The organism is Rothia sp. CCM 9416 (assembly GCF_048513535.1).
Taxonomy (GTDB): domain Bacteria; phylum Actinomycetota; class Actinomycetes; order Actinomycetales; family Micrococcaceae; genus Rothia.
Genome location: NZ_JBLXXR010000013.1, coordinates 1 through 56,821, shown reverse-complemented (window position 1 = coordinate 56,821; position 56,821 = coordinate 1). Strand labels below are relative to the sequence as shown.

Annotated in this window: 56 protein-coding genes and 3 tRNA genes (1 of these 59 cut by a window edge); 16 read left to right on the top strand and 43 right to left on the bottom strand. The window is 57.0% G+C overall.

The genetic code is table 11. The annotated features are described in order from the left end of the window. Positions 1-1,372, top strand: the 3' portion of a protein-coding gene (locus ACN080_RS06775; protein ID WP_419113363.1) for a peptide MFS transporter. Its footprint begins 116 nt before the window's first position; the window shows 1,372 of its 1,488 coding nt (coding positions 117-1,488); its start codon lies beyond the left edge, outside the window; it ends in the stop codon at positions 1,370-1,372. A 97-nt stretch (positions 1,373-1,469) separates the two neighbouring features. On the opposite strand, the gene mnhG is transcribed toward ACN080_RS06775, so the two are convergent. The 6 genes from mnhG to ACN080_RS06745 are packed head-to-tail and all read right to left on the bottom strand — an operon-like array spanning position 1,470 to position 8,036. Then, complete coding sequence (gene mnhG / locus ACN080_RS06770; protein WP_419098972.1) at positions 1,470-1,823, bottom strand: monovalent cation/H(+) antiporter subunit G; 354 nt, start codon at positions 1,821-1,823, stop codon at positions 1,470-1,472. Continuing rightward, positions 1,820-2,212: a monovalent cation/H+ antiporter complex subunit F gene (locus tag ACN080_RS06765; RefSeq protein ID WP_419113362.1), complete on the bottom strand. Its 393-nt coding sequence runs from the start codon at positions 2,210-2,212 to the stop codon at positions 1,820-1,822. Before ACN080_RS06765 ends, mnhG begins: the two co-directional genes overlap by 4 nt. Further along, complete coding sequence (locus ACN080_RS06760) at positions 2,209-2,790, bottom strand: Na+/H+ antiporter subunit E (RefSeq protein WP_419113361.1); 582 nt, start codon at positions 2,788-2,790, stop codon at positions 2,209-2,211. The genes ACN080_RS06765 and ACN080_RS06760 overlap by 4 nt, the downstream gene beginning before the upstream one ends. Then, positions 2,787-4,403 carry a Na+/H+ antiporter subunit D gene (locus ACN080_RS06755; RefSeq protein ID WP_419104131.1) on the bottom strand — a complete coding sequence of 539 codons (1,617 nt, stop codon included), beginning with the start codon at positions 4,401-4,403 and terminating at the stop codon, positions 2,787-2,789. The genes ACN080_RS06760 and ACN080_RS06755 overlap by 4 nt, the downstream gene beginning before the upstream one ends. A 3-nt stretch (positions 4,404-4,406) precedes the next feature. Beyond that, entirely contained in the window at positions 4,407-4,919 is a 513-nt protein-coding gene (locus tag ACN080_RS06750) for a Na(+)/H(+) antiporter subunit C (RefSeq protein ID WP_419110972.1), read from the bottom strand. Positions 4,920-4,922: 3 nt separating this feature from the next. Beyond that, a complete protein-coding gene (locus ACN080_RS06745) occupies positions 4,923-8,036 on the bottom strand; it encodes a Na+/H+ antiporter subunit A (protein ID WP_419113360.1) in 3,114 nt (1,037 codons plus the stop codon). 295 nt (positions 8,037-8,331) lie between these two features. On the opposite strand from ACN080_RS06745, the gene ACN080_RS06740 reads away from it, so the two are divergent. Beyond that, entirely contained in the window at positions 8,332-9,663 is a 1,332-nt protein-coding gene (locus tag ACN080_RS06740; protein ID WP_419113359.1) for a uracil-xanthine permease family protein, read from the top strand. 78 nt (positions 9,664-9,741) lie between these two features. Here the strand turns inward: ACN080_RS06740 and ACN080_RS06735 are convergent, their stop codons facing one another. The 4 genes from ACN080_RS06735 to ACN080_RS06720 are packed head-to-tail and all read right to left on the bottom strand — an operon-like array spanning position 9,742 to position 12,947. Next, positions 9,742-10,551, bottom strand: a complete 810-nt coding sequence (locus tag ACN080_RS06735) for a glycerophosphodiester phosphodiesterase family protein (protein ID WP_419113358.1) — start codon at positions 10,549-10,551, stop codon at positions 9,742-9,744. Positions 10,552-10,577: 26 nt separating this feature from the next. Further along, a complete protein-coding gene (locus ACN080_RS06730) occupies positions 10,578-11,411 on the bottom strand; it encodes an HAD-IIB family hydrolase (protein ID WP_419113357.1) in 834 nt (277 codons plus the stop codon). An 11-nt stretch (positions 11,412-11,422) separates the two neighbouring features. After that, a complete protein-coding gene (locus ACN080_RS06725) occupies positions 11,423-11,944 on the bottom strand; it encodes a YbhB/YbcL family Raf kinase inhibitor-like protein (RefSeq protein ID WP_419098963.1) in 522 nt (173 codons plus the stop codon). A gap of 58 nt (positions 11,945-12,002) precedes the next feature. After that, the gene (locus ACN080_RS06720; protein ID WP_419113356.1) at positions 12,003-12,947 is read right to left on the bottom strand and encodes a carbohydrate kinase family protein; all 945 of its coding nucleotides are present in this window, start codon (positions 12,945-12,947) and stop codon (positions 12,003-12,005) included. Between the two features lie 239 nt (positions 12,948-13,186). On the opposite strand from ACN080_RS06720, the gene ACN080_RS06715 reads away from it, so the two are divergent. After that, a complete protein-coding gene (locus ACN080_RS06715; protein WP_419111752.1) occupies positions 13,187-14,632 on the top strand; it encodes a glyceraldehyde-3-phosphate dehydrogenase in 1,446 nt (481 codons plus the stop codon). Between the two features lie 112 nt (positions 14,633-14,744). Here the strand turns inward: ACN080_RS06715 and ACN080_RS06710 are convergent, their stop codons facing one another. The 4 genes from ACN080_RS06710 to ACN080_RS06695 are packed head-to-tail and all read right to left on the bottom strand — an operon-like array spanning position 14,745 to position 18,085. Further along, positions 14,745-15,680, bottom strand: coding sequence for an ABC transporter substrate-binding protein (locus ACN080_RS06710; protein ID WP_419113355.1), 936 nt, complete (start codon positions 15,678-15,680; stop codon positions 14,745-14,747). Between the two features lie 4 nt (positions 15,681-15,684). Then, positions 15,685-16,341, bottom strand: a complete 657-nt coding sequence (locus tag ACN080_RS06705) for an ABC transporter permease (RefSeq protein WP_419113354.1) — start codon at positions 16,339-16,341, stop codon at positions 15,685-15,687. After that, a complete protein-coding gene (locus tag ACN080_RS06700; RefSeq protein WP_419098955.1) occupies positions 16,338-17,012 on the bottom strand; it encodes an ABC transporter permease in 675 nt (224 codons plus the stop codon). Before ACN080_RS06700 ends, ACN080_RS06705 begins: the two co-directional genes overlap by 4 nt. Next, positions 17,009-18,085 carry an ABC transporter ATP-binding protein gene (locus tag ACN080_RS06695; RefSeq protein ID WP_419113353.1) on the bottom strand — a complete coding sequence of 359 codons (1,077 nt, stop codon included), beginning with the start codon at positions 18,083-18,085 and terminating at the stop codon, positions 17,009-17,011. The genes ACN080_RS06700 and ACN080_RS06695 overlap by 4 nt, the downstream gene beginning before the upstream one ends. A gap of 189 nt (positions 18,086-18,274) precedes the next feature. Between ACN080_RS06695 and ACN080_RS06690 the strand changes: the two genes are divergently transcribed. Next, the gene (locus ACN080_RS06690; RefSeq protein ID WP_419113352.1) at positions 18,275-19,078 is read left to right on the top strand and encodes an exodeoxyribonuclease III; all 804 of its coding nucleotides are present in this window, start codon (positions 18,275-18,277) and stop codon (positions 19,076-19,078) included. 73 nt (positions 19,079-19,151) lie between these two features. Here ACN080_RS06690 and ACN080_RS06685 read toward each other — a convergent pair whose 3' ends face one another. From ACN080_RS06685 to ACN080_RS06650, 8 genes are all read right to left on the bottom strand, one after another. Continuing rightward, positions 19,152-19,718: a hypothetical protein gene (locus ACN080_RS06685; protein WP_419098952.1), complete on the bottom strand. Its 567-nt coding sequence runs from the start codon at positions 19,716-19,718 to the stop codon at positions 19,152-19,154. Continuing rightward, entirely contained in the window at positions 19,705-20,094 is a 390-nt protein-coding gene (locus ACN080_RS06680) for a hypothetical protein (protein WP_419113351.1), read from the bottom strand. The genes ACN080_RS06685 and ACN080_RS06680 overlap by 14 nt, the downstream gene beginning before the upstream one ends. Positions 20,095-20,160: 66 nt before the next feature. Further along, complete coding sequence (locus ACN080_RS06675; RefSeq protein ID WP_419113350.1) at positions 20,161-20,292, bottom strand: hypothetical protein; 132 nt, start codon at positions 20,290-20,292, stop codon at positions 20,161-20,163. Positions 20,293-20,296: 4 nt separating this feature from the next. Continuing rightward, complete coding sequence (locus ACN080_RS06670; RefSeq protein WP_419104119.1) at positions 20,297-20,527, bottom strand: helix-turn-helix domain-containing protein; 231 nt, start codon at positions 20,525-20,527, stop codon at positions 20,297-20,299. Positions 20,528-20,749: 222 nt separating this feature from the next. Next, positions 20,750-20,822 (bottom strand) — tRNA-Phe (locus ACN080_RS06665). Between the two features lie 62 nt (positions 20,823-20,884). Further along, positions 20,885-20,958: transfer RNA gene (locus tag ACN080_RS06660), tRNA-Asp, on the bottom strand. Between the two features lie 50 nt (positions 20,959-21,008). Then, positions 21,009-21,081, bottom strand: a tRNA-Glu gene (locus ACN080_RS06655). 372 nt (positions 21,082-21,453) lie between these two features. After that, positions 21,454-22,464, bottom strand: a complete 1,011-nt coding sequence (locus ACN080_RS06650; protein WP_419098949.1) for a universal stress protein — start codon at positions 22,462-22,464, stop codon at positions 21,454-21,456. Between the two features lie 258 nt (positions 22,465-22,722). Between ACN080_RS06650 and ACN080_RS06645 the strand changes: the two genes are divergently transcribed. Next, positions 22,723-24,066, top strand: a complete 1,344-nt coding sequence (locus ACN080_RS06645) for a D-arabinono-1,4-lactone oxidase (RefSeq protein WP_419113349.1) — start codon at positions 22,723-22,725, stop codon at positions 24,064-24,066. Between the two features lie 11 nt (positions 24,067-24,077). Here ACN080_RS06645 and ACN080_RS06640 read toward each other — a convergent pair whose 3' ends face one another. From ACN080_RS06640 to ACN080_RS06630, 3 genes are all read right to left on the bottom strand, one after another. Continuing rightward, the gene (locus ACN080_RS06640; RefSeq protein ID WP_419098947.1) at positions 24,078-24,782 is read right to left on the bottom strand and encodes a potassium channel family protein; all 705 of its coding nucleotides are present in this window, start codon (positions 24,780-24,782) and stop codon (positions 24,078-24,080) included. After that, on the bottom strand, positions 24,775-26,112 hold the full coding sequence (locus tag ACN080_RS06635) for a TrkH family potassium uptake protein (protein WP_419110985.1): 1,338 nt from the start codon (positions 26,110-26,112) through the stop codon (positions 24,775-24,777). Before ACN080_RS06635 ends, ACN080_RS06640 begins: the two co-directional genes overlap by 8 nt. Positions 26,113-26,267: 155 nt before the next feature. Then, a complete protein-coding gene (locus ACN080_RS06630; RefSeq protein WP_419113348.1) occupies positions 26,268-27,671 on the bottom strand; it encodes an FAD-dependent oxidoreductase in 1,404 nt (467 codons plus the stop codon). A gap of 372 nt (positions 27,672-28,043) precedes the next feature. Here ACN080_RS06630 and ACN080_RS06625 point away from each other — a divergent pair, with 372 nt between their 5' ends. From ACN080_RS06625 to ACN080_RS06605, 5 genes are all read left to right on the top strand, one after another. Continuing rightward, positions 28,044-28,388, top strand: coding sequence for a hypothetical protein (locus ACN080_RS06625; RefSeq protein WP_419110987.1), 345 nt, complete (start codon positions 28,044-28,046; stop codon positions 28,386-28,388). 253 nt (positions 28,389-28,641) lie between these two features. After that, positions 28,642-29,874, top strand: coding sequence for a hypothetical protein (locus ACN080_RS06620; RefSeq protein ID WP_419113347.1), 1,233 nt, complete (start codon positions 28,642-28,644; stop codon positions 29,872-29,874). Between the two features lie 138 nt (positions 29,875-30,012). Further along, on the top strand, positions 30,013-30,189 hold the full coding sequence (locus tag ACN080_RS06615; protein WP_419104113.1) for a hypothetical protein: 177 nt from the start codon (positions 30,013-30,015) through the stop codon (positions 30,187-30,189). A gap of 22 nt (positions 30,190-30,211) precedes the next feature. Continuing rightward, the gene (locus ACN080_RS06610; protein WP_419104112.1) at positions 30,212-31,369 is read left to right on the top strand and encodes a sensor histidine kinase; all 1,158 of its coding nucleotides are present in this window, start codon (positions 30,212-30,214) and stop codon (positions 31,367-31,369) included. A gap of 12 nt (positions 31,370-31,381) precedes the next feature. Continuing rightward, on the top strand, positions 31,382-32,032 hold the full coding sequence (locus ACN080_RS06605) for a response regulator transcription factor (RefSeq protein ID WP_419104111.1): 651 nt from the start codon (positions 31,382-31,384) through the stop codon (positions 32,030-32,032). 10 nt (positions 32,033-32,042) lie between these two features. Here the strand turns inward: ACN080_RS06605 and ACN080_RS06600 are convergent, their stop codons facing one another. From ACN080_RS06600 to ACN080_RS06570, 7 genes are all read right to left on the bottom strand, one after another. Beyond that, on the bottom strand, positions 32,043-33,194 hold the full coding sequence (locus tag ACN080_RS06600; protein WP_419104110.1) for a putative glycoside hydrolase: 1,152 nt from the start codon (positions 33,192-33,194) through the stop codon (positions 32,043-32,045). Positions 33,195-33,202: 8 nt separating this feature from the next. After that, a complete protein-coding gene (gene pelF, locus ACN080_RS06595; protein ID WP_419104109.1) occupies positions 33,203-34,909 on the bottom strand; it encodes a GT4 family glycosyltransferase PelF in 1,707 nt (568 codons plus the stop codon). Positions 34,910-34,974: 65 nt separating this feature from the next. Beyond that, complete coding sequence (locus ACN080_RS06590; RefSeq protein ID WP_419098937.1) at positions 34,975-36,243, bottom strand: hypothetical protein; 1,269 nt, start codon at positions 36,241-36,243, stop codon at positions 34,975-34,977. 357 nt (positions 36,244-36,600) lie between these two features. Further along, positions 36,601-38,904, bottom strand: coding sequence for an FdhF/YdeP family oxidoreductase (locus ACN080_RS06585; RefSeq protein WP_419113346.1), 2,304 nt, complete (start codon positions 38,902-38,904; stop codon positions 36,601-36,603). Positions 38,905-38,945: 41 nt separating this feature from the next. After that, entirely contained in the window at positions 38,946-39,812 is an 867-nt protein-coding gene (gene fdhD / locus ACN080_RS06580) for a formate dehydrogenase accessory sulfurtransferase FdhD (RefSeq protein ID WP_419113345.1), read from the bottom strand. Next, positions 39,799-40,107 carry a DUF6457 domain-containing protein gene (locus tag ACN080_RS06575; RefSeq protein ID WP_419113344.1) on the bottom strand — a complete coding sequence of 103 codons (309 nt, stop codon included), beginning with the start codon at positions 40,105-40,107 and terminating at the stop codon, positions 39,799-39,801. The genes fdhD and ACN080_RS06575 overlap by 14 nt, the downstream gene beginning before the upstream one ends. Positions 40,108-40,242: 135 nt before the next feature. After that, a complete protein-coding gene (locus tag ACN080_RS06570) occupies positions 40,243-40,599 on the bottom strand; it encodes a DUF2218 domain-containing protein (RefSeq protein ID WP_419113343.1) in 357 nt (118 codons plus the stop codon). Between the two features lie 236 nt (positions 40,600-40,835). Here ACN080_RS06570 and ACN080_RS06565 point away from each other — a divergent pair, with 236 nt between their 5' ends. Then, positions 40,836-42,305 (top strand): NCS2 family permease, encoded by a 1,470-nt coding sequence (locus tag ACN080_RS06565; protein ID WP_419113342.1) that lies wholly within the window; start codon positions 40,836-40,838, stop codon positions 42,303-42,305. A 99-nt stretch (positions 42,306-42,404) separates the two neighbouring features. Continuing rightward, a complete protein-coding gene (locus ACN080_RS06560) occupies positions 42,405-42,827 on the top strand; it encodes a YchJ family protein (protein WP_419104102.1) in 423 nt (140 codons plus the stop codon). A gap of 52 nt (positions 42,828-42,879) precedes the next feature. On the opposite strand, the gene ACN080_RS06555 is transcribed toward ACN080_RS06560, so the two are convergent. From ACN080_RS06555 to ACN080_RS06545, 3 genes are all read right to left on the bottom strand, one after another. After that, a complete protein-coding gene (locus tag ACN080_RS06555) occupies positions 42,880-43,185 on the bottom strand; it encodes a winged helix-turn-helix domain-containing protein (protein ID WP_419110999.1) in 306 nt (101 codons plus the stop codon). 27 nt (positions 43,186-43,212) lie between these two features. Then, positions 43,213-43,410 carry an RNA-binding domain-containing protein gene (locus ACN080_RS06550; protein WP_419113370.1) on the bottom strand — a complete coding sequence of 66 codons (198 nt, stop codon included), beginning with the start codon at positions 43,408-43,410 and terminating at the stop codon, positions 43,213-43,215. Positions 43,411-43,599: 189 nt separating this feature from the next. Continuing rightward, positions 43,600-44,511 (bottom strand): spermidine synthase, encoded by a 912-nt coding sequence (locus ACN080_RS06545; RefSeq protein ID WP_419113341.1) that lies wholly within the window; start codon positions 44,509-44,511, stop codon positions 43,600-43,602. A gap of 87 nt (positions 44,512-44,598) precedes the next feature. On the opposite strand from ACN080_RS06545, the gene ACN080_RS06540 reads away from it, so the two are divergent. Next, the gene (locus ACN080_RS06540) at positions 44,599-45,216 is read left to right on the top strand and encodes a GNAT family N-acetyltransferase (RefSeq protein ID WP_419113340.1); all 618 of its coding nucleotides are present in this window, start codon (positions 44,599-44,601) and stop codon (positions 45,214-45,216) included. 22 nt (positions 45,217-45,238) lie between these two features. Here ACN080_RS06540 and ACN080_RS06535 read toward each other — a convergent pair whose 3' ends face one another. Together ACN080_RS06535 and ACN080_RS06530 are read right to left on the bottom strand one after the other, a co-directional pair. Continuing rightward, positions 45,239-47,032, bottom strand: a complete 1,794-nt coding sequence (locus ACN080_RS06535) for a WXG100 family type VII secretion target (RefSeq protein WP_419098928.1) — start codon at positions 47,030-47,032, stop codon at positions 45,239-45,241. 4 nt (positions 47,033-47,036) lie between these two features. After that, positions 47,037-47,579, bottom strand: a complete 543-nt coding sequence (locus tag ACN080_RS06530; RefSeq protein WP_419104098.1) for a hypothetical protein — start codon at positions 47,577-47,579, stop codon at positions 47,037-47,039. Between the two features lie 265 nt (positions 47,580-47,844). Between ACN080_RS06530 and purB the strand changes: the two genes are divergently transcribed. Both purB and ACN080_RS06520 read left to right on the top strand, forming a co-directional pair. Beyond that, positions 47,845-49,278 (top strand): adenylosuccinate lyase, encoded by a 1,434-nt coding sequence (gene purB / locus ACN080_RS06525; protein ID WP_419113339.1) that lies wholly within the window; start codon positions 47,845-47,847, stop codon positions 49,276-49,278. Positions 49,279-49,302: 24 nt separating this feature from the next. Beyond that, positions 49,303-50,166 (top strand): hypothetical protein, encoded by an 864-nt coding sequence (locus ACN080_RS06520; protein ID WP_419113338.1) that lies wholly within the window; start codon positions 49,303-49,305, stop codon positions 50,164-50,166. Positions 50,167-50,243: 77 nt separating this feature from the next. Here the strand turns inward: ACN080_RS06520 and ACN080_RS06515 are convergent, their stop codons facing one another. The 6 genes from ACN080_RS06515 to ACN080_RS06490 all read right to left on the bottom strand — a co-directional run bounded on the left by ACN080_RS06515 (position 50,244) and on the right by ACN080_RS06490 (position 54,980). Next, entirely contained in the window at positions 50,244-51,047 is an 804-nt protein-coding gene (locus ACN080_RS06515; RefSeq protein WP_419098924.1) for a di- and tripeptidase, read from the bottom strand. Positions 51,048-51,130: 83 nt separating this feature from the next. Continuing rightward, on the bottom strand, positions 51,131-51,928 hold the full coding sequence (locus ACN080_RS06510) for a spermidine synthase (protein ID WP_419113337.1): 798 nt from the start codon (positions 51,926-51,928) through the stop codon (positions 51,131-51,133). A 67-nt stretch (positions 51,929-51,995) separates the two neighbouring features. Next, positions 51,996-52,922 (bottom strand): cation diffusion facilitator family transporter, encoded by a 927-nt coding sequence (locus ACN080_RS06505; protein WP_419098920.1) that lies wholly within the window; start codon positions 52,920-52,922, stop codon positions 51,996-51,998. A gap of 10 nt (positions 52,923-52,932) precedes the next feature. Next, positions 52,933-53,250: an acylphosphatase gene (locus ACN080_RS06500; protein ID WP_419113336.1), complete on the bottom strand. Its 318-nt coding sequence runs from the start codon at positions 53,248-53,250 to the stop codon at positions 52,933-52,935. A gap of 160 nt (positions 53,251-53,410) precedes the next feature. After that, complete coding sequence (locus ACN080_RS06495; RefSeq protein WP_419113335.1) at positions 53,411-54,226, bottom strand: nitrilase-related carbon-nitrogen hydrolase; 816 nt, start codon at positions 54,224-54,226, stop codon at positions 53,411-53,413. 40 nt (positions 54,227-54,266) lie between these two features. Next, positions 54,267-54,980, bottom strand: coding sequence for a DsbA family protein (locus ACN080_RS06490; protein WP_419113334.1), 714 nt, complete (start codon positions 54,978-54,980; stop codon positions 54,267-54,269). A 248-nt stretch (positions 54,981-55,228) separates the two neighbouring features. On the opposite strand from ACN080_RS06490, the gene pta reads away from it, so the two are divergent. Then, on the top strand, positions 55,229-56,821 hold a 1,593-nt coding region (gene pta / locus ACN080_RS06485), incomplete at its 3' end, for a phosphate acetyltransferase (protein WP_419113333.1).

The following is a 56,821-nucleotide window of genomic DNA, read 5'->3' as shown; positions in this document are numbered from 1 at the left end:
GTGGGAACGTTTTTCCTTCTACGGGATGCAGGTGCTCATGCTCTACTACCTCTACTGGGAAACTGAACGCGGCGGACTTGCCCTGCTCAGCGATACCTCAGCTGCAGGTGTCATGGGGGCCTACGGTGGCATGGTCTACCTGATGACCATCGTTGGTAGCATCTTTGGGGATAGGATCCTAGGGCCCGAACGCACCCTATTTTCCTCAGCTACCCTCATCATGGGCGGCCACCTGGCGCTAGCCCTTCTACCAGGTGCAAGTGGTGTTATCACCGGCCTCATCATGGTCGCTATCGGCTCTGGCGGGCTCAAAGCCAATGCCTCCGTACTAGTAGGTTCTCTCTACCAGCACGAAGACCCCCGTCGTGATGGGGGTTTCACTATCTTCTACATCGGTATTAACCTGGGTGCCCTCTTCGGCCCAGCACTGACCGGCCTTACCCGTGAAACCTACGGCTTCCACATGGCCTTCGGCCTAGCGGCGGCTGGCATGGCTATCGGCCTAATCCAATACGCTCTAACCCGAAAGAACCTGCCAGAGAGCGTCCACCAGATCTCTGCGCCCCTAAGCCCTTCCGAAAAGAAGGCCTACAGCGTAGCCGCAGTTGTCATTATTGCCGCAATTCTAGCCTTGGTCTTCACCGGCCTGATCACCCCCGACAACCTGGATACCTGGGTCATGAGCCTTATCGCGGTCTGCGCTCTCGCACTTTTCTACACTCTGCTGACCTCCAAACTCACCACTGCAGAAGAACACTCACGGGTGATCTCCTTTATCCCCATGTTCTTTGGAAGCGTGGCTTTCTGGGCGCTCTTCCAGCAACAGTTCACCGTGCTTGCTATCTACTCCGAGTCCCGTATCAACTGGAACATCATGGGTCTACAGCTCACACCGGAATTCATGAACTCCATCAACCCGATCTTCATCATCATTTTCGGTGCCGTTTTCACAGCCTTGTGGACCAGGATGGGCGAGCGCCAACCCACCACCCCCCTCAAGTTCTCCCTAGCTCTTATTCTGACCGGGGTCGCCTTCTTGCTCTTTATCCCCCAGGCTGGGAACACTGAGGTTAGCTTCCTGTGGATTGTCTTGATTCTCTTCATCTGCACCCTGGGTGAACTAGCAATCTCTCCTGTAGGTATCTCGCTAGCAACCAAGCTGGCACCCCAAAACCACCGAGTAGCCATGATGGCCCTCTACTTCACCTCTTCGGCACTTGGCACGGTGCTAGCCGGCTGGCTTGGGCGCTTCTACTCTATAGAAACCGAAGTAGCCTATTTCACTACACTAGGGCTTATAACCATCGCCCTAGGAGTAGCCCTGGGTGGTATGAATCGGTGGATTGTCCATAAAATGGCGGGAATCCGCTAACTCCTAGCCCCCTCTTTATTCCGTGTACTCAAGAGGCATACTGGCCCGTTAGGCCCTTCAATGTTCCTACCGGGCTGGCCTGTCTCATGGGGCAAGGTTAGGGTTCGGACCTATCGACTAGAGCACGCAGGTCATCGTGACGCAGGTCGTCCTTATGGAAGTGCTTGTTACGGTAGCCCGAGCGGCCCATCATATGCCCGGAAATGGGGATGGTCAGCATCTGCAGGAGCAAAATCACCAGCAGGACCGGGAGCAGGGCCCAGGAGCGGAAATGAAATCCCACCGCCAGGAGCATCAGAATCATGCCAAAAACCTGAGGCTTAGTACCCGCGTGCAAGCGCGTGAGCAGGTCCGGGAAGCGCACCAGACCGATTGCCGCGCCCAAGGACATGAGGGCACCGGCAATCATGCAGACGGCGGTGAGCACATCAAAAACCGTATCGAGACTCATTTGGGGCCCTCCTCTGACTTAACTTCGCTCTTCTTAGTTGCCGAGCGGCTCTTCTTTGAGCCCGCAAGACGCTGGCGGCGGGCCTTCAAGCGGCCAGGAGCAATAACCTTAGACGCCGGTGCGGGTTCATCAGCCTTAGAGTTATCGGCAAACCGGGCGACCGTCACCGAACCCACAAAACCAATCATGGCGATAGTAACCAGCAGAATCATGTAGAACTGGCTATCGGTCAGAATCATGAGCAGGCACAAAGCCGCAGTCAAAATGGAGAGAAGCACATCGCTGGCGAGTACACGGTCCAGGAGTGCAGGCCCTTTCCAGATCCTGTAGACGGTGCCCCAGGTGGCCAGCGTCAGCATCAGGCCTGTAGCCCAGAAAACCCAGCTCATCCTTCCTCCTTAGGGGCTACGGTCATAGCCGCTTCTTCAGCTTTGAGGACCTCGTACTCTTCTTTACTGCCAGATGCCTTGATAATGAGCGCCTCAAAATAGGCGACACTCCTGGTGAAGCGCTCAATTTCAGCGGGGGTAGAAATATTTAAAACATGGAAGTAAAGCACCGAATGGGAACGATCCACTTCAACAACCACCGAGCCCGGTATCAGCGACATGGTGTGAGAAACAGCCGTCAGCAGAAGGTCGGAGCGGGTGCGCAAAGGTACCGCAACCACCGAGTTAGACAGGGGTGGGCGGAAGATAGCGGCCAGCCACATGACCTCCACACTCGCCTTGGCGATATTCCAGAATAGGAGCACCACAAACTGAGAAGCGTAGAAGATATTGAGCCGGTTGGACAGGTAAAGAGTGGGGAGCTTAAAGACGGCCATGACCAGAAATGCCAGGAGCCCACCAAAAGCCACAAAGCGGAGCGAGAAATCCTGCCAGAGGGCACACCAGACAAAGACCAGCCAGGCAAACGGCGGAAGGGCGTGAACCAGGCCCGCCAGGCTCAGGGAAGACTTCTTCACTGGTTCACCTCCTGGGATCTGTGATCAACGATTTGCTGCTGCAAGTAGTCGGAGCGGGTGGGGGCATCCGGCCCAAAGACCGAGGTGATATACATATCGGGGGTAAAGAGGTTATCCGAGGCCTTATCAGCGAGCTGAAACAGGGGACCCGAAAACACGGTAATCAGTACGCCCACCACTACCAGGCTGACGGTCGGAAGCATCATGGTTGCGGGAATAGGCTTGGCTTGGTAGTGAGCCGGGTCCTCGGAGTGCTCGGCCATGACCAGCTCAGGGGTGGGATCTTCTGCTTCCCTAGCGGGCCGCCAGAAGGCCTTGTTCCACACGCGGGCCAGAGACAGCAGAGTCAGCAGGGAGACCCAAACACCGATTCCGGCGTTAGCGTAGGCCAGAAACCCACCATTTTCTACAGAAGCCTCCAAAAAGCCCACCTTGCCGATAAAGCCCGAGAAAGGCGGGATGCCACCCAGGTTAATGGCGGGAATGAAGTAGAGCAGGGCCAGGAAAGGCGCGGTCTTAACAAGGCCACCCAAACGGCGGGTATTGGTGGACCCGCCGCGGCGTTCCACCAAGCCAACCACCATAAAGAGGCCAGTCTGAATCACAATATGGTGAGCGATGTAGAAGACCACTGTGGTCAGACCCAGTTCATTACCCAGCGAAATCCCCCAGATCATATAGCCGATATGGCTAATCAAGATGAAAGACAGCAGACGCTTGATGTCATCCTGAGCCAGGGCACCCAAGATACCCACAACCAGAGTCAGGGCCGCTACAACCCCCAGCAGGGTATCGAGCCGTCCCTCAGGGAAGAGTAAGGTCTCGGTACGGATAATCGCGTACACACCCACCTTGGTCAGCAAGCCCGCAAACACCGCCGTCACCGGGGCCGGTGCCGTCGGGTAGGAGTCCGGGAGCCAGAGGGAAAGCGGGAACACCGCCGCCTTAATACCGAAAGCAATCAGGAGCATCAGGTGGAGTTGCATCTGGGTGCCCTCGGGCAGGGTGCCCAATTTGAGGGAAAGATCAGCCATGTTGATGGTGCCAACCGACGCGTAGACAAAGCCGATAGCGGTCAGAAAGAGCATGGATGAGACAACCGAAACCACCACATAGGTCACACCGGCCCGGATACGCGGGGTATTAGCGTTCATGGTGATTAGCACGTAGGAGGCCATGAGCAGGATCTCAAAACCCACGTAGAGGTTGAACAGGTCCCCCGCCAAGAAGGCGTTAGATACGCCCGCCAACAGAAGCAGGTAGGTGGGGTAGAAGACAGAGATGGGCACCTCATCGTCTTCATCTTGCAGGTGCTGGCCAGTAGCAAAAACCAGCACCGCCAGTGAGATGATCGAAGACACCACCAGCATGAGCGACGACAGCTGATCCACCACCATGGTGATACCAAACGGTGCCTCCCAGCCCGCTAGATGCACGGTCTGAGGCGGGCCAGACCAAGCCGAAGCCAGGAGCAGGCTCTCAAAAGCAAGGGTAGAAGCTACCGCAGTAAAGGCAATGACACGCTGAAGGCGTGCCTTGCGAGAGATAAAGGTGATGGCTGCCGCCAGGAACAGAATGATGACACAAAGAGGAGCAAGCTGGGCTATCTGCATGAGCTAGTCCGCCTTCTTGGGTGTGGCTGAGTAGGAGCCGGTGTGGATCAGTTTATTCTTCTCTTCAGCTTCAGTGAATTTTTTCTCACGGGTCTCTTCGTCACCGTCAAACTCGGAGCTATCGACCTCTGCGGCGGCGTCCTCTTCTTTGTCGAAGCTGTCTTTGATAGCAACGCGGATATCTTCGATATCATCGGTAATTTCATCGGCGCGTGAAAGCAACCAGCTACGGTAGATGATGCCCAGGACCAGGGCAGTGACTGCGCAGGAAATCACGACTGCCGTTAGAATCAGGGCCTGCGGAAGCGGATCTGAATAGTCATTTGCGGCGGCATCTGCCTTATAGAAAGGTGCCAGACCCGCCGGTCCCCCCGCATGCAGAATCAGGATGTTTGTCGCGTTGGTCATGAGCATCAGACCGAGTAGGACGCGGGTCAGGGATCGGTCCAGAATGAGGTAGACCCCCACAGCGTAGAGCACGCCCATGACCAGGATAAGGCTGAAATCAATGACCATTTCTTAGGCCTTTCCTGCTTTGGCGCGGGCTTGTTTTTCTTTTCTGCGGCGTTCGTTCATGAGCTTCAGGTCGATGCGTTCACCCAGGCTTCGCAGGATATCTAGAACCAGTCCAATCACCAGCAGGTAGACCCCGACATCGAAGATGGTGGCGGTGACAAAGTGGACCTGGCCAAAGACCGGTAGCCAGAAGTCCAGGGCATAACTGGAGAACACCGGGTCACCCCAGAAGACGGGAGCCAGGGCGTAGAGGGCTGCAATACCCAGACCTGCGCCCAGGAAAGCACCCGCAGAGAGCGGTGAGGCGGCACGAAGCTCTGCTCCCCCACCGGCTAGGTAGCGCACGGCCAAAGCCAGGCCAACAACCAGGCCGCCGGCAAAGCCGCCACCGGGCAGGTTGTGCCCGGCAAACAGCATGTAGAGGGAAACCATGATCAGGGTGTGGAAGAGCAGGCGGGTCATAACCTCCAGCAGGATGGAACGGAACTCCGGCGGCAGGGTGCGCCCGGCCACGATGAAGGGGTCACGCTCTACCGAGGAGAACTGGCCAGCGACTCGCTGTTGCACCGTAATCTGGGTGCGCTGAGCAAAGGATTTCTCGATCTTTTTCATGGTCTGGGTGTCCGGTCGGCGGGTGCTGGCAGAGTCTGCCCGCCCGCCGATAAAGAGCAAGGAGGCAACACCGGTAGCGGCCAGGGCCAGCACGGATATTTCCCCGAAGGTATCCCAGCCGCGCATATCAACCAGGGTCACATTGACCACGTTGTAGCCGTGTCCGATCTGGTAGGCCAGCTGTGGCATCTCCACGGAGATAGGTGAAAGCGAGCGAGATGAGAGCGTGAACATGGCCAGGGCCATCATGAGACCGGCAAAGCCCAAGGCAATGATGATGCGCAGGGTTTTGTGGGCCCCGTCTGCCCCGCCCTTGGTGCGGATCAGGGGGATTTTGCGGGGTAGCACGCGCATGGCCAGCACGAAAGCAACCAGGACGATGGTCTCCACCAAAAGCTGGGTGGTGGCTAGATCGGGTGCGCTCCGTAAGGCAAAGAGAATTGCCATGCCATAGCCGGTCACCGAAACCATCATGATAGCTAGGAAGCGTTTGCGGACAAAGACCACAACCAGGGCGGCCACAATCATCACAATCACAATGGACCACTGGGCCGGGGATTCGGAGACTCGCACGTTGGCCAGCGGTGGGGTTTCGTTGATGTAGAGAGCCGTGAAGGGAACAACCACGGCGGTAATCAGGATAATACCCAGGTAGAAACCCAGGGAGCCGCGCTGGGTGACACCGGTGACCCAGACCGCTAGCCTGTCCAGGGAGTCCATGAGATCGCGGTAGACAATCGAGGCATTCGGTGTTGTGGGCAGGGCGCTCTGGAGCTCTTCAATCTGCTTGCGGAAGATAAAGAGTAAGGTGCCGATTGCCATAATGGCCAGCGAAGTCAGGAGCGCCGGGGTGATGCCGTGCCAGAGGGCCAGGTGCAGGCTCAGCGGCTCAGCCTCTGCGGGGAAGGCGGTGAGGATAGGTGTAATGAAGAGGTGCACCGGTTCCGGGTAGAAGCCGTAGAGCAGGCTGAGCAGGGTCAGTACCAGCGGTGCACAAAGGAAAGTATAGGGGACCGGGTGGAAGGCGGTGTCGGGGCTGAGCTTAACTCCCCGGCGGTTGCCTTCCAGAGCGCGCGGGCTGACGGGGGTATCTGCCGGGGTGGCCTCGGCACCGGCCTGGTGCGGTAGCTGGCAGTATTTGACGCCCTCACGGTGCATGTAGGCGTAGGGCTTGACGGCGAAAGCACCCCAGACAAAGCGGGCTGAATACGCGAAGGTCAGGATAGACCCGACACAAATGGCGATCAGGGTTAGGGCGTGCTGCCAGCCCACGGTGGGGCCCAGGTAGGTTTCTAGGACGGCTTCTTTTGCCACGAAACCGGCCAGGGGCGGTAGGCCCGCCATAGAAGCGGCGGAGAGTGTGGCCAGGACAGCCAGCTTGGGCGCGTGCCGGTAGATACCGGAAAGCTTATGAATATCGCGGGTGCCGGACTGGTGGTCAATAATACCCACGGAGAGAAAGAGGCTGGCCTTGAAGAGGGAGTGGGCAACCATGAGCGCAACAGCCGCGTAGAGCGCATCGGGGGTCCCTCCCGAAATGACCAGGGCCAGGAAGCCCAGCTGGGAGACCGTACCGTAGGCCAGAATGAGTTTGAGGTCGGTCTGTTTGAGGGCGCTCCAGCCACCAAAAACCATGGTGAATGCACCAAAGATGATGAGGGTGTTCTGCCAGAGGGCAACTTCACCATAGCCGGGGGCTAGGCGGAGCAGGATATAGATACCGGCCTTGACCATAGCGGCGGCGTGCAGATAGGCAGAGACCGGGGTGGGTGCGGCCATAGCCCCGGGGAGCCAGAAGTGGAGTGGGAAAATGGCGGACTTGGACAGGGCACCGCACAGAATCAGCACCAGGGCGGTTGAGAGCATGCCCAGGCTGAGGGGCCCGTCCCCGGTGTGCGCGGCGGCCAGAAGACTTGGCCCGCGCTCTACCAGCTCGCTCAGGCTGTAGGTGCCCAGGCTGTAGCCCAGCATCACAATACCCACCAGCATAGCCAGGCCACCTGCGGTGGTAACGGTCAGCGCTTGGAGGGCTGAACGGCGGGCCGACAGGCGATGCCGGGAGTAGCCGATGAGCAGGTAGGAAAGAATGGTGGTGATTTCCCAGAAGATGAACATGACGACGAAGTCATCGGCAGTGATCAGCCCGAACATGGCACCGGCAAAACCAAAGAGATAGGCCGCGAACTGGCCGTTATCACCGGTGGAGTGCTTGAAGTAGCTGGCGCAGTAGAAGAGCACCAGCGAACCGACGCCCAGCACCAGCAGGCTCATAACCCAGGAGAGGGTATCCATGCGGAAGGTCAGCTCAAGGCTCAGTTGCGGGATCCACCGGTAGCTTTCCTGCCAGGGGGTTCCGCCCAGGATGGAGCCGGTGCGCGAGAGCACCAGCGCAAGCACCGCCGCCGAGGTAGCGGCCAGCAGGTAGAAGGTGGAGGTCCCCATGCGACGGTAGAGCCAGGGTGTGGCGATGGTGGCAAGGAGAAAAAGCGCAAGAACTATGGTCACAGGTGGGCCCTTGGTAGGTGCGGCGGGGTTACTTAACAGGTTAAGTTTTCAAGGGCCTATTTGTCGATTGCTGGGGTCGGGTGCCCTCTCTTCAGGTAGCGGGGGAACCTCTACATGATCCAAACGGTGGTGCAGACCCTATGGAATGGTTTTCTGGTTTCCCCTAAGCAATATCACACCGGTTACCGCCGTTCTCTTGGCCCGCAAACCAAGTGAGCACCGTACAATTACTAGCGGTTCACACACACCTCAGACCCGCACAGCCCCACTGGTGGGGCATAAGGAGCGCAGAGCATTGGCAGACAATAACTCCAGATTGGGCTTCGCCTGGACGCTACACGGCGACGGCAAAAGCATTACCCCCGGCGGGGTCGTCCACCCGCTTGAACGGCTGACCTGGGGCCGTACCATCGGTATCGGCGCCCAGCACGTTGTGGCCATGTTCGGCGCAACCTTCCTGGTCCCCCTGCTGACCGGCTTCCCACCGGCGACCACGCTCTTCTTCTCGGGTGTGGGCACCATGCTCTTCCTGCTGATAACAGCCGGGCGCGTACCCTCCTATTTGGGGTCTTCTTTCGCTTTCATTGCCCCTCTGGCGGCCGCAAGTAACCAGTACGGCCCCGGCGGTGCACTGGGCGGCATTGTCATGGCCGGTATCTCCCTCTTCATAGTCGGTGCCGTTGTTCAGATTGCTGGCACCGCCTGGCTGACCAAGCTCATGCCCCCGGTGGTTACCGGCTCCATTGTGGCTCTCATTGGCTTCAACCTTGCCCCCAGCGCTAAGAAGAACTTTATGGAAGCCCCCGTGACCGCGCTGGTTACGCTGACCTCTATCATCCTCATTTCAGTACTCTTCAAGGGCATGATTGGCCGTCTATCCATTTTGCTGGGTGTAGTTATCGGTTACATGACCGCCGCCCTACGCGGAGAAGTCAAGTTCGAAAAGATTCAGGCCGCCTGGGAGAATGAGGGCCTGATCGGTCTGCCCCACTTCCAGCACCCCGAGTTCCACTGGAACCTGGCCGGTCTTTTCATACCCGTCATCCTGGTTCTGGTCGCTGAGAACATCGGCCACGTCAAGTCAGTGGCGCTGATGACCGGGGATAACCTCGATAAATACTCAGGACGTGCCCTCATGGCGGACGGTCTGGCAACCACCCTGGCCGGTGCCGGTGGCGGTTCCGGTACCACCACCTACGCCGAGAACATCGGTGTCATGGCCGCAACCAAGGTCTACTCAACCGCCGCCTACTGGGTAGCGGCTATCTTCGCTGTCCTGCTCTCTATTTTCCCCGTCTTTGGTGCCGCCGTGGCATCAGTACCTGCCGGTGTGCTGGGCGGTGCCGCCACCGTGCTCTACGGCATGATCGGTATGCTCGGCGTGCGTATCTGGGTGGAGAACCGCGTAGACTTCTCCAACCAGGTTAATCTGAGCGCCGCGTCGGTAGCTCTGATTGTGGGTATCGCCGACTACACCTGGGACATTGCCGGCCTGCAGTTCGCCGGTATCGCCCTGGGTACAGCAGCGACCCTGGTGGTCTACCATCTCATGGCTGCCCTCAACAAGCGCAGCGGTGCCCACCCCGAACCGCTCACCCCCACCGAGGCTAAAGGCGACATCCACTAGCCCCAAAAGCTGATATGCACAGCCCACAGAAAAGGCACTGAACCTATCTTGGTTCGGTGCCTTTGGGTTAAGAACTATTTACTCAGAACGCCCAAGGATTCTGGCAAGCACGTCTGTGTGGTTAGTGACGATCCCGTCAACGCCTAGTGCGATCAGTTCCCGCATGGTGCGCTGATCATCAACGATCCACACGTGGACCTCCAGGCCTGCGCGGTGGGCCGCCTCAACCAATGCCCTGTCGGCAATGCGTATGTTACGGCCAGCCAACCTGTAGTAGACCGGGATCTGCAAAGAATCAAAGGGAAGAAAAAGGTGCTTGATCAAAGGCAAGAGCGAAGCCCACAGCCCAGGCGCTACCCGCGACGCAAGATAGAAGAGGGAAACCGCAAGTTGTGAAGCACTCATGCTCAGGCTGATACCTGCCTTCTGCGCCGCGCGGTGAGCCTGACGCAGCCGACGCTCACTAAAGGAAGCCACGCGAACCCGCTCTTGGGCACCGGTTGCTAAAAGGACTGGAATGATTCTTTCAGCCGATCCCGCATCTTTGAGGTCAATGTTAAAACGGGCTTGGGGGAAAGCCCGAAGCGTACCTTCCAGCAGCGGTACGGTGCCACCGTCCTTGAGTTCAACAGCCCGCACCTGCTCCCAGGTCATGTCTTTGATAGCGCCGACGCTATCGCTAAGCCGGTCCAGGGTAGGGTCATGGAAAACCACCACAGCACCATCGGATGTGGTGTTCACATCTGTTTCAATCCAGTCAGCCCCAGCCTTGAGGGCGTCCGCAAAAGCAACATCGGTATTCTCTGCCTGTGTTTGGGCTAAGCCTCTATGGGCGTAGATAGAGGTAGAGGCGTACCTCTTTAAGGGTGTAAATGCGTGTGCCTGCATGACCCCAGTATATTATTACGCGCAGTTCAAATAAGGTCTTCTGAAGGATGAGCGAGTATGCCTTCAATTACCTGGGCTACACCGTCTTGATCGAACCCCGGGCAGGTGCGCCCCACCTGCTCTTTTAGCTGGGGAAGACCAGATTCCATGGCGTAACCTTTCCCCGCCCAGGTTAGCATCTCCAAGTCATTGGGCATGTCGCCAAACGCTAAGACCTCATCTGATCTAATACTGTGCTCGGCCGCGAAGTCAGCCAGAACACAGCCTTTGTTCAGCCCCTTTCGGGCAAGCTCGACCAGGGGCTGGTAGGGGGCAGAGCGGGTCACAGCCGCTCGCTCCCCCACCACATCACGCACCTGGTCTAAGAGTGCAGAAGGGGCAGCCCCTTCCCGGTAGAGCAGGTATTTAACGACACCCGCCTCGGAATCAAGGGTGCGCCCTATGGGGCCTTCCACGATCTTGGTAGAGTCTTCCTGCTCATGTGGCCGATACTTCCCCTGAACGTAGACCTGGTCCAGGGTCTCAGCAATAAAGAGAGAACCGGGGAAAACTCTTTCCAGTTCGCTGTGCAGGGCCTGGGTCTCGGTGCCGCTCATAGTGCGGGTTGCAAGCACCTTCCCCTGGCCAATGTCATAGGTCACCGCCCCATTAGAGCAGAAAACAAAAGAGTTCTCACCGTTCCATTCAGAACCGAGCTGCTCCAAGACGGGTTGCATCCAGCGCAGGGGCCGCCCGGTCACAAAAACGATCTGAATACCAGCATCTGCTGCCAAATGCAGAGCCTCTAAGGTACGGGGGCGGAACCTAAAGTCATGACCAATCAGCGTCCCATCCAGGTCGCTGGCAATCAGCTTGATCATGTGCAGGTGCTTTATTTCTCTTCGTGTGTCGCCGTCAGGAAGGCGCGGGCAATGCCGTGGAAGAAGAGATTAAAGTTGACGACAGCAGGGCTGGCCTTCTGGTCCAGGTCGAGTCGCTCAACGTCAACAGCGGTGACACAGAAGATGTAACGGTGGGGGCCATGACCTGCCGGTGGTGCCGCGCCAATGTATCCACGGGTACCACCGTCATTGAGGTGGGTCAGCGCACCTGCTGGCAGATTTTCCGCTGCTCCGCTAGCTAGCTCAGTCACATCTGCTGGCAGATTAGAGACAGCCCAGTGCCAGAACCCGCTGGGGGTGGGGGCATCGGGGTCATAGCAGGTCACCACAAAGGACTTGGTTTCGGGCGGAAAACCTGACCAGGAAAGCTGGGGGGAGACGTCCTGCCCACCGCACCCCATGATTCCGGAGACCTGGGCCGGAGGTAGCGGCGCACCGTCCTCCACATCGGCAGAAGTCAGGGTGAAAGTCGGCAGCTCGGGCAGATCTGCGTAGGGCTGGCGGTTAAGCATGGCGGAGCCTCCTTGAAGTGGGCGGGTAGAAAACTATCTGCAAGGCGCGGTAACCGGCTTACTGGCCGGGATAGAGTACAGCGTCTAGTTCTTCGCGGGTGGGAGGGTTAGCTCCCTGTCGTGAAACGGTGATACCGGCGGCAACCACGGAGAAAGCCAGAATCTCTTTGAGGTCATCCTTGCTCAAGAGCTCAATGGCGGCACGGGCATCTTTCCCCTCAATGTCACGATCCAGGAGAGCCGCAAGCAGGGCGGCCATCAGAGAGTCACCGGCACCCACCGTATCGGCAACCTCTACACGGTAAGCAGGCAGGGCAAGGCCTTCGGGTGAGGTCTTGTGGGTCAGCGCCCAAGGCCCCATCTCACCGCGGGTAATAACCACCAGGGAAGCACCCAAATCCAACCAGGCCCGGGCCGATTCTTCAAGAGCACGGTGGGGGTAAAGCCAGAGCAAATCCTCGTCAGAAGCCTTAACCACATGAGCGTATCGGACCAGGTTTTCAGCCCGCTCCCGAGCTACAGAAACGTCGGAGACGATGGTGGGGCGGCAGTTAGGGTCATAGGAAATCAGAGCGTGAGGCGCGGCCTGGCGCACGGTTTCTAGCACCGCGCTGGCACCGGGTTCAAGCATGGCACCGATAGAACCGACGTGGACGGCGGTCGCCTTCTTAGCTACCTCTTCAAGGGCAGCTTCAGCTGCATCCAGGGACCAGTCAATGTCGAACTCGTAGTCAGTGGCACCGGTCTCACCGGTCTTGGCTTGAGCAACAGAAGTCTTCTTGGCATCTGCACCAACCGGCAGGATCACGCCGGAAGCCCGCAGGTGCTCCTCAATCAGATCACCGTAGGCATCGCTACCGTAGCGGCCAATAAACTGGGTCTCATGGCCCAAACGGGACACGCCCACAGCAACATTCATAGGGGAACCGCCGGGGTGGGCGTGGGACTCTACGCCGGGGCGCTGGACAAGATCTACGAGGGCTTCGCCAATGACAGTAAGCATAAACTTAGTTTACTCATTTCTTTGGTCTCGTGAGCAGTCTTTTTGTCATAAACTGCGCGCAGAAATAAAGAGCTTCTTAAGAACGCTAGACTGGATTTGTAGCGCCACCATATCCAGGGGTTTTGCCTGGCTGTGATCTGGTTTGGCGCCCATCAGACACTAGCTAGCAGCGCACCGTCGCGCTACTAACCGGTGAGTTCAAGGACGCTACTCATCGAGGAAGAAGAGGTCATATCACCATGTCAATCTCCGCCGAGAACGCCCACCAGCAGTGGCTAGCCGCTGAGGCTGAAGCTGAGGCAATGATTCCCCTCATTGGCAGGTTAAACCGGGAGAATAAGGTCGTTGTTTCAATCCACGGTCACAGCCTCATTAACAAGTCAGTGATTCAGATTCTCAAGGCCCACCGCTTTGCTCGTCAGCTCGACGATGTTGAGCTGAACCCCGCTGATTCCCTGGCACTTCTGCAGGCCCTCAGCCAGCTTGAACTGGGAGCCTGCTCCATCGACATCGCCAGCCTGCAAGGCGAGTTTGAGGGATCTGGTGCCCGCGACCGCCAGGAATGGTTGCGGCAAACCCTAGCCCCGGTTGTTGGCAAGAAAGGTCAGATCGAAACTTCCTCACAGGACGTTGTTCTCTATGGTTTTGGTCGAATTGGCCGCCTGCTGGCGCGTATCTTGCTAGAGCGTTCAGCGGGTGCAGGGCCCAAGCTCCGCGCCGTGGTCGTTCGTAAAAACACCGATAACGATATCTACAAGCGCGCTTCCCTCCTGCGCCGCGATTCGGTTCACGGGGCCTTCAAGGGTACAATCCGGGTCGATGAAGAGAACTCCACTATCATTGCCAACGGCACCCCCATCCGCTTTATCTACGCATCCGACCCGGCGGAAGTCGACTACACGGCCTATGGTATTGAGAAGGCTATCGTGGTCGATAACACCGGCCGTTGGCGTGATAAAGAGGGCCTCTCCCGCCACCTTGAAGCCAAGGGGGTTTCACGCGTCCTGCTCACTGCACCCGGTAAGGGCGTCAAAAATATTGTCTGCGGTGTAAACGACAGCATCATCGAGGATTCGGACGCGATCCTCTCCGCCGCCTCCTGCACTACTAACGCTATTACCCCGGTGCTGGCAGTCATGGACGAGGTCTACGGGGTTAAGCGTGGGCATGTGGAGACGGTTCACTCCTTCACCAATGACCAGAACCTCATTGATAACTTCCACAAGGGTGACCGCCGTGGCCGCTCCGCTGCGCTCAACATGGTTATTACCGAGACCGGCGCTGCTAAGGCTGTTTCTAAGGCCCTGCCCCAGCTTGAGGGTAAGCTGACCGGCAATGCCATTCGTGTGCCCACCCCCGATGTGTCTATGGCGATTCTGAGCCTGCAGTTGGAAAAGCCCGTAGGGTCTAAGGACGAGCTCAACAACCTGCTGCGGGAGCGCTCCTTGCGTTCTCCCCTGCGCCGCCAGATTGACTACACCGACTCACACGAGGTTGTCTCTACCGACTTTGTAGGCTCCCGTGCCGCCGGCGTGGTCGATGGTCTAGCCACCATTACCTCCGGGGACGAGAACGCCATTCTCTACGTCTGGTATGACAACGAGTTCGGCTACTCCTGCCAGGTCATTCGTGTGCTCGAACGCATGGTCGGTGGCCGTCTTCAGGCCTTCCCAGAGAGCGTATAAGGGCTATTTCTAAAAGTTAACCGGTTCCTCGGAAACACCGTGCCCGCCGCGGCCCTCAACACTCTGTTGGGTGGCGCTGGCGGGCACCTTATTTTTATTGGGGCCTACGGCGCTATTTCTTGGCCGGGAAGTTTGCTTTCACCCAGTCGCTAGCAGCGACCTGGGGGGATGCTTTCTCTTCACCCGAAACCCTGGTGTTGAGCTCAATCAGGGCTTGGGTAGTGATGAGAGCCGACACTTCATCAAGCACCTTGGCCGCCGCGACCGACAGCGTAGCGGCATGTGCCACCGGTAGAACCTGCTGGGGCAGAATCAGATTGAGGGGGTCTGCGAGCACCACAAACCCGTTGGCTTTAATAGCCGGGTCGGTGGAATAGAGGTTGACCATATCAACTGTCCCATCTGCCAGGGCGGCCACGGTCAGCGGACCAGCCCCATCGTTGATGGGTTCGAAGGAAGAGGGAGTAAAACCGTATTTTTCTTTCAATCCGGGCAAGCCATAGGTGCGCTCGGCAAATTCAGGCGGTGCCCCCAGGGCCAGCTTACCGCTCAAACCCGCTAAATCTTCCAGACTGTTCAGCCCGCGTTCCTGCGCGGTCTGTGTTGTGACAACCAGGGAGTCCTTGTTCTGGGCCGGGGCCGCCGAGAGAACCGCCAGTTCATGGGGTAGGGCCTGGGGCAGGGCCTCGAGAACTTCCTGTGCTGTTTGTGCCTTAGCCTGCGCGTCAAAGTAGAGAAGCAAGTTCCCTGAATAGTCGGGTACCACGGTCACGGTGCCCTCAGCCAGCGCCCCAAGGTAGGCCTCGCGGGCACCGATAGCAGGCGCTGTTTGGGCCTCAAAGCCACGGGTGTTCAGAGCCGCCGCATAGATTTCAGCAATAATCTGAGACTCCGTGAAATCAGCCGAACCAACTGTGATGGTGCCTGCCTGAGCCCCGCTGCCAAAGGCGCTAGAACCGTCCAGGCCGCAGGCGCTCAGACCCAGAGCACCGGCGGTCAGGCCTAGCCCGGTGAAGAAAGAACGGCGGGAGAAAGAGAATGAAGTCATGTTTTTACCTTAATCCGGGATAGGTCAGTAGGCGCTGAATCAAAGCCAGCAGGGCATCGACAACAAGAGCGAGCGCTGCCACCAGAATGACGGCGGCAACCATGCGGGCGTAGTCGCGGACGGCTAGGCCATCAATGAGGTAGCGGCCCAGGCCACCCAGGTTGATGTAGGCGACCACGGTGACCGTAGCAATAACTTGGAGGGCAGCGTTGCGGATGCCACCAAAAATCAGTGGTAGGGCGATGGGTAGTTCTACCCGGGTCAGAACCTGCCAGGCGGTCATGCCCTGAGCGCGGGCGGCATCAATGGTGATGGGATCTACGGCGGAGATACCGGCATAGGTGCCAGCAAGTAAGGGCGCGATAGCCAGGATGATGAGGGCTAGGGCTGGGGCGGTGAAGCCCAAGCCCAGCCAGAGGGCGAAGAGGGTGAGCAGACCCAGGGTGGGCAGGGCCCGGAGCGCTCCAGTAGAAGCAACCACCAGGTTCTCACCTTTACCGGTATGCCCGACCCAGGCTCCTAGGGGTAGGGCGATAGCGGCAGCTATCAGCAGGACGACTAGCGAGTATCCTAGGTGTTCAGCCAGGCGTTGCCAGATACCTCCGGCGTCGGACCAGGCTCCGGGGGCGGTGAACCAGTGCCCTACTTGTTCGAAAATCATGCCTTCCTCCAGTGGGTCAGGCCGTTACCGGCGAGGGCAAGGGCTCGGTCCAGAATCAGGGCGAGCACTACTGTCAGTAAAATTCCGGTGATAATTTCTGCGGGTAGGTCACGGCGGAGTCCGTCGGTGAAGAGGGTGCCTAATGACTGGATACCAATGACAGCGCCTACCGAGACCATAGAGATATTGGCGACCAGGGCGACCCTTAGGCCTGCAATCATGACCGGCAGGGCCAGGGGGAACTCCACCTTGAGGAACCGCCTGGCAGGGGTGTAGCCCAGCGCGGTGGCGGCTTCGAGGGTAACGGGTGAGACAGATTCAAAGGCGTCTACAGCACTTCTGACCATCATGGCAAGTACGTAGATGGTCAGAGCAACATAGACATTTACGGGGGAAGTGATGGAGGTACCCAGTACCAGGGGCATGAGCACAAATAATGCCAGAGAGGGGATGGTATACAGCAGGGCTGAGCCGTTGATGACTAGGCCCCGGCGTAGCTTACCTACTGGGGTGTACCCTTCGGTGGAGCGCCCGTCTTTACGGCGGCTGAGTGCTAGGCGGGCTAGGGGTAGTGATAGGAGGAACCCGAAGATCAGTGGAATAAGTGCCTGGAGCAGGTGCAGGAGGGTGAGCCGGCTTAGATAGCCCAGGTTATCGAGGGCCCAGCTCATGCGCTGTCCCCCTTGCCCTTAATCCCGTAACGCTGGATTCGCTCCTGCCGGGTTGCGTGGAGAACGTCTTCTGCTTTGAGTAGGCCTAGTAGATGACCAGTTTGGTCTACAGCTACGCCCCAGCCTGAGGGAGAAGAGAGTGCCGAGTCTAGAGCATCGCGCAGGCTACCGCCCTGTATAAAGAGTGAGCCCCCGGGGAAGCATTTTCCTGCGGCCTCCCAGCCGTCTGGTTTGCCGTCGGTGACGCGTAGCTTCCAGCTCTCTGCGGTGACATCGGGTGAGGTCAGTGGGTAGAGAGTGAGGCCGTCTGCTTGGGCAAAGGTGAGCCGCCTGGTTCCTCTGTCTCGCCCCACAAATGATGCCACGTAGTCATTGGCAGGTATGCGCAGGATTTCTTCGGGGGTGCCGAACTGGGCTATGTGGCCGCTTTGGGCAAAAACAGCTACATAGTCGCCCAGCAGGATTGCTTCGTCAATGTCGTGGGTGACAAAGACGATGGTTAGATTGAGCTCCTTTTGTAAAGCAAGCAGGTTCTCTTGGAGTTCGGCTCGTACGACGGGGTCGATAGCGCTAAAGGGCTCGTCCATGAGCAGGATGGATGAGTTGCCTGCTAGGGCACGGGCTACGCCTACCCGCTGGGCCTGCCCGCCTGAAAGCTGGGCGGGGTATTTTTTAGCCAGTGAGGGGTCAAGGCCAACGGTTTCAAGTAGAGCCAGTGCTTTTTCTCTGGCTTGACGGGCGGGGGTTCCCTTGAGCCGGGGTACGGTGGCGATATTATCGACAACGGTCTGGTGGGGCATGAGCCCAGCCTGCTGTAAAACATAGCCAATCGAGCGGCGCAGCTGGTGCTCGGGTTGGTCGGTATTGGGCTGGCCGTTAACCAGGATCTGTCCGCTGGTGTGCTCAACCATGCGGTTGATCATGCGCAGGGAGGTTGTTTTACCGCAGCCGGAGGGGCCAACGAAGACGGTTATTTTCCCCTGGGGTATGGACAGGTTAAGGTTGTCTACTACCGCAGTGTTTCCGTATTTTTTAGTGACCGCTATAAATTCGATTGCCGGTGTCTGGGCCATGCTTACTCGTTTCGTGGACGACCTGGTCTGTCTCACCACCCTAGTACCTATCAGAGCCCAGGTAAACTAAGTAAACTTTCATTTTTGCCAGAGGCTAGCTCTACCTCACCCCTTGCCCCCTCAGAGCTAAACCCAGTGGCCGGGCAGGGGTAAAGGCTGGTGGCTAGTAGCCCTGTTAGGCTTAAACTCATGAAGATTGCCACCTGGAATGTGAACTCGATTCGTGCCCGCGCTGACCGTGTAGAGGAGTGGTTAGAGCGTAGCGACGTGGATGTGCTCGCCCTTCAAGAGACCAAGGCTACCGATGAGAATTTCCCTTTTGAGATTTTTGAGTATTCGGGCTATGAGGTAGCTCATTTTGGGCTTTCGCAGTGGAACGGTGTGGCGCTTGCCTCGCGTGTAGGGCTTGAAGATATTCAGCGCACCTTTGCGGCTCAGCCTGCTTTTGGTAAGCCGGGGCAGGAGCCCCAGGTGGAGGCCCGCGCTTTGGGTGCTACCTGCGGTGGGGTTCGGGTGTGGAGCCTGTATGTGCCCAATGGGCGGGGTGTGGACGACCCGCATATGGCCTATAAGTTGGAGTGGCTGGGTCAGCTCCGGCAGGAGGCGCTGGGCTGGTTGGAGCAGGATTCGGGTGCCCAGTTTGCTCTGGTAGGTGACTTTAATATTGCCCCGCTTGATGAGGATGTGTGGGATATTGATTTCTTCCGCCAGAATCAGATGACCCATGTGACGGAGCCGGAGCGCGCGGCCTTCCAAGCCTTTTTGGATCAGCCTTTGGGTCTGGTCGATGTGGCCCGGCCTCATACCTCTGTGCCCTATACCTACTGGGATTATACTCAGCTGCGTTTCCCTAAGAATGAGGGTATGCGGATTGATTTTCAGCTCTATTCCCCTGCACTGGCGGCCCGTGTGGTGGGTGCGGAGATTGACCGCCAGGAGCGTAAGGGTAAGGGCGCTTCGGACCATGCCCCGGTGGTTGTGGAGATTAACTAGAAACAGGAGCACCCCGCCAACCCGGGAGATATGCTAGCGCTACGGGGTGGGCGGGGTGCTCTTCTTTCAATTCTTAGATGGTGGCGTCTACGTCCTCTTGGAGTTTGAGGCTACGGCTTAGGGCCCCTTCCATAAATCCGGCTATTAGGAAGATAACCACTGCATAGAAGATTGGCCAGTTGAGCCAGATACCGTTGATGGTAATCCTGCCGTAGCCTACGTAGTAGTTCTCTACGCTCCAGAGAACAATAATATTGTGGACAAGAGCATAAGCAATCCCCCACCACAGCACCATCATACGGAGCTGGTAGAAGTAGCGCACTGACTTCTGAGTAAATTGTGCAGCTACGTTAAAGTTGGCTGATACCCGGGCCATCTGAAGAGCAAAGATACTTGCTCCCAGGGAGGGTAGGGCGTGGTCCACCCAAGCAAAAACTTTGACAAAGAGCGGTAGCGAGGCTGTGTCCAGGGTTGTTATCTGTCCCGGCGCCGACTCATAGGTCACCCACAGAGCTTCCTGTGAGGGGTAGGGCCAGTAAAGGACCATAGTCACTGGGAAAATAAAGGCCAGAAGGATAAAGCCCAGTAACGGTAGGCTGAATGATTCTTGGAAGCTGTTGGCTGTTTTAGATGGTTGCATCGGAGTCCTCCTGGAGAGTGAGACCGCGGCGCAGGGCGCCTTCTATAAAGAAGAGAGTTGCCACAAAGAGTAGGGTCAGCAGACCCTGGTCAGAGAAAAAGGTGCTTTCGCTGTGGATGTCCGGCAGATCATAATCATTTGCCACAGCCCGCGTTAGAAAAGCTGTCAGGAGCGAGTAGACGATCATTCCCCCTAGCAGGACTATCTGAGCCGCCCTCAAAAGAGCAAGAGCTTGGGTACCAAAGTGTGCCTTAGTGTAGAAAATACGAGCCAACCTGTAGAGCAGGGCTGTTACTACCAGGTACATGCTAAATTTCCAGGCAAAAGCCGCCCAGGCAAGCACTCTAGTACCTTGCCCAAGCGGGGAGTCTTCCACCCAGTTGATTCCACCGTCAAGTTCCGGGTTGTAGCGGTGTAGAGGGGAAGGAATCCCAGCCTCTGGCTACTGCATGACAATGAGCCATATAAAAAGCACGAACACAACAGCGCTATAGACCAGCGGAAGAGAGAAAGCGTGTTCCTCAGGTTGTGGGTTCTGTGCTTCTAAGCCCAGATAGTTTTTGATTTGCCTCATAGGACTAGTTCCTTTCCTCGTCGATTGTAAAGAGGTCACCCGGGGCGCAGTCCAACACCTCGCAGAGAGCAGTCAGCGTGGAAAACCGCACCGCCCGTGCCCGGTTATTTTTAAGAATCGATAGGTTAGCCACAGAAACCCCCACCTTTTCTGAGAGTTCAACCAAGCTCATTCCTCTGTCCAAGAGCAAACAATCCAAATGGCATGTCACGCGGTGTTCTTCAAGGGGTGGCATTGCCGGCTACTCTCCTTTCCACACAGAAACATATCGTTTTTCAATATGCTTAAAGTGTGACATATCGTTTTTCGATATGCAACAGAGCAGAAAGACAGACCAAGAAGCGCCACCCCCCCAGGGGCACACAAAAGCGCCCCACCTTCCGCAAGGAAGATAGGGCGCTTAAAGGTTTAAAGTAAAAAATCCACTCTCACGTAGAAGCCTAGAGAGTGGATTTCGTGGCTCCGACCGGCGTCGATCCGGTGACCTTACGATTTTCAGTCGCACGCTCTACCAACTGAGCTACAGAGCCAGGCATACCTTAGATATGCCACAACCGCGCCTTCCCCACAAGTGAGAATTACGCGGTCGGAGCGACCCCGACGGGACTTGAACCCGCGACCTCCGGCGTGACAGGCCGGCGCGCTAACCAACTGCGCTACGGGGCCATAGGCTAGAACCGAAATTCTAACATGGCCGTGAAACCGAAGTTTCACAGTACCCCCAACGGGATTTGAACCCGTGTTACCGCCGTGAAAGGGCGGCGTCCTAGGCCGCTAGACGATAGGGGCTAGTTCGCTACTCGCTCCAGGCCTCGTTCCCTTGGCCCGTCGCTCGAACAAGTAATACATTACGCGACTTCTAAAAGGCGTGCAAATCGAGAAACCCTCAAAACCCCTTATCGGAGCTAAAAAACCGGTGTTCTCCGACACAAAAATGAGTGAAATCAAATCCCCAAAGCACCTAAAACAACTTGTCAAAGGCATATTCTGGTATTTCCAATAGGGGGCACAAAAAATTTTCAACTTTTTTAAAAAAGACGGCAGAACAGCGCCGTCGGAGCATCTTCACTGCGGAAAATGCTACGGCGGGAGCTGTCCTGCCTTTTCTACCTCTAGCTTACTCCCCTACCGGGGATTCTAACCAGAAGTTAGCGACTGTTCTTAACCCCAGCTAATACCTGCGTCAGGGGCTTCCTTAATGCGAGGATCGTCAATCTCCGGAACAATCATGACCGGAACCTGAGTGTTGTGCAGGATGCCCTGGGAGGTTGAACCCAGAATCATGCCGGCGATACCGCCGCGTCCACGGGTACCTACAACGATCATGTCGGCAGCCTTACCAGCTTCAAGCAGAACCTGAACGGGCGAACCATCAATCAGCTTGAACTCAATTTCAAGCTGGGGGAAGTAGCCACGAATCCACTCGGCAGCCTTACGCTGAAGATCAGCGATTTCGCGGTAAAGTGCCTCAAAGTCAACGGCAGCGGGCACCCAGTTCAGCGCACCGGTGTAGGGGGCCAGGGCATTGACCAGGGTCAGCTTGACTCCGCGGCGCGAGGCTTCGTCAGCCGCCTGCATCATAGCTAGGCGGGCTTCATCGGAGCCATCAGAGCCCACCACGATAGAACGGCCACGGCCCAGAATCTCAGGGTCGCCCTCAATCTTCTCGGCGTAAGACTGGGGCACAGCGATAGTGGGGCAGTGCGAATGAGCGGGAAGGGAGGTTGAAACGGTACCCAGCAGGCGACCCAGGAAGCCTCCGTGTGAACGTGAGCCAACCACCATCAGTTCGGCTTTCTTGGAGAGCTCAAGCAGGACAGCGGTGGCATCGCCGGTTTCTACGGTGGCACGCAGTTCTACGCTGGTGTCGCCAACGCGGGAGTGGGCCTCGTCAAGAATCTGAGCGACACCATCGGTCAGGGCCTGCTCATCGACCATGGAATAACCCGCGTCAAAGCCGGTACCGGTAAAGACGGGCAGAGAGTAGGCGGTAACCATTCGGACCGGCACCTTGCGAATTTCGGCCTCATGGACCGCCCAGCGAAGGGCACCATAGCTCTGCTCTGAGCCATCGATGCCTACAATAATCTCCCCGGAAGCCTGGGCGACTTCTGATAGGTTGTCACGGCTGGCTACTGCTTTTTCGCCGAAGGTGAGTTCGCGTTCGGTCATGGTCATCTCCTTAGATTCACGACGACCCCGCTCTGCCAGCCGGTCTACCGGTAGCCCTGCTGGGGTCCTACTTAAAGTTTAGTGGGTGCGCTCACATTTATCTCCCTATTTCACATCATGACAGGGACAGGTCGGGCAGGTTACCCGCTCCTTTCACCATTGCTGATAACCGCCCCTGCAAAGACTCAGCAAACAGCTAGTAAGAGCCTGACTAATCGTGCGAAGATATGCACTAGGAAGCAAGATAAGAGGAAAACCATGGCAGATACCCCGCAAAACAGCAGTCTGGCCTGGAGCACTTGGGCCCGCCAGCACGAGGCCCAGGCCACCGGCCTGTTCCGGCCCCGCTCCATACCCGAACTGCAGGAATGTATCGAGCATGCAGGTGCAACCGGCCAGCGCCTCAAGGTAGTAGGCCGGGGGCGCAGTTCATCCGCTATAGCCCAGCCCACCGATGCTCTACTTGAACTTGACTACCTCACAGGCCTCACGCGGGTAGACACCGAGGGCCTTACCGCCACCTTTCGCTCAGGAACCACGGTGCGCGAAGCCAATCAAATCTTGGGTTACTACAATCTTGCTTTCAGCAACCTGGGCAGGCTCGATGAGCAGACCCTGGCCGGTGCTATCTCAACGGGTTTCCACGGCACCGGTGTAGATTACGGTATTTTTGCTACCCAGGTAACCGAACTCAAACTGGTAGGGGCCTCAGGTCAGCTCATCACCTGCTCAGTACAGGAGAATCCAGAACTCTTTAAGGCAGCCCTCTGCGGTCTGGGTGCCCTGGGCATCATCGTAGAAATTACCTTCGCGGTGGTTCCCCAATTCCGCCTGCATGCGGTAGAACGCGGCCACTCCTACACCGACATTGTGCATAGCTTTACCGAACGCGCACACGGATCCGATCACTACGAGTTCAGCTGGTTCCCCGGCTCCGCTGAGGTTCGCACCCGCAGGCTCACCCGCCTGGCGCTGCTGACCGAGGGCTACATGCCTGCGAATGCAGCGGTCAGCCAGGCCCGCCGCTACGGCGGGGACCACCTGCTCAATAACGGGATGTTCTCTGCCCTCAGCTACCTGGGCGCTAAGGCTCCTGCCCTCCAGCCTGCCCTGAACAAGGTCTCTAACTGGGGCAAGGGCAACCGGCGCTACGCAGACTACTCTGCCCGCGTATTCACCGTTCACCGTACCGTGCGGCACAGCACTATGGAATATGCCTTCGATATATCCCAGTTCAGCGAGCTCATGTCTGATATCCGCGCCCACTGTAAGGGAAGCCCCGTACAGAGCTCTTACCCGCTCGTCATAAGCACATCGGCCGCTGACGATATCTGGCTCTCCCCGGCTTATGGGCGTGAGACTTTCTATGTTTCCGCGCGCTCTTATTGGCGGCAACCCCAGGCTGAGCTTTTTAGCCCCCTAGAGGCTATCTTCAAGGCGCACGGGGGCCGCCCCCACTGGGGGCAGTTCCACAGCCAGAGTGCTCACGATTTAGCCGAGCTCTACCCGCACTTCAAGGACTTTGTAGAGCTGCGCGCCAAGCTGGACCCCCGGGGGATCTTCCTCAACCCCCACCTGCACAGGGTGCTCCTTGAGGGCTAGTGGTGAACCTTTTACTGCAGATAGTTCCGAGCGAACTGTTCAACGGCCTGGGGCGTCCCAGAAAAAAGGATCGTGTCGTTGGACTCAACCGGGAAATTATCGGGTAAATGGTGCCAGGTTCCTTTTGAGTCTCTGACGGCAGTAACTGCGATCCCGTGCTCCTTAAGCAGGGACCTGGTATAGATCTCTTTACCGACAAAGCCTTGTGGAGCTGCAGATAAAACCGCTACGCAGTTGCTATCAATTTGGATGTATTCTTTCAGGCTCCCCTGGAGCAGGTGGGCAACGCGTTTACCCATGTCACGTTCGGGGAAAACGACTTTTTCTACCCCTAGCTGCTGCAGAATAATACCGTGCTGATCTGAGACGGCCTTGGCCCAGATATTTTTGACCCCTTGCCGGATTAAGTAAGAAGTGACCAAAATACTGGATTCCAGGTGGTTGCCAATAGCCACAACAATTCGATCAAAATCTAAGATGTCGAGCTGCTCTAGGGCTTCTTCTTGGGTGGCATCGGCTCGCACAACGTGACTGAGCCGGCCGTTCAACTGCTGAACAACGCCGGGGTCACTATCAATACCCAGTACCTCGGCACCGTCTTCCATAAGTTCTAAGGCTACCGACTGGCCAAAACGCCCCAGACCTATGACAGCTACCGATTTACGCTCGCTGACCAGCTCTGGGCTAAAAAAGGAGAGTTTCTTCTTGCTAACCAATGATGGGCCTTTCTTTGGGGAACTCATAGTTGACGGGTTTACGGCGGTAGGCGAAGGCGGCAGCTGCGGTAACTGGACCCACCCGGCCTATGACCATAAGAACGATCAGAATAACCTTGCCGGCATCTGGCATCATGGGGGTGATCCCGGTGCTCAGGCCCACCGTAGCGAAAGCGGAGATAGCTTCAAAGGTGAGCTGGTCGCTGGTAAAATCTGTGATGAGCGCCAGGGCAAAAATACTGATAAAGACAAAAGCACAACCTAACAGGAGCACCGTGGTTGCTTCACGATGAACCGAACGTGATAGACGCTTACCGAAGATGTTTACTGCCCCCTGGCCACGGATTTCCGCAAGCATCAAAAAGAAAAGCACACCGAAGGTTGTAATTTTGATGCCGCCGGCTGTTCCTGCTGGCCCTCCCCCGATGAACATCCATAGGTCAACGAACATGGTTGTTGCCGGGTGGAACTGGGCTATATCCAGGTTGCTAAAGCCTGCTGTTCGGGTAGAAACAGATTGAGCGAAGCTATTGAGAATTTTTTGGGAGGCACTCATAGGGCCTAAAGTGCCCGGGTTGTTCCATTCCAGGATAGCGAACCCAAGGGTGCCTACGCTCAGAAGCAGAAGCGTCCCATAGATAACAAGCTTGGTTCCCATACGCCACAGCCGCCTGTTAGAGCCGTAACGGCGTAGTTGCATGAGCACGGGAAACCCCAGGCCACCCAGGATAATCAGAAAGCTAATGGGTAGAAGAATGAAGGGGTCATGGTTAAAACCCATCAAGCTATCGGAGTAGAGGGCAAAGCCTGCGTTATTGAAAGCGGATACCGCGTGAAAGACTCCGTACCAGGTTGCCTGCCCTAGGGGCATATCGTAACCCCAGTGAAAGCGTAGGGTCAGGGCAAGGGCACCGCAGGCTTCAAAAAGCAGGGATGTTTTAACGATGCCAAGCACGGCTTTGCGCATGTTGAAGAGGCCGTTGCCTCGCACTTCTGCAGAGGCTCTGAGCTTGGCGCTGAATGCTAGATGCCTGCCCTGGAGTGATGCACCAATAGCCGTTGCCAGGGTCATAACCCCCAGGCCGCCCACCTGAATCAAGATCAGGATGATGACTAAACCCGTGTTTGACCAGTAGTTGGGGGTATCCACGGTTGAAAGTCCGGTCACGCAGGTTGCTGATACAGCGGTGAAAAGATTATCAATGACCCTGGTGGAAGAAGGGTCCAGGTGGGAGATAGGCAGGAGCAGGAGAACAGTGCCCATCAGGATTACAGAGAGGAAACCGTAAAAAACACTGCGCTGAGGGTTGATTCGGGAAGAACGTAGCACAAGGTTTATCTTAGGTACTGTTACCTGCTCAGGGCTGAAGTAGCCACAAAATATCCTCCGGGCGTGTCTTTGGGGCTAGACCCTCTTGATAGCGAAGGCCTAGGGGTGCCCTCTCCAGGGGCCAAGGGAACTGATTGGAGAGGGCACACCCGGTTTTACTCTGCGCGAGAGATGGCGGTCATTTCTTCGCGGTCTACCACCTTAATGCGGGCGCGAGGCTCACCGGCGGCATCGGTTGCCGCTGCACCCAGGGCCTTTTCGTGGTCGTCCAGGCGGTGCCAGCCTTCCCAGGTGGTGTAGCGGATGCCCTTGCCCTTGAGGAAGTTCTCAATGTCGGCGGGGTCTGTAGCTTCTGCAGTATAAAGGTTCTCGCGGTCCTCAAGCAGGTGGGTGACGGTTTCGAGGGCGTCGGACTTGGTGGAGCCGATCAGGCCAACCGGGCCGCGCTTAATCCAGCCGGTGGCGTAGAGGCCGGGGACGGGCACATCGCTGTCGTCAATGACGCGACCCTCTCGGTTGGTGATTACGCCGCGTTCGGAGTCGTAGCCTACCTCGGGTAGTTCTGAGCCGAAGTAGCCGATGGCGCGGTAGACGGCCTGGACGGGGTAGTCGATGAACTCGCCGGTGCCGGTGACGCCACCGTTGCCGTTGAGCTGGGTGCGTTCCATACGAATACCGGTGACCTTACCGTCCTCACCCAGGATCTCTGAAGGTGCCTGCAAAAAGTGCAGGTGCAGGCGGCGGGAGGCGGTGCCGGGGTTTCCCTTCTGCTCCTCTAGCCAGCCCTCGAGGGTCTTCATCATGACCTTGGTCTGGGCGTTGGTTTCCATGGCTTGGCGGGAGGCGTCATCGAACTGGAAGTCTTCTTCGTAGAGCACGATGTCTACATCGCGGGAGTGGGCTAGTTCGCGCAGTTCCAGGGGGGTGAATTTGATCTGGGCGGGCCCGCGGCGACCAAAGACGTGAACGTCGGTGACGGGTGAGGCTTTAAGGCCCTGATAGACGTTGTCGGGGATTTCGGTAACCAGCAGGTCGTCGGCGTGCTTGGAAAGCACGCGGGCAACGTCCAAAGCCACGTTGCCGTTACCGAGCACAGCGATTTCTTTGGCTTCTAGGGGCCAGGTGCGGGGGTAGTCGGGGTGGCCGTCGTACCAGCAGACGAAGTCGGAGGCACCGTAGGAGCCATCCAGCTCAACACCGGGGATGTTCAGGGAGGCATCCTTGATGGCACCGGTGGCGAAAATGACGGCGTCGTAGTGCTTGCCTAGGTCTGCCAGGGTCACGTCGGTGCCGTAGTCTACGTTGCCAAAGAAGCGGATGTCGCCGCGGTCTAGTACCTTGTGCAGGGCTTTGATAATGCCCTTGATGCGGGGGTGGTCGGGGGCTACGCCGTAGCGGATTAGGCCGAAGGGGGCCGGGTAGCGGTCGAAGATGTCGATGGCTACAGGGACATCGCCTGAGCGGACTTCTTCGGACTTGGTGAGGATGTCGGCGGCGTAGATACCGGCGGGGCCTGCGCCGATGACGGCAACACGGAGGGCGCGGGGGGCTGAGGACACGGGTTTTCCTTTCGGCGCCGGTGGCTGTGGACTTGACCGGCTGAGGACGTTTTTCACAATTACCCATTAGTCTACCGCTGGGGGCTGGGTTAGGTTAACCTTATAAGCCGTCAATTCAGCTTGAGCGCTTTTCAGGAAGACATATGTACTAAAGTGTGAGCACTGAGCGACTGCCCTTGTCGAAGTTTTCAAGACACACTCCTTACTGTCCTTGCTCGCATGTGGGCAGAACATCAAGAGGGATCTGAAAAGTCAGGACTTAAGTACTATGTTTCACACAATGTATTGAATCTCATAATCAAAGGAGTATATTCCAGATTACAGAAACTATCTCTTTTCTGTAATCCGAAAACTGCAGCACTCCCCTAGGAGATGACTCTCATGCCAGCCTTCAAGAAGAAAGCTATCGGCTTATTTGCCCTGACCGCACTTACCCTCACCTGCGTGTCGAGGATAGCACCAGCAGGGGCAGAAACCACCTTTGAGCAGAACCTTGATTATATTGTTACCTCGGTAGGGGCAGAGGCCAACGACCAGGCTATCCGCGCTGAGATGTTGGAGGGGCTTCAGGAATATGCCCAGGAGCAGGGCCTCACCCTGGAGCAAGCCGCCCAGCGGGTTGCAGATGAGTCCCGAAGCTACAGCACCAATACCTTTCCACACGAAACTGCCAGCTCCTCTCAGGCAGGGCAAGCAGACCTCAACTCAGGTGGATGAGCAAGAAAAGTAGCTATGGGTAAGGCGCGGTAGGTATAACTGCTCCCAACTGGTCTGGGCGGCTTATAAATCAACAGATCCCAACGTAGATTTAGACTCTAACGGTGGACCCGGAGTCTACCCGGCAGATATTGCTAAATCCCGCTGGACCACCTGGTACGAGACCCGCTCCTAGACTCCGCATTTCTCGTCAACAGTGCGTGGGCACCTAGATCAAGGTGCCCACGCACCACCACTTCTACAAGGTACAGCCATGAAAAAGTCATCTACCGCATCGCTAGCCGCCGCCCTCCTCCTTCTTACTGCCTGCACCCACGGCAACCAACAAATCAGCACCACCCCACCCGAAGAGCAACTAGCCAACAGCGTCATCGCCTACTCCATGTCAACCGACTACCGAGCCGCCGGAGGGCTTGAGAATAACCCCGGCGGTAGCATCCTCTTCTACAACCCAGACACCAAGACCTGGACAGATGTCGCCACCGATGGCATGGAGCACTCCAGGCTTACTTACCGAGACCAGACCCTCTACTACACCGACTACCAAACCGATTACGCTCTCACCCCCAAGGGCCTCACCACCGCTGAACACCAGGACCACCAAGCACCCCGTATTACGCTCATGTTCAGTATCCCCCAAGACCGGGGAGGAGGCATGGTTGCCCTAGCAAACCAAGGAAGCGAAGATGACGGCTCAGGCTATCTCTGGGATATTATCGTTACCCAGGGCAACAAGCGCACCGTCCACCCACTCGAACACTATATTGGCTACGCGGCCCAATGCGAAGACGGTAGCGTCTGGGGCTGGAGCAATCCCTACCTGACCTCCAATACCAGCGACTACGGCGCTGCTAACGCCCCTCAACAAATCTTGCAACTCTACCCCGATTTTAAACCTGATCCTGTTGCCACCATAGAACACGAACACCGCTACAGCACAGGAAACTCCTTAGACTGCGCCGATGGAGTTCTCTACTACATCATTGACAATTACAAACCAGAGGTGACAGACCCCTACGGGGGTGGGCCTGATGATTTTGATGGCTCTAGCCTAGTTTCCTATGACACCCGAACCGGAATATTCGATAAACGTGATATCAACGGTGACTGGGCAATTCGTAGCACAGATGAAATGTGGAACAGTGAGCTGATTTATAGACATATCTACCAGGGAGGGTTGTACTGGATCTCTGGAAGCGGCGACCTTGTACGGACTGATCTCAAAACGGCCCACAACACCAAGATACTCACGCTCCAAGGTTACGACATCGAAACTGAGTCCCCCGGTTTGATTGCATTTGAAGGCCCCTACCTCTTCCAATCTATTCCCCGCTTTGGGCGCGATACAGACTTCTACCGCTACAACCTCACCACCGGAGAAATGGAATCCCACGCCAAACTACCCGACTACAAAAACGTAGACAAAAAATACCAGTTCCCCTCGGCTATGGTGATTACCAACCTAGATAAAGCACTCAAGCTCTAGGTCTTCGCCCCGCCAAAAATTCAGAGCAACAGAAATCAAGGGAATAAGAATAAAGGTTGTACTATCACCTGCCCTCCTTGACATCAGAGCCTCCATAGAATTACCTGGTGATAGACATAACCTAAAAAGAGAGTACCTATGAAATACCTAGCTCTGGCCCTGCTCACCCTGACCAGCACCTTCACCGCCCCCACCGCAGCCTCAGCCGCAGAGCTACCCGCTCAGGGGCTTCTGGTATCTAGCTCAAATGACCCAGAAGCTATCAGGTGCGACCGGGGAATTTCTAGACTCTTCCCCTGGTGCTGGAAAGCGTAAACAATTTTTCCCGCCATTACTGATGCACAGTCTTTTAGAAACCGGTAGGCACCTCCAAGAGGTTCGGCTCCCACCCAAGGCCAAAAGAGCAGCTCTCATCATTACTGTTGCTCTGCTAGCTGTCGAAATCTTCTTAGCTTTCACCGCCCCAGCGGACGAAGCTCTAGTACGTGCTTACTGCCTTCTGCTAGTTCTAGCTCTCGCTCTGAGTGTCTCAGCCCGGGCCCTGCCCACGGCCTACATCTTTGGCATCATCACTATCGCCGCCTTTACCCTCAACGACCAGGTATCCGAACTCTTTTTTCTCCTGGGTATGTTTGGTTTTCCCTTAGCAGTACTCCTGGCAAGCTCCCGGCAGGCACTAGCCCTGGCAATCTCACTCTGCATTGCTCTCTCCAATGGCTTCATGGTTGGTAGCATGGTCTACACAATAATCGTCGCCATTTCGCTCTTCTTTATCTTCTTCGGCCTCCCTTTTAGCCTGCGCCTAGCCTGGGAACAGAAAACAGCCAGCGACCGCAAATACAAGCAACTCCAAGAACAGGTAGCAGAAGCCAACAGAGCACTGGCCCGCGAACTCCACGACACCATAGCCCGGCAGATCAGCATCATTGGGCTCAGCACCAACCAGGCGCTCAGCGCCCCCACCCTGGATGCTAAAGACACCGCACTCACAACCATTCAAGAAAAAACCCATAGGGCCCTAGCCGATATGCGCCTACTCATTCAAGCAACCAGGGCAGACCACAGCATCACGGCACTCCCAGAGGTATCCCCGGTCACCATCAACCTTGAAGAATCCATCAACCAGGCCATTGCCCGCCTGACCAGCAAGGGCTTCACGGTGGATGCTCACATCGACCTAGCCAGCACAGAGATTCCCGAAGGCGTACGCCCCACCCTGCACAAGGTTATTGAAGAGATTCGCTTTAACGCCGAAAAATATGCTGCGCCCGGCAGCACTATAAAGGTGACAGCCCACCCCAACCTCACCGGTATCACCATCGCCACCAGCAACCCCCTACCGGCTATCACCGGCAAGAAAAAGCGTTCGCCCAGCACCGGCTACGGGCTAGTCGGGATCCAAGAACGCATCCGCAGGCTGGGCGGAACCATCAACTACGGAGTAGAGGGCCAGACCTGGCGGCTAACCATCAACCTACCCCTGGTTACTGACTAAGAAAGGCCCAGCATGAAGACAACAACCGTGGCCGTAGCCGACGACGTCCCCGAAATTCTCGAACTGCTCAGCCTCTACATCGAGAGCCAAGAAGACCTACACCTGGCAGGCACAGCCACCAACGGGCAAGAAGCCATAGAACTGGCAACCAACACTCGCCCCCAGGTCTTCCTCATGGACCTACACATGCCCGGCCTGGACGGTATCCAAGCTACCAGCCAGATCCTTGCCACCTACCCCGACACCAAAATTATCGCCATCACCACCTTTGATAGCTACGACTACGTCCGCAAAGCCCTCCAAGCCGGGGTAGACGGCTACCTGCTCAAGAACTCCCGGCCACGAGAAATCAAACAGGCCATCACCGCAGCTATTGAGGGGCGCGCCATCATCGACCGCCGGGCGCTAGCCAGCCTGGTAATCTCCATGAATATGACAGAACCGCCCCAGGGGGACCCCTGGAGCGAACTCACAGAAACCGAACAGGGCATCGTCAAGCTAGTCTGCCTAGGTAAAACCAATCAAGAGATAGCAGAAGAACTCCACTACTCACTCTCAACCGTCAAAAATGCACTATCCCGCATTTACGACAAGCTGGGTGTAGCCACCCGCACCCAGCTCCTTGTTCACGCAGGCCACCACAACTTCCCGGTCTACGGCTAGAAGCGCGCCCCTACTGCAGATCAAAACGCCGGGCAATAATCAGGCCACCATCGTCTTGGGCCTGAACCAACATACCCTGGTGCGGCGGGATAGAAATCGTACCGTTCGCATGTCCACTACCGGGAAAGTTCAGCGCAGGGCTCACCTGATCAGTAAGGTTAACCGCCGCCCAGCCCTTCTCAAAGCTACGCCCATAAATACCCAGTGCACCCTCAATGGGGCCGGTCGGTTGGCCAAGATCCCAGGCTAGCTCTTCAACCCAGGGGGTGTCATTGTGGGCATCATGGGCACCGGCAGTCACCGCCGACCACTGACCACCACCAAAAATCCAGAAAGCCGCAAGAGCCATCAGAAAGTTGGGGTGCTGCAGGTCTCCATCAGTGGAAGCCCGCAACAGGGTTAACCTTCCCTCACCCTGCGCCTGCTCCCCCTGCATGAAGTTCCGAAGGTTGGCCTGGGGGCTAGGCATCATCTGCTTAATCTGAGCCACCGAGCTATTGGCATCCAAAAACTCGTTCGGCCCCCAGCCCAAGAAGACCTCTTCAAAACCGCCGCCGTAGGCGCTATGGCGCTCCCACTTACCCTCATCCCTGCGGGACTCAGCAATGTTCGGAACCAGGATTTTGCCGCGCGCGTTCAGGGCCTGACCGGCCTCTGAGATCAGCGCGTCAAGGCCACGGTGGACTACCTCGATGCTTTCTGCGCCCTCAAGGGGGAAGTTCAAACCGTAGTAATCCCCGTAGATATCGTTATCTGCAAGAACACCATCAAAGGGGGAATCCGCAATCTCCTCCACCACGTTCTGAGTCCAACGGCTCCGGTAGGAGGCATCCCAAACTCGCATCTGGTAGTGCCCCCAGTAACCGTTCCACTCGATCTTGTCACCGTTGAGGCGACGAGCAAACCACCCCTGAGCCTCAGCTTCAGAATACGAAACACCGGAGGTGTAAGGTGCGCTCTCTTCATACCTACGAGCTGAAGATAGGCACTTATAGGCCAGTACGATGATATTAGGGTTGAGCTCTTTGAGCTGCCGTGCAGCCTCCCTCTCCCCCGGTTGGACCAAGGCCACCGCGTAATGTTGAGCTGCAAATTCAACCTGTTCGCGGGTAATTGGGTCGCCTCCGTAGCGTACCCATAATCCTCGACTGACCGTAGTCATGCCACCTCCTAGCTATTAGCCTCAATGTAATCTATGTTCTGGTCACCTTCGGCAACAACCGCGCTGGGGACACCCGCCAGCGAAGTGTGTTCTTGGCCAGGCTTATAATCCAACTTGCCCAGCTTGCGATAGATGTAGTTATAACGGTCCATCACATCGTGAAGCTGGAAGAACTGCAGTACGCGTTCACGAGCGTTGAGACATAGCTGCTCGTAGAAGTCCGGGCTATTCATAATCCGCTTGAGTGCATCTGCGAAACCTTGCGGGTCACCGGCCTGGGTAAGAATTCCGCAACGCTCAACGTGTGAGCCATCCTCAGAGACAAGAACATCATCAATCAGCTGGGACATACCACCCACATCCGAACCAATCACGGGGATTGAAGCACTCATCGCTTCCAAAGCAACGATAGGCTGGCCCTCGTTGTAGCTGGGCATGACCAGCGCATCAAAGAGACCCAGCTTTTCACGGACATTAACGGTTCCGTGGAAGGTGAAGTAGTCTTCAAGGCCGCGCTCCGCGATAGCCTCACGGCACTTCTCATAATAGGACGGAAGATGTTCGGTGGGGCCCAGGCAGTCAATGTGAAGCTTGAAGCCTTCATCACGGAGAATCGCCACCGTCTCAATCAGGTCGATCAGGCCCTTAATAGGAACCACACGGGCAATAAAGACGAACTTCCAAAGGTGGTTTGTGCCCTCTTGAATAATCGTTTCACGGGCATGGCGACGGAGTGCGTAAGCCTCATTGACATCAGAAATCAGCATGCCGTTGGGCAAGATAATGGAGCGTTCACGGATGCCATGAAGCCCCTGAGCCTCGTCAATGGCCTTGGGGTAAAGGTAGGTAATCAGATCCGCGCTGGGGTAGCAGAAACGACCCATCTGAATCCACCACAGCATCCAGGCGCGCTCTTCGGGGGTAACATCAAAAACGTCGGGATCCTGGACAGTCACGGGGAGGGACATATTCCGGTCCAAGAGAGTGTTCACGGTGTCACGGACGTAGAGGTTATGTTCCGTTAGCAGGAAGCTGCTCCCATTATCTCGTGCCCCGGCAGCACCGATGAGAGATGCGTACCCTGTGGTGTGTGCGTGGTAAACCCTAGCGTAGGGAAGACGCTCATGCAGGAGCGCATAAGCAAGAGAAAAGAAGGTACGGATTAGCCAGAAAGCATCAGAAAAGCTCATGTTATCGAGCGGGAGGCGTTCAAAGAGCACCTCCATAAATTCCTTGCTACCAAGAAGCCCCCACCCGGGAAACTCCCGGGTTTTCTCTGAGAACATGCGGTCATAGACCCGCCACAGAGGATTAACATCGGCTTCTTCTGTGAGCGCATACAGGGCATCGAAGAGTTCGTGCGAAGCCGCAATCCGCTCCTGGGCATTCAGGTGTAGCTTCTTGGCGGAATCAGAATAGGACTCCCGGTGCTCGTCGAAGCTCAAGAAAATGGTCTTAACCCAGAGTACGTTCTCTGGGACCCCGTAGAGGTCCTTCATGGGGGAATCTCTGTCCCAGGCAATGTGAATGATGCCGAACGTCAGATCTGGGTTACTGGTAATAATGTCGTGGACAACCGCCGAAACCCCACCCTTGAGATAGGGGTAGGTGGACTCCATCGTAATAGCCACATCAACATCAGGGTAGTTCGGGTCAGTGTAATGCGCGCCGGAATCAGGCTTAAGAAGTTCTTTGTAGGTGTTTTCTACAGTCATGGTGCCTATCTTCAAATGTCTAAAAGGTGCAATTTGGGGAAGAGCGATCAATAGGGGGGAGAGAACTACCAGGTGACAGCGTGCCGCCAGAAAAGGTCGTAGGCAGGAAGTTTCCAGGTCTTGCGGAAGGCTATGTAGGCAATCGTGACAAGCACGACCTCACCAGCCATGATGATGAAGTAGCCATTGGTATTCGGGATAAGGGCGAAAGCAAGCATGCACAAAATCAAATGTGCCAGACCTAAGACCTGAGGAATCAGATGGGACCCCAAGTAATCAACCTGGTAGCTGTAGATAGCAACAGCCAGGAACATCCACGAAGACATGATGATGCTAAAAGCCAAGATAACCGAGTCTGGCAGGTAGAAGAACATGAAGACTGCAACGAAGACAGAGCAGATACCAGCCATCAGCAGGGTGCGCTGTGTAGCCTGCAGAACTCGGCGTTCCACCTTCTTCGAGTAGCTCTGAACCTGGCTATAACCTCTGGTCTGGATAGCCTCACGCAGCTTTGCCACAGCACGGTCAACCTGTTTTGCCTCAGCAGCGAAGAAATAGTTATAGGCAACAACAGCAGGGATAAGACCCATGTAGATGGTGACAACCTGCAGTTCGCCACCCTGGGAGATAAAGAAGATGTACTTATCTGCCCAAAGGACGGTACCAATTAGGAAGCCACGGAGCATCTCGCGTGCAACAACAGGGTAGTAAAGCCGTTTGAAGAGGCTCAGGTAGCCAATGTAATCGCGAATTACAAAGAGCATGACCAAAATACCCATGAGAGGGGGGAGGAACCAGATCTTGGGGGCGATCAGCAGGGCAAGGGCGTAGGCCAGCCAGGAGAAACCCCAGGCCTTACGGCTATCGGTGGGCAGATTAGCCACAACCAGAAGCTGCCCAAACATGACGTTTAAGAAACCCAGGAGCAGGAAAGCCATCAGAACAGTCAGGTTCCAGTGCAGAGCAAAGTAAAAGGGAAGAGCGAAAAGGATGAGCGCGGGCACTACTGCCAGGCAGGTTGAGACCCAATATTCAGCGAACCTTTTGGTGCAAGCCTCCAGATCACGCTCCCCCAGCAGGTCGTCCATAGCTTTATAGACGGGCAGGCAGATGCTCTGGGACATCCAGGGCACAGTAATGGAGACTGCCAGAATCACCTGTGTGAGGGCTACACCGCCCAGGGTCACCTCAGAAATTTGCGGGGTGACTAGCGGAAAAATAGTGGTTAGGAGGATGACGGGGGATAGATAAAGCAGAAATTGAATCAGAAATTTACGCTTTCGTGGATTTATTATCTTGCCCCGACGAGTAGATGTCATAAGTGCGGTTGACATAGGTAGATCTTTCTTAGGTGCGATTCCCTCTTCTTTATTTAGAACCATTATCCCAGTATCGGTGCTTGTCAAAAGCAGGGTTTTGCCCCCATTCAGGCTTTGTCACCATAATGTGGGACAGAAATCCAGGGCGAAAACTGACAAGTGAGCCAGGAGCTCAGGGTGAGGACCCAGCACCCGTCCCCCAAAAGGGGTAAAAGAAACATAAGCGCTAGTCAGGGTCATAAAAATGGCATAAAGAATACCAGTAAATTCGGGGCATCACATTCCGGGGCGCATATTTTCTAGACCCCGGTCAGCAGAACTTTAAAAGGAAAAAGGGGGCAGACCTAGCGGTCTGCCCCCCTCCCCAACTCGCTATACCTCTGCTTGCCGCCCTAAAGACTCAAGGCGCACCAGCACAGACTTATAAACCGGCGTATTGGAACCTTTAGCTGCTGAATCCAGCGGGACCAAAACATTCCCCTCAGGAAGATAAACAGAGCAACAACCGCGCGCGTGATCATACTCAATGACGCGGAAGTTAGGGGCGCGGCGCTCCCCGTCCTCCCAGACAGAAACAATATCGACCAGGCTGCCATCCTGCAGGCCCAGCTGAGCAATATCATCCCTGTGCATAAAGACAACTCGGCGGCCCTGACGAACACCCCGATAACGATCGTCAAGCCCGTAAATGGTGGAATTGAACTGGTCGTGAGAGCGCACTGTTGATAGCAAAAGGTGACCGGCAGGAAGATCCAGCACGTTTGTCTCGTTCACCGTTAACAAAGCCTTACCGTTCTCAGTATTGAAAACACGCTCACGCGGGCCATTAGGCAGGTAGAAGCCCCCGGGCTTCTCTATGCGCTCATTGTAGTTCTCAAAACCAGGCACAGTGGCCTCAATCGCATCACGGATCAGAGCGTAGTTATCAATCATGGGCTGCCAGAAGTCATCCCCAAAAGTTTCGCGCCCCACCGAGCAGATAATATCTACCTCAGATTTCAGGTCCAGGTCATTGTTGGCCTTACGCTTACCGACGGAGGCTGAAACAACCCCAAAGGAATTCTCCACGGTAACTTTCTGAGGGCCACTGGCCTGGATATCCTCATCGGTTCGAGCACGGACCGGCAGAATCAGGGCTTTTTCCCCGGGCCAAGCATGTGACCCGTTGGGCTTGGTGGAGAGGTGGACCGTCATCTCCTGGCTGCTCATGGCCTTCTCACAGGCAGCGGTATCGGAGGCAACACGCACCAGGTTTCCACCCAGAGACATAAAGAACCGGTTACCACCATCACGCATCTGGCGTAGCGCCTTAACGGTATCTAAACCATGCTCACGGGGAACGGGAAAACCGAAGTGCTCTTCAACTGCTGCCAAGAAGGGCTCAGGCATCTTCTCCCAGATACCTACCGTCCGGTTGCCCTGGACATTGGAATGGCCCCTAAAGGGTGCGCTACCGGCGCCCGGCTTACCGATATTACCGGTCAGGAAGAGGAAGTTCATGATCTCACGCAGGGTGCCTACCGACTCGCGGTGCTGAGTAACGCCGAGCGTCCACGAAACAATAGCGCTCTCGGCCCGCTCCACCAAGTCAGCAACCCGAGCCACCTGAGCGGCAGAAATGCCTGAACCAACTTCAAGCTCGGCATCATCAAGGCTCAGCAGATGCTCCTTGAGCTGCTCAAAGCCGCTGGTGAACTTGTCGATAAAAACATGATCCAGGGCATCACGCAGAATCAGCTCCTTATTGAGCTGCTGGAAGAAGGCGCGGTCACCATCAAGACGTACCTGCAGGTACTCATCGGCTAGTTTCTCTGGAACCACCATACCCATAGGTGACTGAGGCTCCCGAAAGGCCATCAACCCGGTTTCAGGCATGGGGTTGAGCACCACCATCTTGCCGCCGTTTTCCTTCATTTTCTTAAAGCTAGTGAGCGAACGCGGGTGGTTGGTGCCGGGGTTCTGCCCCACAGAAATCAGCAGGTCGGTGGTTTCAAGGTCGCTCATGGTGATGGACCCCTTGCCCAGACCCGCTACCTCTTTAAGGGCTACCCCCGTTGATTCGTGGCAGAGATTACCGCAGTCTGGGAGATTATTTGATCCCAAGCGTCGGGCCAATAGTTGGAAAGCATAGGCGGCCTCGTTGGAGGCCCGACCGGAGGTATAAAAAACCGCTTTTTGAGGGTCAGTGCGCTGGAGTTGCTCAGCGATCAGGGCAAAGGCTTTCTCCCAGGAGACGGGGCGGTAGTGGTCATCACCGCTGGAACGGTCATAGAGAAGAGGTTCGGTGATACGCCCCTGCTTACCCAACCAGAAATCCGTCTTAGTTCGTAGCTCTGTCACTGAGTAACGTGCCCAAAAATCAGCCCCCGCCCGATCAGCAGTGGTCTCCTCCGCAATAGCCTTAGCACCGTTTTCGCAGAACTCCACAAGATTCATGTCATTCTGATAGGGCTCAGGCCAAGCACAGCCTGGGCAATCTACGCCCCCGGGCTTATTCATGGTCAGCAAAGGCAAGAGACCCCGCGCAGGAATGGCATGCTGCATTGCGTGGATAACTCCCCCAGGACCTGCCGCCACCTTTACTCGATGACCTACCTTAGGGTTATCAAAGGCCGTGGGGTTAGCGCCCTCGGCCCCCGACAAGGAACTACTCTTTTGCCTCAACACTTTAGCCATAGCATCATTCTAGCCCCCTGAGCACACGGGATCAGAGAATCTCACCTGCTATGTTCTGCTATATGCCCCGCATAGAGAGTAAAGCGATTATCCCGAGTGAAAGCAATGAGGGTCAAGCCCGCTTGGCGGGCAAGATCAACAGCTAATGAAGACGGCGCAGAGACCGCCACTAAGGCAGAAAAACCAGCTAAAACAGCCTTTTGCACCAGCTCAAAAGAAGCCCGGGAACTAACCACAAGGGTCTTGCCGGGCACATTCATATTCTGCCCAGATTCTGGCTCCCCCAACTCCCCCTTTAAAAGCAGATAGCCAATAACCTTATCCACAGCGTTATGGCGGCCAATATCTTCGCGCGCAACGAGCATACTGCCCTGTGAATCAAAAACAGCCGCCCCATGAATTCCCCCGGTTTTACCAAAAAGCACCTGCCGCTCCCGGAGTTGCTGGGGAAAATCCAGTATCTGCTGTGGAGTCAAAGCCGCAGGCGCAATCGGCCTGTTGGCCTTACCCATAATCGACTCAATAGAAGTAGAACCACACACCCCGCAGGCTGAGTTCGTCACGGTCAGCCGCACATGTTCCAAGCCCGGAGCGAGGACTGCGCCTGCGCTGGTCAGATCCAGCACGTTATAGGTATTAGCGCCATCTGGACCGGTAGCCCCGGCACAGTACCGGGCAGCCCTGATGTCCTCTGCACCGCGAATAATGCCCTCAGAATGTAAAAACCCATGTGCCAGCTCAAGGTCATGCCCCGGCGTGCGCATGGTGGTGGTGATAACACACCCATCCAGACGGATTTCTAGGGGCTCCTCGGGGGTCAGCGACTCAGTTCGACGACTAGATGTGAAGCTACCATCTTCACCCAAGACATAGCGGGTTGCCGCAAGGCTACGGTTAAGCCTGCCCATCAGCTTCCTCCACCACATCGTCGATACCGGCGATAGCCACAAGCGCTTGGGCTATCGCATCGGGTGTTGATAGAGCGCCAGCCTGACCAGAACCGGCTTGAGCTGCAGCATAGCCCACCAAAAAAGCCGCCAGAGGTGCAGCGGGACGAACCACACCGTGCGCTACCCTCTTGGTCAAGCCAAGTAAGTGAGGGGTTAGCTCGCTGATAAGCGCTGGATCAAGGTCTAGTTGAGCAGATGCCCGGCGCAGGAAGTCACGAGCGATCTCTAAGTCACCAGGATTTTTCTCAGCCATAGCCCTCCAGATCAGGATCAAAAAGGTTCCCTTCCAAGATACACTCCCCCGCAAGCCACCCCTGGGACAGCCTCTCAACACAGCCCAAAGGCGATAGCGGGCAAAGCCCCACAGTGAAACCCCTGAACCTATCTGTCAGCGGAGGCTCTCAGGGGTAAAACTGACCGCCAGCCCCTCACGCTCACCGAACCGCTCCAGGTGGCGACCTAAAACGCCTTCAAGACCTTCGCACTTCTCGGGAGTCCCAGCGTACACCTTAAGAACCAGGCAACCCTGCTCCTGCCCCGATCCCACGAGAAGATCACCATACCCCCTGAAGTTCCCGTCACGATTAAAAGTTAGGCGGTAGCCCCCCTCAATCTGCTCTACCGGAATTTTATGCCCCATGTGCGAAGCGAGTTGCTTGGCATACCGAGCCGGGCGCTCCGTAGTCACAACTGCGCGCGAACGAACAGATAAACTCTCAAGAGCTGGGTAAGCGGAATCAGTCATGGGTAAACCTTTCATGGTAGTTAGGCACACCTTATCTTATAGGGCATCCGTAAAAAGCACTATGGCACAGGCATCTCCCTCCCCCTCCGCAAGATTAAAACCAGCCCCGGATACCTCAGAAAGTGTAAAAGGCGTAGACTAGACAGGTACATTAGAGCGCTACCACAGTCTCCGATACGGTGGCGCTCTCTCATTTCTGGGCACACACCCACACGAGTATCTACGGATTTTCACGAATGTCTTCTGAGAACACCGCGGCTCAAAAACCCGCAACCACCAGCGCTATCGACAGCTTCTTCAAAATCACCGAACGTGGCTCAACCCTAGCCACCGAACTCCGAGGCGGCCTGGCCACCTTCTTTGCCATGGCCTACATCGTAGTCCTCAACCCTCTCATCCTGGGGCTAGCCCCGGACGGCGCAGGCAACACCCTCGGCGTTGAACGAGTTGCCGCCGCAACCGCGCTTATCGCGGGTATCCTCACCATCGTCATGGGTCTGTGGGCCAAACAGCCCTTCGCCATGGCAGCCGGCCTGGGCGTCAACGCCCTACTCGCATCAACCATTGCCACCACCCCCAACCTCACCTGGCCCCAAATCATGGGCCTGGTCGTCTGGGCAGGTATCGTCATGGCAATCCTAGTTCTTACCGGCTTCCGCCGCGCAGTCTTTGACGCCGTACCCGAATCTCTTAAAACCGCAATCGTTGTAGGTATCGGCCTCTTCATCTCCCTCATTGGCCTGGTCAACGCCGGCATTGTACGCCGCATGCCCGACGCCGCAGGTACCACCGTCCCCGTCTCCTTCGGTGCTGACGGCCACCTCAACGGCTGGCCTACCCTGGTCTTCCTCTTTGGGCTCTTCCTAACTATTGCCCTCTTCATTCGCAACGTGCGCGGCGCAATTCTCATCGGTGTAGTTGCCTCAACCATCCTGGCCATCATCCTAGAAAAAGTAGCGCCCTCTGGCTCATCCCTTGACTCAGCAACCGGCTGGTCACTCATGATCCCTGGCATTCCTACCCAGTGGGTAGGCCACCCCGACCTCTCCCTCATTGGCTCAGTGGACATGGTCGGAGCTTTCTCCGCAAGCTCCCTAGGAACCCTGGGCGCCACCATGCTCATGTTCGCCATCCTGCTCGCCGTTTTCTTCGATGTCATGGGAACCTCGGTAGGCCTGGCTACTGAAGCCGGCACCATAGATAAAGACGGCAAGATTGAGAACATCGACCGGGTGCTCCTCATAGACGCGGCAGGCTCCGTACTCGGTGGTGGCTCATCGAGCTCCGCACACCAAATCTTTGTGGAGTCCGCAACCGGCATCGGCGAAGGTGCCCGTACAGGCTTTGCCAACATGGTCACCGGCGCGCTCTTCCTGCTGGCTGTCTTCATCTCACCGCTGGTATCTATTGTTCCTTTCGAAGCAGTAGCACCCGCGCTGGTTGTCGTCGGCTTCCTCATGGTCCGCCAGGCCATCCACATTGATTGGACCGACTGGGGCCTGGGTATCCCAGCCTTCCTGACCATCATCATGATGCCTTTCACCTACTCCATTGCCGACGGTATCGGTGCAGGCTTCGTCGCCTTCACCTTCATCCGCCTGGTCCAGGGCCGCGGTAAAGATGTACACCCCATTATGTACATCGTCTCGGCAGCCTTCCTGGTCTTTTTCGGTATGGGCATCATTGAAGGTTGGATGCACAGCTAAGCCCGCAAGAACCCCTATAGTTCTAAGCCCCGCCCCCTCTTTGCGTCACCCCCAATACAGAGCGGGCGGGGTTTCTTATTCCCTGTTTTAATTGAGGGCATGATTGATTCCACAACACGTTGCCCCTGCGGGACCGGCGAAACCTATGGCTCCTGCTGCCAGCGCTACCACCGGCAATTCGCTCAGACCGGTGCCCTCACCGCCCCCACCCCTGAGGCTCTCATGCGCTCCCGCTTCACTGCTTTTGCCCTCAACCTGCCTGACTATCTACTGGCAACCTGGCACCCCACTACCAGGCCACACTCTCTAGAGCTTGATGAGAGCCTGCGGTGGTACCGGCTCGATATCCTGAAAGCCACCGGCGGGCCCTTCGACCCCCAGGGAACCGTACACTTTGCCGCCTACTACCGGTCAGCACCGGGTACACCCAAAAGTCAGAAGGTGGGCGGGCTACAGACCGAAGTTTCCCAATTCACCAGAGAAAAGGGGGTCTGGTACTACCTTGACGGCGCTGTCGAGTAGCCCACGAAAAAAGCACCTATCAGGGGCTCAACAAGCAGGATTTCTGCAAGAACTAACCAATCATGCTCTTTAAGGCATACACAGTGGAATGGCTACCCTGACTACCCACCATCACCATATCCCCGCGCTTCAACAGGGGACGTAAAGCATAGCGCACCTGAGCAAGGCTTAAGCCCAGGCGCTCTGCCAATTCTGGTGCTGAAAGCTCACCGCCCCGGCCTAGGGCATCAACAATATATGGGGAATTCTTGCTCAGCCTTACCGGCGATTCAGCTACCGCAGACACTACAGGAGCAAGCTTCGCAGATTCAGGAGCAACCTGGGCTAGCGGCTCAGCCCGGTCAAACCAAAGAATCACCTTAAACTTAACCCCGCTGTTAATAAGCTAAGGAGTGGGGGTAGCCTCATTCCGAGCGAGGGAGGCAATGCCCGCCTCTACCGTGGCATCCGCTCCAACCGCGGTAAACCCGCTCTTCTCATCGACACCCAGGATCAGGGTCCCGCCATCGGGCATATTAGCAAAAGCGGAGAGTGTTTGCCCTAGATTCTGCGGTAAACCCTCCCGGACGGCCTTGACCTCAATCTCAGTGCTATCAAAGCCTCGTTCCCGAAGTAGGGCAAGGGTTTCTTCAAGTCTCTGGGCATTCTATTCCATAAGTCAATGATTCTCAGTGAGGTAGATTTTTATCAGTGATACCCTCAGTGTTAAGAGTGAGGACTTGCCCCAAGAGCCACTAGCACAAGACTATTGCTCCAGGGGAAGAATTTGACGTTACCCGCGTAGCTCTCGATCTAGTTGGACCGTATCCAGGTTCGGGGCGCCATCCCGCCGGGGCTGGGCAGAGCGAGCAAAGTCTCGGACCCAAGCATCGTCCTTGTACTGGGCGGGGACACCGCCACCCAGCAGGCGTTTGCTAATAGCGGCCGTTACCAGCTCCCCCTCCACGGGGAGGGGCGAATTAGAACCGGCGATAATCACGTTGCCGCGGCGACGGCCCTTAAGCATGGCCGGGTCAGCCACAATACAGGTGTGCTCAAATACCCGGGCGATAGCAGCAGCCTCGGCCCGTGCACCGTTGAGGTTACGGTCATCGCCGCAGTTGATGATGTACAGCCCACCGGGCGCTAGAGAGCGAGCGCCTAGCTGGGTGAATTCAAGGGTGGTTAGCGGCTCAGGAGTGATATAGCCCGAAAAAACGTCACGGATGATGATGTCCCGTGACTGGGGAGCGAACCCCTCGGTGACCTGACGGGCTTCACCCACGCGAATCTTAACCAGGGGTGCCTTGGGCAGTTCAAACCACTCACGCACGTACTCGGCTAACTTGCCGTCAAGTTCCACCACGGTGTTACGCGACTGCGGGTAGATATCGGCCAGGTAGCGGGCCATTGAGCAGGCGCCGCCGCCCAGGTGGGTAATTCGGAGCTTGGCGGGATCGCAGTGAGCATCCACGAAAGGCTCAATGACAGCCGCTAGCCAGCGCATATACTCAAAATCTAGCTCGCGGGGTTTACCCAGCACAATGTGGGAGGACTCCATGCCATTGATTTCTAGCACCCAGCCACCGGGGGTGTAGTCATCCTCAATGAGTTCAGCGATACCGGTATCAATAGGGTATTTACCCTCAACTAGGGCCTCAGGGGCCTCTACCGTCGCCTTAGGTTTTCTTCTTCGTTTAGCCACCCCTCTAGCCTAGTGCTTCTTGGGCCGGGCAGTAGACTGGGTAGGGTGAGAGAGCGGTAACGCCGGTAGAAGAGGAAGGAGGCGGCTGTGGGTTTTGCGGTAAGTGGCAGGTATATCCTCAGCCCGGTGGGCACTGAGGATGGAAGCACCTATGTTGAGTTGCAACTTCAGTGCCTGGCCCAGACCTATAACACCCTGGTAGACCCCGAGTTCGGTGCCCGCCAGAGAACTGCCGCCGAAACCCTGCACCGGGAGTTTGCTGAAAATATTGTAGCCCCCGGTGTACGAGCCTTTTTCGCCTACGAGAACCCCCAGTGGACACCGACTTCCGGCACTTCTTGCACAGTCGGTACCGCTCTTGACTGGGGTAAGCCGGTAGGTTTTGCCCTCTCCCGCCCGGGCCCCCTGCCCTGGGAGTACGAGGTGAACCTGCCCCTAGCGCCGGAAGGCACACGGGAACTTACCCACCTCTACACCCTAGAGTCCGTTCAGGGGACCGGGCTGGGAGCCGCCCTCTTTGATGCGGTACTCTACCCCGACGAGCCGGCCTACCTCTGGTACATCATAGGTAACCAGAAAGCAGTGCGTTTCTACGAGCAACGAGGCTTCGAACCAGAAGGAAGCATCATTGATTGCGGTGGTGCCTGGGGGAAGGCTCGCACAGCCCGCATGGTGCGCGGGTTGAGCATCGAAAGCAGCGACTAAGCACCCCCTCCGCAGAGCTTAGCTACCCGGCAACCAGTTCAAGTTCAGGCTCAAAAATCTGGATGGGGCTCCCCAGCCCGGTAGCCGGAATATCAGGAGCTCCAAGCAAGCCGCCCAGGTTCTCCAGATGGTCTTGCAAGGTGGCCTCATACACCTTGATCTTATGATCCGGAACAGGAACCGGCGGTTTGCTAGCTCCCTCCTTGGGATGGAGTGGCTCAAGGATCGGGTCAAAAATCTCTACACCCCCGATGTTCACCTCCCCCAGACTATGCTCTACAGCTTGAACCAGATCTTCCGTATCTTGATAGAGATCTGCCGGGTTCACGTCTAAACTCACTCCCGTCATGATCTCCGCCGCTCCATGGGCAGCTCCCATGGCACCTATCGCCCTTTGCTCATCCTGGGTGATATCGGGCTTCTGGGTGGTTCCAGAATAGATATCAGCCTTCACCGATACATAGCCAGCAAAGATTTCTTCAAGCTCCGGGGACGGTTGCTGGGCTTCTGGCTCCTTGCTGGCTATCTCCTGGTACTCCTGTGCACCGTGAATACCTCCTGAATCCGGCACAGCCGTGTAGACATGGGACTCATCGGGCTTATAGTCCGGGCGGTCTCCACTCAGCATAGGAACATAATCCTCCCGATGGCGCAGATCAACGTGATGGATGCTATCGCGCACTTTGAGATGGCCAATTGGGCCAGCCTGGGTCACCAGCCCCTTGACCCTGTAACGGGAATTGATGGTGTCGTTATTAGCGAGGGTAGCCGCTGCGGTAGCTCCCTGGCTAAAGCCCATAAAGGATATAGTTGCCCCCTCGGGGACCCCGGCGTCCTCTATAGCTTTCTCCACCAGAGACATGAGGGCCGTATAGTCTTGCGGGGCAAGGTGCGGGTTACTGCTGGATACAGTGCCAACGGTGCCGGGCCAACTATTGACACCCCCCTTATAGAATCCAGCCAGTGTATCCTCTAGGTTACCCCCCAAAAGATTCCCATCTGTCCCAGGAATAGTCACTAGGTACATGGTTTTGCCGGTGGTGGGGTTAACCAGCTTCTCCACCACAATATGGTCCCACTCCCCCTGGTAGCCCTGGCTAGCCATGTAGGTATCGCCTCTCTCCTCGATCTCCTTGACCTGCCCGAAACGGTGTGTAACGTCCTGCGGTGTGATCGGAACGGGCCCCATAAAGGCTGCTGCCTCGGTTTGATCGGTAAAGAGGTCACCGGTCATCTCCCGCTTGGCGCGTAGCCTTCCGGTCATACCCAGTCGATTAACAAAACCGTTAAGTGTAGAAGCCCCTCTCGCTAGGAGTAAATATCCACCGGGGGTCTTCCGGTAAATATCCAAGAGAGGCAACCCAACTTTTGGGGCACTACTGCTAAGAACCAGGCCACCCTTGATCACCCTAATTTTGAGACTGTCAACCGTGTAACCGAAGGCAGAGCCATAGGCTAGCGCTAGAGACTTACCCTGATTGGCAGCAACAGTAAATCCGCCCATAAGAGTTAGGGCAAAGGTCTCGGCTTCCTCGTAGGCCTGAGCCGCTTGGCCTACAGCTCGGGATAAGCGGCGCGTACCCGCAACCAGGGCAGTAAGCCCCGTTGAAGTCACACCCAGAGAAGTGAGTGCCTGCGCCCCGTTGCCGCTAGCGTCCAGAGGGGCCAGCAGGGCAACCTGGGAAGTAATGCCGAGTAGAGCGTTCCCCGTCTGATCGTACCGATCGGCAACACCGTTCAACTGGTCAGAAAGCGGCCCGAGTTCAGACATCTCCACCGAGATGCTTGAGCCAAGCGAAAGAAGTTTCTGGTTCATGGCTTTACCTCCCTACTCCGGCTAAGGCTGTGGACACTTGGGCCAGTAGGGGGTTGTTCATGGCCTGAACCAGCTCCGCGTGTAGGCCAGGAACACCGGCCTTCTGTGCGTAGACCACGAAGTCGTCCAATACGTCCTCGATCACTCCCATGCCACTGAGCGCCAGGTCTAAGGCCGCTCCCGCCGCCTTAACCGCCGTCGCAGCGGCCTCAAGTTCAAGGGCAACCATCTCACCAGAAATCCGGATGTGATGGGCTGTTTGGTCAAGCTCGCCCCACAACCGTTGGCCAGCTAAACATTCAATCTCAAGACCTTTCTGGAAGGCACGACCTGCCGCGGAGGTCCACTGCACCTGCCCCGCTACCCGCGCTGTACCGGTTGCGGTGTGCACATGGACAGCTTCACGGCTCACCTGCTCAGCCAGCGAAGCGGCCCAGTTGCGGACTCGCTGAGCCATATCCAGTGCGCCCGCGCTGGCCTGGGCCGCACCGCTACTGGCCCAGCCTGACCTGCCGGCGGCTTGCGCAATCTCATAGATCGAGGGCATGCCCTACCTCCTCATTTATCGGGGTACCTTTGTGCCTACACCTTAGGGGCCGTAATTCGCACGGTGAGTGGTGGGCAGGTCTGTGGAAGAAAGTCGCCGGGCAGTTCAACCCCACTTCCAGCGGAATTGGTGAAGCAGTGACCACCCATGACACCGCCCTATCCACAGCCTGACCTGTGCGTAGCTCAGCCATATAGCCCCCGGACTGTCTCAAAGCCGCCCCAAAACCGTGCGCGCCGACACGTTCCCATGAGAAACTAGAAATATGTCTCATCGCGAAAACTGCACAACCCTGCCCTCTGGCCGCCACTCACTTACCGGCGCCAATCTAGCCCTCGGTGCTCTGGATGGCCGCTACAAAGCCGCTACCGAACCGCTTGTTGACTACCTCTCGGAGGCCGCCCTCAACCGTGACCGTGTGCACGTAGAAATTGAATGGTTCATCTACCTCTGTGACAAGCAGGTTCTGCCCGGTCTGGAGCCCCTCACCGATGATCAGCGCACCGGTCTGCGCGCTATCGTCACCGAATTCACCGAAGAATCCGCCGCTGAATTGGCCGAAATTGAGGCCGTCACTGTTCACGACGTTAAGGCCGTTGAGTACTTTATCGCTCGCCGCTTAGAACCCTTGGGCCTGGGCCACCTTAAGCCCCTGGTACATTTTGGGTGTACCTCAGAAGACATCAATAACCTCTCCTACGCCCTAGGCATCAAGGACGCGGTCACCAACATTTGGTTGCCCGCCGCCCGCGGCCTGGTGCAAGAGATTATGAAGCTGGCAGAAGAGGCCCGTGAGGTGCCCATGCTCTCGCGTACCCACGGCCAGCCTGCCACCCCCTCCACCCTGGGTAAGGAACTGGCTGTTTTTGCCTACCGCCTGAACCGGCAGATAAAGCAGGTTGAAAATGCTGAGTTTCTGGGCAAAATCAACGGCGCAACCGGCACCTACTCCGCTCACGTCGTCTCTGTTCCGACCGCTAACTGGCAGAAGATTTCTGAAGACTTTGTGACCGGCCTGGGCTTGGACTGGAACCCGCTGACCACCCAGATTGAAAACCACGACTGGCAGGCCGAGCTCTACTCCTTCATGGCCCACTTCAACTCGGTACTGCACAACCTGTGCACCGATGTCTGGAGCTACATTTCGATCGGTTTCTTCCGCCAAATTCCTGTGGCTGGGGCGACCGGTTCATCGACCATGCCCCACAAGGTCAATCCCATTCGTTTTGAGAACGCCGAAGCCAACCTGGAAATCTCCAACGCCCTTTTGAATACCTTGGGTGCGACCCTGGTGCAGTCCCGGTGGCAACGCGACCTGACCGACTCATCTTCACAGCGCAACATTGGTGTGGCTTTTGGACACTCTGTTCTGGCAATTTCTAATGTAGTCAAGGGCCTTGAACGCCTGGATATCGCTACCGATGTCATCGCCCAGGATCTGGATGAGAACTGGGAGGTTCTTGCCGAGGCCATTCAGATGGTCATGCGTGCTGAAGCTATTGCCGGTGTTGAGGGCATGGAGGACCCCTACGAACGCCTCAAGGAGCTGACTCGTGGTCAGCGTGTGGATGCGGCCCGTCTTAAGGAGTTTGTTGCCGGGTTAGGGCTTTCGCCCGAGGCCGAGAAGCGCCTGTCAGAGCTGACCCCGCGCACCTACATTGGCCTAGCGCCTCAGCTACTGGAGCACGCTACCCGCTAAAGCCCTATCACTAAAGTAATAGTTATGACCGAGTCCTCTGAAGCCCAGCAGATACCTCTGGCGGTGCGTCGCCTGCGCAAGCTCTACGCCCGGAACCCGCTGGCAACCCCGGCGGAGCTCATCCAGCACCTAGGCAGCATGTTTGTGCGGGACTTTACCCTGGTGGGGAGCGCCCAGGCAGGTGCCCAGGAGCTGACACCCAACCTGCTCGGAACGGTAACCCGTCACCAGCGGGTGGCCGGGCTGACCCAGGCCGCCGCTCATCTGGGCGCCCTCAAAGAGGGCACTGCCACTTACACCCGGGCGGCAAGCCAGGGGATCCGCACCACCGGGCAGGTGGGTAGTTCCCAGGCCATCAAAACCTACCTGCACGGGGTGGCCCTGATCTATGGCATCCCCGTAGCCAATAGTGATGAGGCCGCACAAGCTGTGCTGGGCACCGATGTTAAAGACTTACTGACCCATATTGAGACTGGCCCAGAGCCTACCGGCAGCAGGCCGAGCCAGATCAATGTGCTGGGTGCGGTAGCCGCCATTGGACTGCGCAACCCTCAAACCCTGCTGCTGGTGACGGCAGGTGAGCAGCTTATTAAGGCTGGCGGGGCGATGCTAGCTAACCAGAGCACCCGCAAAGACTTTGCCCAACAGCTGATCGCCCAAGTAGAGCAAACCCTGGGGCAGGCCCCGGCCCAGTTCAGCCATGAGACTTTAGAACTTATGGGGAGCCAAAACCCCACCGCCCAGCCACCACAGGAGATAGCACCGGTAGAGCAGGTGCGCCCCAGCACCGAGCAGGAGTTAGCAGAGGCTAGCGGGGTTTCTGCGCGCGGTGCCCGGCTTGCGGCTAGGGCCTTTGTGAGAGCTCGTACCGGCTTGCGCAATAAGTAGGTAGAGAAAACCCCGCCACCCTAGCCCCCTAGAGGGCCTGGGCTGGCGGGGTCTAGCCCCCGTGCAGGGAGAGATTCTTACGAATCGAGCTGGGCGGCTTCCTCTGCGCTGGAGCTACCAGCTGCCGGCTCCGACTCCTGCTCTGCAACGAACTTGGGGGCACGGTCCATGTTGAGTGCATCGGGGAAGACAGCAGGTAAGGAACCGAAGGTCTCTTCCACAGCCTTGACAACGTTCTTCCCGAGGGCCAGGTTAGCGCCACCCCCCACAACCGCACCTATGCCAAAGGGTAGGGCCCGGCCCATCAGGGCACCAGACTGGCGGGCCAAGAATCGTTTGAAGAACATATTGCGAATTGTGCGCTCGATACTGAAAATCTTGCCGGAGTCCTTGGAGCCCATCATCATGCCCCACTTGCGGGATGCCCCGCCGGTCTTACCTGTGTGGGCCAGAATCGAATTCATGAGCACTGAGCCATCTTCGCCTAGCATGATAGCCATAACCATGAGGCGGGCCTTTTCGGGGTCATCAACGTGAACGCCGTGCAACTCGGCCATAGCCTGGGCGTAGACGGCGGTGCGCTCCATGTAGCCACCTACGGCTAGGGCAGAGAGGCCCAGGGAGGTAATGGTGCCCAGGCCGGGCACAAAGGCAGTGGCTCCTACAGCTCCACCGCCTACGGTGACATCCCGCAGGTAGGCCTTTTCTAGGCGCTTAGCAATTTGCTGGGGGGTTTCCTGGGGGTGCTTCTGGCGCATTTTTTTGAGCAGGGAAAGGACCAGGGGGCGCTGTGCTTTGAGCACGGTATCGACGGTGCGGGTTACAGCGGGCTTAGGCTGGCCGTTGGAATCAAAGGCACTGGATGCGTTGAAGTTGAACATAGTCTCAGCTTACAGCCTGTCTTCCTAGAAACACAGTCTGCTTACTAAAGCCGGTGTACGCCTAGGGCGTTAAGGCAGTGGACCTACCTGCTTAAGGGGCCTTGCAGTAACTCAATCAGTTCGTCGGTACCCAGGGCGGAGGCCGGGTGCGGACCTGCACCAACCAGGCGCGCGGCAGTCTCCGGGGCGAGCGCATCAGCAGACCCCACCAGAATCAGGTTGCCGGCCTGCTTGCCGGTCAGCATGGCGGTATCAGCCAGGCACCAGAGGTGCTCAAAGACCTCAAGCAGGGTACGGGCCTGGGCGCTAAAGAAAGTCAGCCCGGCGTCATCGCCCACATTGACCACCAGCTTACCCGCCGGGGCGAGCACCTGGCGCAGGTCGGTGTAAAACTCAGGGGTGGTCAGGTGGGCAGGGGCCTCCCAACCAGAAAAAATATCTAGCACCACCAGGTCCACCCCAGCGGGGGTATCAAGCTCCTCTGCCAGCCGGGGTGCGGCGGTCGCGGCGTCCTCGATCAGCACCCGACAGTCGGTGCCCTCCGGTAGGGGCAGCTCTTGCATGACGAAGCTGGGAAGTTCGCGCTCAATGTCCACAGCCAGTTGGCGGGAACCGGGTCGGGTGGCTTGCAGGTAGCGCACCAGGGTCAGGGCACCGGCCCCTAAGTGGGCGGCGGTGATGGGCTGACCGGCTGGGGCTAGCACGTCGGCGAGGTTGCCGATACGGCGCAGGTACTCATAGAAGATATAGCTGGGCCGCCCCAGATCAACGTGGGACTGTTCGGCCCCACCGATTTCTAGGATGTAGCCGGTGTCTGAAAACCCGTCGCGGGCAACAGAGGCCGAAAGCCCCGAGAAGGAAAGCTGGATAGCGCGTGACATGCCCACTAGCTTACAGAGCTAGCGGGCGCACCGCCTACCGGTGAAGAGGTAATAGGCCCGCTAGCCCCTAGTGCAAGTGACGCAGGTCTTCGTCGGCGGAAAAGCCCTGCGGTTCCAGCTGGAAGGTGGAGTGCTCAATAGAGACCTCAAAATGCTCGGCAACACAGGTTTGCAGGTTCTTCAAAATCTGCACCGTGTGCCCGGAGGTAAAGCACTCATCATCCAAGACAATATGGGCGGTGAGCACCGGCAGGTCAGAAGAAATCTGACTGGCGTGCAAATCATGCACCGCCAGAACGTGCTCCTGGCCCAGCAGGTGACTGCGTACCAGCTCCAGGTCAAGGCCCGGCGGGGTACTCTCCAAGAGCACACTCACCGTCTCACGGAAAAGTTTGACGGTGCGCGGAATAATCAGCAGACCAATCAGCAGGGCAACAAGAGCATCGGCCTGATAGAAGCCGGTGCGCCAAATAATCAGGGCAGAGATAATCACCGCCACCGACCCCAGGGCATCGTTAAGCACCTCTAGAAAGGCCGCCCGCATGTTGAAATTAGAGCGGTCCCCGCCCACCAACACCGCAATCATGATGACGTTACCCAGCAGACCCACCAGACCAAAAAAGAGGACCTCGCGGCCCGGAATCTCTTCCGGGTGCATAAAACGCTGGATAGCCTCATAGAGAACAAACAGGCCAACACCCAGCAAGACCGTAGCCTGGAGCATAGCCGAGATAACCTCCACCCGGCGAAAACCCCAGGTGTGCCGGTCCGAGGCAGGGCGCAAAGCCAGGCGGGTGGCCACCAGGGCCACACTCACCCCCAGGGCATCGGTAAAAACGTGGACGGTATCAAAAAGCAGAGCCAGGGAGCCAGTCAGCCAGGCCCCCACCAGCTGGAAGGCAACCAGCGACCAGGCCATAAGCACCACAAGGCGCAGGCGCTTAAGGTTCTGCCCTCCGGCATGCGAATGTTGATGGCTGTGGGAGTGACCCATGTGTGTGCCCCTAATAGATACCGAAATTATCGTAACTGCCAACCGGCTGGGTGATGTCCGCGTCCAGGTGATCTACCCGGCCAGCGGTATCACCCGATTTAAGTTCAGCAAGGAGGCCCTCCACCGCGGCCCGGCTCCCCTGGGCGACAATCTCCACTGAGCCATCATCCAGGTTCTTAGCGTAGCCCACCAGCCCCAGGGGCTTAGCGATACCCGCCGTCCACCAGCGAAAGCCCACACTCTGAACCTTGCCGTAGACAGTGGCCATGAGCTGCACTTCAATCGGACCGGCGGGATCCTTGCTTGAAAAAATATCGAAAAAACCCATAGCTTCCCTTCCTGACGCTACATCTTAAGGATTACTCAAGGGGCGTGTACCCCAGCTCAGCGCTTTACCCACCAACTTCCCTTAGGCGCCAGCCCCGAGCCAGTTGGTGGGTAAAGCACCCAGCGAGATTTAGCCTCAGGAGCACCCTTGGATAAGCCTTCTAATAGCCCAGCTTAGCGTTAGTGAGCACCGGGATAGACTGCCGGGCGTCAGCCACCCGGGACAGGTCCAGGTTAACCACCAGAATCTCCGGTGCCTCACCGGCCTCCACCAGGGTAAGGCCCAGAGGGTCAACTGCACGAGAGTAGCCAACACCGCGCGGCTGGGTAACATCGGCGCGGGCATCAGCGCTTGCAGGGGAGGCCTGATCAACAGCCAGCACAAACTGGGTAGAGTCCAGAGCGCGGGCAGTGGTCAGCACCTGCCACTGGGCCACCTTACCTTCACCGCCCGCCCAGGACGCGGCCACAACAGTTGCCTGGGCACCTGCCCGCGCGTACTCCGTAAAGAGCTTGGGGAAACGAAGGTCATAGCAGGTAGCTAGCCCTATAACCGTGCCATCGACAGTGATAGTTCGCAGACTCTCCCCCGCTTTCACCCCGTCAGATTCCTTAAACCCGAAGGCATCGTAGAGATGAACCTTAGTGTAGATAGTCTCGGTGCCGGTCTGGTCGTAGGCATAAAGGTTGTTATAGACCCTCAAATCCCACTCATCGGATAGTTCCACCGGAGCAAAGCCCCCGGCAACCAGGGTGAGGTAGTGTTCGCGGGCTATCTCAGCCAGAGCAGACCGGAAAGTGAACTCGTGCTGGGCGGCAGCATCGTAGAGACTCCCCCCAAAACACCGCATGGCGGCCTCGGGAAAAACCACTAGCCGCGCCCCACGAGCGGCGGCCAGTGCCGTGTACTCACGAATCGTAGCGATGTTACGTTCAACGTCCTGGGTGCTGAGCATCTGGCAAAGGGCTATCTTCATAGCTCCACTCTAAGCCCATAGACCGGTAGCTTCTAGTTCTTTAGAGACCTGCCTGCTCGGTGAAGGCAGCTACCATATGGTCAGCGCTGGTGGATGAATCAACCTTCTCTACCAGAACCCCGTCTATCACGAAACTGGGGGTACCGTGTACGCCTACCTCATTACCTGCCTCGAATTCGTCCTGAATAAGTTTGAGGCCAGCGGCATCGGGTAGGTCGGCTATAAAACGATCAGTGTTCAGCTTGAGTTCCCGGGCATAGCCGGTAAAAATCTCGGTGAGCTGGGCGATATCCGTAAGACCCTTCCACTCCGTTTGATGTTCAAAGATCTTCCCGCTCATGGCCATATAAGCACCCTGCTTCTCCGCCGCCTGTACCGCCTGAGCAGCCGGAAGAGCGTTTGCGTGCATGGGCAGGGGGAAGTGACGCACAGTAAGGTTCATGGTGCCCGCCAGACGGCGCGCTACCTCACGGTAGGTCGGGTCAGTGCGGGCACAGTAGGGGCACTGTAGGTCGGTGTAGAGGGTAACAGTTGGGGCGCCTTCAAGCACAGTGTTCAGATGGTAGCCAGAATCAGTGCGCTCACCTGTTTCAACCGACTGCTCGCCCGCAGGTGAAGCACTTGGGCTGGTTTCTGAGGCCTGGTTACCGCTTGCGGCCTTACTACTCTGTGCGGTTTTCTGGCCTGTCCCGCAGGCAGTCAGAGCCAGCGTAGCCATAAGGCCCAGGGCCGATCGGCGGGGGAAAACAAGCATAAAGCCTCCTGGCTCAGTAATAATCTTTGCTCTCACTTTAGAGTCCACCACACCCAGGTTTTATGTCACAGACTGTCAGCAAACAATAGCTCCCATGAGATACCACACAAACGCATGCCCTGCCGCCCTTAAACCCCACCCAAAGGAATAAACTCGAAAGTAAAGATAGGTGGCATACAGCCACCGTGCGCACCAGCCCGCCAGGGACCGCGCACCACCCAAAAACGCCACAAGGATGTAGACCAAATATGACCAACGGCATGTATATCTCAGCCATGAACCAGGGCTCCGGAAAGTCCCTCATCGCTATCGGCCTCGTTGACTCCCTCGTCAAAGAAACCGACCGTGTAGGCTTCTTCCGCCCCGTCTTCAGCGGCGAGATCGAAGCGCAAGACCCGCTCATCCGGCTACTGCGCACCAAATACGACCTGACCGAAAACCAGGCACGTGGCGGTGTCTCCCTGGACCGATGCCGCGAACTATTAGCATCCGGGGATCACGAGGAAATGTCCTCCATCGCCGTTTCCATCTACTCCGACATGGCAAAGCACTGCGACGTCATCATCGTCGATGGCACCGACATGCTCGCCCACAACGCCGCAACCGTTGAATTCGACCTTAACGCCCAGTTCGCCAAGGACCTCGGCACCCCGGTTATCGCCGTGGTTGGCGCGCAGGAATCAAGCGTCTCCGACGTCGTCAACGCAGTCGATGTAGCCCGCACCGAACTGCACGCCGCCAAGGTCGACATCCTGGCCGTCATGGTCAACCGCGCCCGCCCCGAACTGCGCGAAGAAATCCTCAAGAACGTCAAGCGCGGCCCCTCCCAGCGCCCCGTCTACGTGCTCCCCGAACTACCCGAAATCGCCCTGCCCACCGTGGCAGAAGTTGCCGGTAGCCTCAACCTAGAGCACGACGGCATGAGCCAAGACTTCCTGGACCGCGACATCCACGACATCAAAATCGCGGCCATGACCGTCTCCAACTTCCTCTCCCAGTTCACCGACGGAGACTTCGTTATTGTCCCCGGCGACCGCTCAGACATCATGGTCGCAACCCTAGCCTCCGCCCTCTCCCCTACCTTCCCGGCCCCCTCAGGTATGCTCCTGACCGGCGGCCTGGCCGGTGAACTCAAGGGCGACACCGCCATCGGCCAGCTGGTTGAAAAGGCCCCCTTCCCGGTCTTCTCCACCCAGCTCGATACCTTCAAGGCAGGCCGGGCCGTCTCACGTATTCGCGGCCAGCTAGCCCTAGGCCAGCCCCGTAAAATTGCTACCGCCCTGGGTGAATGGTTCCGCAACGTAGACGAAAAAGAACTCTTTGAGCGTCTCAACCTGGAACGCCCCGCCACCATGACCCCCCTGCGCTTCTTGCACAACCTGATCGAGAAGGCCCGCAGCGACCGCCGCTCTATTGTGCTGCCCGAAGGCTACGACCCCCGTATCCTGCGCGCCGCCTCCATCATCGTGCGCCGTGACTTCTGCGACCTGGTTCTGATTGGCAACCCCGCCAAGATTGCCGAAATCTGCCAGCGTGAATCCATCGACCTGCCTCTGGCAGAAGAGGGCAAGCGCGGTGTTACCATCATCGACCTGGACGAGAACCCCTACACCGATGACTTCGCCGCCACCTACGCCGAACTGCGCGCCCACAAGGGTATGACCCTGGAAGGCGCCCAGAACCGCATGATGGACCCCTCCTACTTCGGCACCATGCTGGTCTACAAGGGCATCGTGGACGGCATGGTCTCCGGCGCGGTTAACACCACCGCCAACACCATCCGCCCCTCCCTGGAGTTCATCAAGACCCGCGACGGTGTCAAGGTTGTCTCCTCGGTCTTC

Bases quoted from the DNA above. Each gene is read 5' to 3' on its own strand.
- mnhG (WP_419098972.1), bottom strand. From the start codon at position 1,823: ATGAGTCTCGATACGGTTTTTGATGTGCTCACCGCCGTCTGCATGATT.
- ACN080_RS06765 (WP_419113362.1), bottom strand. From the start codon at position 2,212: ATGAGCTGGGTTTTCTGGGCTACAGGCCTGATGCTGACGCTGGCCACC.
- ACN080_RS06755 (WP_419104131.1), bottom strand. From the start codon at position 4,403: ATGCAGATAGCCCAGCTTGCTCCTCTTTGTGTCATCATTCTGTTCCTG.
- ACN080_RS06750 (WP_419110972.1), bottom strand. From the start codon at position 4,919: ATGGTCATTGATTTCAGCCTTATCCTGGTCATGGGCGTGCTCTACGCT.
- ACN080_RS06735 (WP_419113358.1), bottom strand. From the start codon at position 10,551: ATGCAGGCACACGCATTTACACCCTTAAAGAGGTACGCCTCTACCTCT.
- ACN080_RS06730 (WP_419113357.1), bottom strand. From the start codon at position 11,411: ATGATCAAGCTGATTGCCAGCGACCTGGATGGGACGCTGATTGGTCAT.
- ACN080_RS06725 (WP_419098963.1), bottom strand. From the start codon at position 11,944: ATGCTTAACCGCCAGCCCTACGCAGATCTGCCCGAGCTGCCGACTTTC.
- ACN080_RS06720 (WP_419113356.1), bottom strand. From the start codon at position 12,947: ATGCTTACTGTCATTGGCGAAGCCCTCGTAGATCTTGTCCAGCGCCCC.
- ACN080_RS06715 (WP_419111752.1), top strand. From the start codon at position 13,187: ATGTCAATCTCCGCCGAGAACGCCCACCAGCAGTGGCTAGCCGCTGAG.
- ACN080_RS06710 (WP_419113355.1), bottom strand. From the start codon at position 15,680: ATGACTTCATTCTCTTTCTCCCGCCGTTCTTTCTTCACCGGGCTAGGC.
- ACN080_RS06705 (WP_419113354.1), bottom strand. From the start codon at position 16,341: ATGATTTTCGAACAAGTAGGGCACTGGTTCACCGCCCCCGGAGCCTGG.
- ACN080_RS06700 (WP_419098955.1), bottom strand. From the start codon at position 17,012: ATGAGCTGGGCCCTCGATAACCTGGGCTATCTAAGCCGGCTCACCCTC.
- ACN080_RS06695 (WP_419113353.1), bottom strand. From the start codon at position 18,085: ATGGCCCAGACACCGGCAATCGAATTTATAGCGGTCACTAAAAAATAC.
- ACN080_RS06690 (WP_419113352.1), top strand. From the start codon at position 18,275: ATGAAGATTGCCACCTGGAATGTGAACTCGATTCGTGCCCGCGCTGAC.
- ACN080_RS06685 (WP_419098952.1), bottom strand. From the start codon at position 19,718: ATGCAACCATCTAAAACAGCCAACAGCTTCCAAGAATCATTCAGCCTA.
- ACN080_RS06675 (WP_419113350.1), bottom strand. From the start codon at position 20,292: ATGAGGCAAATCAAAAACTATCTGGGCTTAGAAGCACAGAACCCACAA.
- ACN080_RS06670 (WP_419104119.1), bottom strand. From the start codon at position 20,527: ATGCCACCCCTTGAAGAACACCGCGTGACATGCCATTTGGATTGTTTG.
- ACN080_RS06650 (WP_419098949.1), bottom strand. From the start codon at position 22,464: ATGACCGAACGCGAACTCACCTTCGGCGAAAAAGCAGTAGCCAGCCGT.
- ACN080_RS06645 (WP_419113349.1), top strand. From the start codon at position 22,723: ATGGCAGATACCCCGCAAAACAGCAGTCTGGCCTGGAGCACTTGGGCC.
- ACN080_RS06625 (WP_419110987.1), top strand. From the start codon at position 28,044: ATGACTCTCATGCCAGCCTTCAAGAAGAAAGCTATCGGCTTATTTGCC.
- ACN080_RS06620 (WP_419113347.1), top strand. From the start codon at position 28,642: ATGAAAAAGTCATCTACCGCATCGCTAGCCGCCGCCCTCCTCCTTCTT.
- ACN080_RS06615 (WP_419104113.1), top strand. From the start codon at position 30,013: ATGAAATACCTAGCTCTGGCCCTGCTCACCCTGACCAGCACCTTCACC.
- ACN080_RS06610 (WP_419104112.1), top strand. From the start codon at position 30,212: ATGCACAGTCTTTTAGAAACCGGTAGGCACCTCCAAGAGGTTCGGCTC.
- ACN080_RS06605 (WP_419104111.1), top strand. From the start codon at position 31,382: ATGAAGACAACAACCGTGGCCGTAGCCGACGACGTCCCCGAAATTCTC.
- ACN080_RS06600 (WP_419104110.1), bottom strand. From the start codon at position 33,194: ATGACTACGGTCAGTCGAGGATTATGGGTACGCTACGGAGGCGACCCA.
- pelF (WP_419104109.1), bottom strand. From the start codon at position 34,909: ATGACTGTAGAAAACACCTACAAAGAACTTCTTAAGCCTGATTCCGGC.
- ACN080_RS06590 (WP_419098937.1), bottom strand. From the start codon at position 36,243: ATGTCAACCGCACTTATGACATCTACTCGTCGGGGCAAGATAATAAAT.
- ACN080_RS06585 (WP_419113346.1), bottom strand. From the start codon at position 38,904: ATGGCTAAAGTGTTGAGGCAAAAGAGTAGTTCCTTGTCGGGGGCCGAG.
- fdhD (WP_419113345.1), bottom strand. From the start codon at position 39,812: ATGGGCAGGCTTAACCGTAGCCTTGCGGCAACCCGCTATGTCTTGGGT.
- ACN080_RS06575 (WP_419113344.1), bottom strand. From the start codon at position 40,107: ATGGCTGAGAAAAATCCTGGTGACTTAGAGATCGCTCGTGACTTCCTG.
- ACN080_RS06570 (WP_419113343.1), bottom strand. From the start codon at position 40,599: ATGACTGATTCCGCTTACCCAGCTCTTGAGAGTTTATCTGTTCGTTCG.
- ACN080_RS06565 (WP_419113342.1), top strand. From the start codon at position 40,836: ATGTCTTCTGAGAACACCGCGGCTCAAAAACCCGCAACCACCAGCGCT.
- ACN080_RS06560 (WP_419104102.1), top strand. From the start codon at position 42,405: ATGATTGATTCCACAACACGTTGCCCCTGCGGGACCGGCGAAACCTAT.
- ACN080_RS06535 (WP_419098928.1), bottom strand. From the start codon at position 47,032: ATGAACCAGAAACTTCTTTCGCTTGGCTCAAGCATCTCGGTGGAGATG.
- ACN080_RS06530 (WP_419104098.1), bottom strand. From the start codon at position 47,579: ATGCCCTCGATCTATGAGATTGCGCAAGCCGCCGGCAGGTCAGGCTGG.
- purB (WP_419113339.1), top strand. From the start codon at position 47,845: ATGTCTCATCGCGAAAACTGCACAACCCTGCCCTCTGGCCGCCACTCA.
- ACN080_RS06520 (WP_419113338.1), top strand. From the start codon at position 49,303: ATGACCGAGTCCTCTGAAGCCCAGCAGATACCTCTGGCGGTGCGTCGC.
- ACN080_RS06515 (WP_419098924.1), bottom strand. From the start codon at position 51,047: ATGTTCAACTTCAACGCATCCAGTGCCTTTGATTCCAACGGCCAGCCT.
- ACN080_RS06510 (WP_419113337.1), bottom strand. From the start codon at position 51,928: ATGTCACGCGCTATCCAGCTTTCCTTCTCGGGGCTTTCGGCCTCTGTT.
- ACN080_RS06505 (WP_419098920.1), bottom strand. From the start codon at position 52,922: ATGGGTCACTCCCACAGCCATCAACATTCGCATGCCGGAGGGCAGAAC.
- ACN080_RS06500 (WP_419113336.1), bottom strand. From the start codon at position 53,250: ATGGGTTTTTTCGATATTTTTTCAAGCAAGGATCCCGCCGGTCCGATT.
- ACN080_RS06495 (WP_419113335.1), bottom strand. From the start codon at position 54,226: ATGAAGATAGCCCTTTGCCAGATGCTCAGCACCCAGGACGTTGAACGT.
- ACN080_RS06490 (WP_419113334.1), bottom strand. From the start codon at position 54,980: ATGCTTGTTTTCCCCCGCCGATCGGCCCTGGGCCTTATGGCTACGCTG.